Source organism: Rhizobium sp. WSM1328 (assembly GCF_057653715.1).
This window is the reverse complement of sequence record NZ_JBYGKO010000004.1, coordinates 279,448-337,118: the sequence shown is the minus strand read 5'-3', so window position 1 is coordinate 337,118 and position 57,671 is coordinate 279,448. Positions and strand designations below refer to the sequence as shown.

Genomic DNA, 57,671 nt, shown 5'->3' with positions numbered 1-57,671 from the left:
CTCCTCCTCGCCATTGGTAAAGCCTGTCACCCGCTTTCCCTTGACGATCGGAGCGCCTCTATAGGTGACGCGGTGAAGCACGGCCGGCGCGTGGCAGACTGCCGCCACCGGCTTGCTGGAGTTGTAAAAGGACTCGATTAGCTTGATGGACTCCTGGTTGTCCACGAGATCCCACATGGGACCGTGCCCACCGGGATAAAAGACGGCGTCGAAATCTTCGGAACGGGCTTCGCTCAGCTTCTTGGTGCTCGCAAAAACCTTCTGCGCGGCCTCGTCGGCCTTGAACCGCGTCATGGCGGGCGTCTGATTTTCCGGCAGATCGCTCTTCGGATCGATCGGAGGTTGACCGCCTTTGGGGGACACGAGTGTCAAGTCGACGCCTGCATCGCGGAAGACGTAATACGGTGCGGCGCCCTCCTCCAGCCAAAAACCAGTCTTGCGCCCTGTACTTCCGAGGGTGTCGTGCGAGGTGAATACCATGAGGATCTTCATGCTTAGGCTCCTTCCACTTTTCTGAATTTGCAGCCGATCGGCTGCACGACTGGAAGCATGTCTTGGATCAGCCGGATTTGCATGTGCACGTTAGTATCGCCGATACCTTGGTATTGGTGGGCCTACCAGACCGAGACGTGTGTGCCTATCACAGCTCGCCCGTCAGGAACTGCGCGCTGCCCATGCCGAACGACCAGTCCTCGTCCGAGTTGATATGCAGAGAGACCATCACGTCAGATGGCGCCACGTCGCAGCGAGCCTGGAGCGCACGCGTGAGGCTTGAATAGAAGGCCACCTTGGCACCTCGAGACCTCGGGCGGCTGGTTATTTCGAGCAGTAGGAACTTCTCGGTCCGGGTGATGTCGAGCCCAGTGTCAAGCGCGCGAATATTCGACGCCTCGTGCTCTTGAAGGATCTGGTATCTGTCTCTCCGCGGAACGCCGAAAGTCTCCACGACGACGTCGTGAATGGTATCAAGCAGCATGTCGACCTCCTGTGGCGAACGACCTTTCAGGATATGGATTTTGACGAGAGGCATTGGTGTCTCCAAAATTGCCGAAAACAGTGTCGCTGAGAACTGTCCTCCTGCTAGGGGGCCAAGGCTATTGCACGATGGTATTTCCGACGCCTCGACGGCACGGAGAAGCGATGGCGGATCCTTGCCGCAGCACCAGGCACGCCGGCTGGCTGGGATGAACCCACTTCGCTCACGGCATGCTCCGCATCCTGTTTGCCGAACTGAGAGCTTCGGCTCCTTGCGTTCAGTTAGATCCGGCCGGCAGCGAAAAACGCACACGCCGCCGGTGATCACCGGCGGCGTGCATATTCTTCCTCTGGAATACCGTGAGGTCAGGCTTTGCCTTCAGCCTTCTTCTTCCGGTATTGGACGGTTGGAAGGCCGCCCCAGCCCCCAGTTGTCCAAGTCGACTTCCTCGATCACCACGTAAGTCGACTCCAGCGGCTTGTTGAGGACGTCGAGCATGACCTGGCTGACGCCAGCGATGATTGCGGCTTTCTCCTCGGGAGTTACCGACGCGCGATCTGGGGTCGTGCCCTCACGGGTTACTTGCACGGTGACTATGGGCATTTGCTATTCTCCTTGTTCGATGGCTTCGTCGATCTGCTAGGCGGCCATTGCAGCGAGGTGCTTCTCAAGTTCGTCGACATGCGCATACCCAGCGCCGACCTTGCTGAGAGTTCCAGCCTTGTTCAAGAACAAGGTCGGGAAGCTTGAAACACCCATTCCTCGCACCGTCGCGAAGTCCGTTGCGGCTTCTTCGATCGTGCTACGCTTATTCCATTCTGCCAGGAATTCCTCCGAGCTGACGGGATGACCGAGTTCAGCGAGCGCGCGAGAACCGGTCTCAGCCAATGTGGCTCCGTCCGTCGTGTCGAGCGCGTCGACGTAGAAGGCATGCTGGAATGCCCGGAAGACGCTCAGAAGATCGGCTTCCGGTCTAAGAATGCGGGCGGCCACCACCGCACGGCACACGGGTTCGGTGTCGTAGACGAAGCCCTGTCTGGCAAGAAAGCCTTCTCGGTTGAACGGTACGCCGCTGGCATCCTCGACCTTGCCCCAGTGGTGCAGTCTGAACTGTTTGCCCGCGTCATCGAGAACGTCGGTCGCGCCCGCGCGCAATCCACCGAGGAGGATCTTCAGGGATAGGTCCGGACGCCGCTCAAGCAGCAGCCCCATCTGTTTGCCGAATCCATAGCACCACGAGCACATCGGATCGGCGGCTAGTACAATTTCCATTGTCTTTCCTTCACTCGCATGCAGAACGCGCGGCGTATCCACGCCACGCGCCCGCGTGATATTCGAGACCTACCAGCGGCCGGCGTTCTGGCCACCGTCGACATGGAGGATCTCTCCAGTGACGAAGCTTGCGTCTTCGAGGTAGATCACAGCGTCGACAATGTCGCTGATCTCGCCCATGTGGCCGACGGGATGCAGCGCGGAGAGGAATTCGTGGGTCTCTGGAGCATGCATCGGGGTCTTGATGATGCCAGGAGACACGGCATTCACCCGGACGCCCGTCTTGGCGAACTCGATCGCCAGTTCCTTCGTGACGGCGTTAAGACCGCCCTTCGTGAGCGAAGCAAGGGCCGTGGGGACGCTCGACACCGGCTGGTTTACGAGGCTGGTCGTGATGCTGACAATGTGGCCGGAGCCCTGCTTGAGCATCTCCCTCGCAGCCCGTTGCGTAATGTGGAAGAAGCCCGAAACGTTCACGCCGAAGTTCAGATCATAATCTTCCTGAGTGAAGTCGACGAACGGCTTGGCAGTGAAGACGCCGGCATTGTTCACCAACGTGTCGATCCGACCGAAACGGTCAATCGCCTCGCGGATGACGCGCTCTGCGGTCTCGGAGTTGGAAATGTCGCCCGCCACGGCATGCACGCCATCGTCGGACCCTTGTTTGATTGAACGCGAGGTAGCGACGACGTGGTAGTTCCGCGCGCGGTAGGCGCGGACCAGACCTTCACCAATGCCCTGCGATGCACCGGTGATGACGGCGACCTTCTGCTGATTGCTCATGATATACATCCTTTCAATTGCATCGGTCCTTGTCGGGCCGCCCGTCGCCCTCGGCGTCGGTGCTATTGATTTAGATGCTATCGACCATCGGGAGAATTGCCAGGCAGCGGCAGTCACTGAACCGTTTTTCGGCATAATTGTTAGCGCGCTCGTCGGCGGCCGTGGACCAGCTCGCTATCCCCACACCGCCTTAGTTAGCTCCTTCGTAAATGCGGTATCTCCCTTGCGTCCCGGCAGGCGGGTCGTGATCTCCTGAACAGTCCACTCGTTTCCATCCGGGTCATGAAAAATGAAATACGATGCGTAGCTTTTCCGCTCCGGATTTAGTCCAGCCGTGATGCCCACGCCGTTGGAATGATGAAAAATTCCGCCGACGTCATGAAATGGCTCGCTCGTTTCGACGCCTCGAGATAGGAGATCGCTACGTGCTGCCGGCAGATCCGAAACGACCAGGTGCAATCCCCGCGATGAACCAGAGGGGGCCGTAATTATATTCTGCCCGAACATCACGGAGCATCCAGATCCAGGCGGAGTGAACTGCACGATGCGGTAGTCGTCGCCTTGAAAATCAATATCGAAACGCCATCCGAGAGCTGCATAAAAAAGTTTGCTTCGGTCGACGTCGGAGACGGCGATCACCGCAAGCTCGAGTGTCATCGCAACTCCCGAGAGGGACTGCGGGGCTTCCTTGCTGGATGGTCTCAGTTCGCTATCCATATCAGTGCTCCTTTGAGATGGTCGCCGACGGATCCTAAAGGTGGCGACACGCGTCCCAAGCTTATGAACTCGCACCACGCCTGCCATTGCACTTAGGTATCGACGGCTTGGAAGCGGCCAGGACGCCGTAGGTTGGATGTACGACACCATCGTACCGTAGCCGCGTCGAGCCGAGGGATTTATCATAAGCCTCCCTGCGTAGCGCCAAAGGGCTGCGACGAAACCCAACGCGGCACCGCAAGAACAGGCGAGACAAATGTCAAACACGAAAATAATAGCCGAACCGTCCGAGCCTCCACTCAGCACCGCAGGAGAACTGCACGAACGAGGCAGACACCTCGGCCTCGCGATCGAGGCTCTTCGCACCAAGGTCAGAAACAGGGAAGCCACAGGCTGGTTTGCTTACCAGCACGAAATGGCACGTGACCCAGAGCAACGTCCCTCGTAAAGCTGTCCGAGCATTCACGACCGTCGCTTGAGGCAGCGAACGTCCAATACCAAAGTGCACTTATGCGGGCTGCGTGAACGAGTTAGCTTTACTCATCGCCCCACCCCTCCAGGGCGAGAAGCTCTCAGGAGCACAGCGCTCCAGCACTCCTCCCCTCTGTTGGAGCGCGCGGATCCTCCAAGGCTCCGCCAAGGCCGTCTCCACCCGCCCGGAGACGGCCTTTGTTTGAAGTCGAACTTCCCAAGCAGGCGTCGCGTGCGCTCACGCGGATCTGGCGACCAATATCTATCAGACAAATGCCACCAGCGATGAAGGAACTGTCATGAAGAACAAACGTCCGGATGGAATCGAACGTTACGACCACCCGGCTGGCGGCTGGGACGCGCTTAAGGCCGTCGTGAAGACGCTGGCCCACCAGCAGATCGTCGCGCAAGGCAGCAAAACTCTACTCAAGGCCAACCAGCCGGAGGGATTCGACTGCCCAGGCTGCGCATGGCCCGACCCCAAGCACACGTCGTCATTCGAATTCTGCGAAAACGGCGCCAAGGCGATTACGTGGGAATCCACCGCGAAGCGAACCGACGCCGAGTTCTTCAGGCAGCATAGCCGGTCCGAGCTTTGGACGTGGACGGATCATGAGCTCGAAGACGCCGGCCGCCTGACTCTGCCGTTGTGGTACGACCAAGGCACCGATCACTTCGAACAGATCGCGTGGGATGCGGCATTTGCGCTGATCGCAGCCGAGTTGAACAAGCTCGACGATCCGGACCAGGCCGAGTTCTACACCTCCGGCCGTGCCTCGAACGAAGCAGCGTTCCTCTATCAGCTATTCGTCCGCGCCTATGGCACCAACAATTTTCCCGACTGTTCAAACATGTGTCACGAAGCCACCAGCGTGGGGCTTCCGAAATCCATCGGCGTCGGCAAGGGAACCGTCACGCTCGAAGACTTCGATCATGCGGACGCGATCTTCAGCTTTGGGCACAATCCGGGCACGAACCATCCGCGCATGATGACGACATTGCATGAGGCGGCGCGCCGAGGCGTTCCAATCATCGTCTTCAACCCCTTGAAGGAGCGCGCGCTTGAGCGGTTCGCCGCGCCTCAAGATCCGGTAGAGATGGTCACCATGTCCTCAACGCCGATCGCTTCGGCCTACCACCAAGTGTCAATCAGCACCGAACATTGACCCCTTTTGCTTATCCAATTTTGACCCCCCTATGCTGTAGATTAGCGCTTGGCCTGCCCGGCGCTGGCCGGGGTTGCAGAGGGTAGGCCAAGTGCGGGTGATGGGGCTCTTCGGCTTTAGCTTTGAGAGCGGTTCTTGAAGCGCCAGGATTTGTTTCCGGTCTCGACGATCTCACAATGGTGCGTCAGGCGGTCGAGAAGTGCCATCGTCATCTTGGCATCGCCGAATACCGTTGGCCATTCACCGAAGGCCAGGTTTGTGGTGACGATGATCGAGGTGCGCTCGTAGAGCCTGCTGATCAGGTGGAACAGGAGCTGACCTCCGGCCTGAGCGAAGGGTAGATAGCCGAGTTCATCGAGGATGATGAAGTCGAGACGGTTGAGGTAGTCCGCCGTCCGGCCCTGCTTTCCGCTGCGCGTCTCCGTTTCCAAACGATTGACGAGATCGACGACGTTGAAGAAGCGGCCACGCGTTCCGTTACGGATCAGGGCGCGGGCAATCGCAATGGCCAGGTGGCTCTTGCCTGTTCCCGTGCCGCCGACGAGAACGACGTTACGTTGGTCGGCGACGAAGGTGCCGGTAGCCAGCTCCCGCACCAGGGGTTCATTCACAGGCGTATCGGCGAAGTCGAAGTCATCGATGTCCTTGGCAAGCGGCAGCTTGGCGATGCTGAGCTGGTAGCGAATGGACCGGGCCTGCTTCTCGGCGATCTCCGACTGCAGGAGGTCACCGACGATACGCGGCGGCTCGTGCTGCCGTTTGATACCGTTGCCCATGACCTCGTCATAAGCGCTGCGCATTCCGTAGAGCTTCAGCGTGCTCATCAGTTCGAGAACCTGTGTGCGTTCCATCAGCTTGCCCTCCTGAGCCTGTCATAGCGTGCGCAGTCGGCGACCGGCTCATGGGTCAATCGAAGCGCGTCCGGGGTTTGAAGAGTGACGGTCGGAGCCGGGTCACGACTACGAGCCAGAATGTTGATGATCACCGAGGCAGAGCAGACGCCGTGGTCCAGCGCCTCCTGGCAGGCCGCATCGACGGCCGTCAGACCGTCGGTGGGAACGCATGCAAGAATGGTGACCATTTGCCGATCACCGTCATGGACGCTCTTCAGGCGCTTGCGAACCTTCTCCATCGCCGCTGGCAACACCCAGTCCCTGAACGGTGCGCCGTTGCGCAAAGCGCCGGGTTTGCGACCCAGAACAGGTACATAGTGCCACGGATTGTAGGCTGTCTCGCCCCGGCCAAAGCAACGCTGATGTTCTCCGACATTCACCCCGTCCTGTCGGATGACAATCCGGTCGGCATAGGCATGAACCTCGACAGGGCGGCCGACGGCAGTCGAGAGAACAGAGTATTTATTGTTGTCGAAACGGACCGTGCAGGTCTTCGACACCGAGGCCGGGACGCTGTGGAAACCATCGAACGGCCCGACGTAATGCACGAGGCTGCCACGTTCCTCCTCGAACACCTGCCAGATCATTCGCTCGGTCTGTTCGGGATGACGGTGTGCCTTGGCGTAGGCGATGCACTTATCGAGCAGCCAGACATTCAGCTCATCCAGGCTTTTGACCCGAAGACGCGGTGTGAAGAAGCGCTCTCGAACCAGCCCGACCTGGTTCTCGACCTGTCCTTTCTCCCATCCGGATGCAGGCGTGCAGGCAACAGGTTGAACGAGATAGTGGCTGCACATCTGCAGGAAACGGCGGTTATATTGCCGTTCCTTGCCGATGAAGACGGCCTCTACCGCCGTCTTCATGTTGTCGTAGATTCCGCGTGTGCAAGTACCCCGGAAAAAGTCGAAGGCCTTGTCGTGGGCATCGAACACCATCTCCTGGCTCTCGCGCATATAGGCTCTCGCGAACATCATCCGACTGTGGCAGAGCCGGACATGCGCGACCTTCACGGTCGTCGTCACCCCGTTGATCAGAATGATCTCGTGGCTCCAGTCGAACTGATATGCTTCACCGGGTGCGTAATAGAGCGGAACATAGGCCTCGGCCGTTACCGTCCCTCGCTTCTTTGCCCAGGCCTTGGCATAGCGGCGAACGGTATCGTAACTGCCATCGTAGCCGAGTGCCCGGACCTCCTCGTAAATCCGGATCAGCGTCAGCCGTTCGCGTGAAGGCTTACCTTCGTTGGCAATGAGGAACCGTTCAACATCACCCTTCCAGGCTCCGATCCTGGGCAACGGTTGATGTTTTCGTTTGTAGGCAAACTCAGTCGCATCAGAACGCAGGATTTTGCGAACCGTATTACGCGAAACATTCAGCTCTCTGGTGATCTTCTTCACCGACCAGCCCTGAACATGGAAGGCTCGTCGGACACGGGCAATCGTATCCACTCTCTTCAACTCCCCACCCCATCCGCTGGCAAAAGCCGGATGGTCGGATGAAATCCAAGGGGGGTCAAAATTGGATAAGTATTACCCCGCCAGAGGGGTCAACATTCCATGCTTAAACACAACCACCAAGTCCGTGTCGGCGGGGATTTGGCCGTTTTGAAAGGTATGATGAAGGCGGTGCTCGAACGCGACGCGGCAAGTCTCGCTGCAGGCGGCATTGGCATACTTGATCGGCCCTTCATCAAAGAACATACCTCTGGCTTCGACATCCTACGTGCCGATATCGATGCGACTAGTTGGCAAGAGATAGTCGCGATCAGTGGCCTAACCCGGCAGGCCATCGAGAGCGCTGCCGACGTCTACGCGAACGCGAGGAACGTAATTGTCTGTTATGGCATGGGCATCACACAGCACGCCAAGGGCACGTACAACGTCCAGCACATCGCGAACCTCCTGATGCTGCGAGGAAACATTGGTCGAGAGGGTGCGGGAATCGCGCCCATCCGAGGCCACTCCAATGTTCAAGGAGATCGGACGGTAGGAATAACCGAAATTCCCAACAAGGCGCTACTCGATGGCATGGAACGCGCCTTTGGTTTTCGCCCTCCGAGCGACAAAGGTCACAACGCGATCGAGGCCGTTGAGGCCGCCATCGATGGCCGAGCGAAGGCCATGATCTGTCTTGGCGGCAACCTCGCGGTCGCGATGTCCGATTCCGGGGCCACATTTTCGGGAATGCGGAACCTCGATCTGGCCGTCCATATCGCAACGAAGCTCAACCGTTCCCATCTGCTGACCGCGAAGACCACTCTCGTTCTGCCGTGTCTAGGACGGACGGACCTCGATATCCAGGCATCCGGCCGCCAGGCGGTCACTGTCGAGGATTCGATGTCCATGGTTCACGCTTCGCGAGGGTTTCTTCACCCACCTGGCGAACTTGTCCGATCCGAGCCGGCAATCATCGGAGGGATTGCAAGAGCTACGCTTGGTGACCGATATGGCATAGACTGGGAGGGCATGGTAGCGGACTACGACCACATCCGCGACAAGATCGAGGAGGTGTTTCCCGACTTCTACGAATTCAATACTCGCGTGCGCAAACCGGGCGGCTTTAGACTTGACGTCGCTGCTTCATTTCGCCGGTGGAACACGCCTGAGCGAAAGGCGAAGTTCCTCCCGTCTCCCGGTCTCTCCGAGGATACGCCCGCCGAGAGCGAAGGCGCCTTGATGCTGACGACTATTCGAAGTCACGATCAATATAACACCACCATCTACGGATTGGACGATCGTTATCGCGGCGTATTCGGTCGGCGCGACGTGGTTTTTATGAATGCGGAAGATCTCGCGGGTCGAGGCCTTAAGGACGGCGATCGCATCGAGGTCCGAGGGCTCATTGGCGAGGTTGATGAAAACCATCTCGTTAGCGGTTTCACGGCGGTAGCCTACGACATTCCGAAGGGTTCCATCGCGGGCTACTATCCAGAGATGAACGTCGTCATCTCGCTCCGACACTTCGATCGCCAGTCCGGTACGCCGTCCTACAAGGGAGTGCCAGTCAGGGTGAAACTCGCAGATTGACAAACACCGAGACGGCTAGAGGCGTCAGTTTGTCATGTAGGTCTGCCTCAAGACCCGCGAACCACGCTGATCGCGAGTAGGTGCCTGAGCCTCTCTTGCTCGGTCACTCCGTTCTGGTACCACCAAAGAAGGCCCCTCGCCGCATCCTCGGCTTCGGCGCTTTGTCTATCGTACTGTCGGTTCTCGCAATGCTCCTTGAGCAGACCACGCATCATGGACACGTGCTCCGAGCTTAGCACTGCCCCGCACATGCTGTAATGCAGCTTCATCATATCGGCGCCCTTGATACTATAGGTTATACAGGATTCGACGGATTGCAGCCGGCCCACACTGGTGAGCACGTAGAGAGCGATTTTGCCCCGCCTAAACGGGATTCACCGGACTGGGCAGGTACCCAGACGCGGATCGGAGCCGCTGGCCGCTGTATCGACACCAGGGCGCCAACCAGAGCTGCCATTGCGAATAAGATTGCGACGCCTGGGAAGATACTGCCCGACGGCTTGCGGTACCTGTGAGACATAGTGTTCTCCTGACACCCGCCGACAAACGGCCTGGCTAGGAGCCCACTATGGCAACCAGCAGAGAGGGAAGCTGTTGCACATAGGTATTGCCAATACTTTCGTATTCCTAGGCTTCGTCAGCGAGCGGGCAACAACGTGGCCGTGCAGTTTCGAAGCCGCGTCGAAGCATCAGTCAAAGATCTACGAAGCTCATTGCTTCGCGCCGAGCAACCTCTTCGCCTGCAAAAGTCGAGGGGTAGACAGTCCTTCGCGGAACCGCTCGTAGACGGGACGAAGGATTTCTTGTGCCGCTCGAAGATCACCGCGGCTGGCCAGATATTCCGCGTAGCTCATGCCCGCTGTAAGTTCCCAATACAAACCGCCTTGAGCGGATGCTCTTAGGCCAGCCTCCCGAAAGAGGTCTACGGCTAAGCTCTCGTTCGCACCTTGTGCTGCGATGATCTCGCCTTTCTTTCGTAGAAGTTCGGGCATTATCCAGCGGTAGCTTTTTTCCACTGAAAATTTCTGTGCTCTGTCGATCTCCAAGAGCGCCTCGTCCAGACGTCCGGCCGCCTGCAACGCGGCTGCGAGTTCACACATGAAAAACGGATAGAACAGTAGATACGAGGATTCTTGCATGTCTCGAATGCCGGCTTGAAGAGCGTCGATCCCCTCCGCGGGCGAGCCTGAACGCGACGCCAGGCTGCCTCGGACGCATATGCCAACTGCGTAGAACGGTTTTAGACCATGCTGTAGTGCATGTGCAGTGAGTTCTTCGCCCCAGTGTCGTGCTCGCGCTTCGTTGTCCAGACTGAGTGACACGAAGGCGGACGCCCAGGCCAACGCGACGCAAAATACGAATGGTTGCTTGGTTGCACGGGCTTCATCGACTGAGTCTTCGGATGCTTGAGAAGCCACCTCCAATCGGCCCAACGAGATCAAGTTGACGGTGTCATGAGCCATTGAGGACGTCCGAATGTCCGCCCCGAGCCTGAGCATATCCGTACGACGATTGTTGGGCGGCGAATTCCTCGCCGCCCAATCAAGTCGGTCATGAGCTTCCACGTGGTGAGCCTGATAGGTCTGCGGGATGCCCGACAGCCAAGCTGCCGTGGCGCGTGACCTCGCATCGCCTCCGCCAGCGCCTTTCCCGTATTCTTGCGCGTAAACAAGCGCATCATCCAACTCCACCGATCGAGCGCTAAAAAGCCAGAGGGCGCAAGTAACGCGTTGCCGGTAGTCCTGGTCATCCAACGTTTCAGCGAGTGTTAGGGCGCGTGCGAGCACCGCTCTACCTTGCTCGCTCATACCCTGCGTATAAATCATCGCGAAGCCCAGGGCGCACTGTAGGACCAGTTCCGTACGTCCCCCCTCCTCTCCTTCGAGGCAGGAGAGCGCCTTTTTAGCCCATTCGCCTGACTCGGACACGAGCGAGGTCGCGGTCCAGAAATCGGAGGCAATTGCGGCGAGGCCTGCTCCGAGCTTTCCATCGCCCTCTGGAGAAAGCGCCCAAGTCAAAGCGGCTCGGAGATTATCGATCTCTCGGCGATACGGCCCCAGACCATCGATTGCCGACTGCAGCGAGTCTTCACTCGAAAATGGCTGAAATAACGAATGGAAGAAGGCCGTGGTCCGCCTCATCGTCATTCGATAGTCGGTGCCCCCTCCAAGCTTTTCCAGCGAATAGACCCGCACCGTCTCCAGAAGACGCCACCGCGGGGCTGCCTCCGTTCCGTCGAAGGTCACCAACGATTTCGTGACGAGGTTCGAGAGCCCGAGTGCGGTCTCTTCCTCGTCCTCCCCGCTGGCGGCCATCGCGGCCTCCAAGGTAAACCCTGCGGGATATACGGAGAGACTGTGCAGAAGGCGACGCTCTCCTTCGGGCAATAGTTCATAGCTCCAATCGAGCGCGGCCCGAAGCGTGCGGTGTCGAGGCAAGGCAGTACGGCGTCCGCCGGTCAGAAGAACGAAACGGTCATCCAATCGGCCGGCGATCTGTTGAAGCCCCAACGTGGCAGCACGGGCGGCGGCGAACTCTATGGCCAGGGGAATTCCATCCAGATGCCGGCAAATACCCGCGATAATCGAGACCCTGTCCCTGCTCGTCGTAAAGTCGGACTGCAACGCCCTCGTTCGGGCGACAAACAACTGAACCGCACTGTGCGTTAACGGATCACCAACCTTTTCGTTCGCGGGCACATCAAGCGGGGGAACACGATATGTAAACTCCCCCTCGATCCTGAGAAGTTCCCGACTCGTTGCGAGAACCGAAACGTTCGGGCAGGCGCGCAGCATCGCCTCGACCATCTCGGCAGCTGCATCGACAACATGTTCGCAATTGTCGATTAGAAGCAACATTTTCCGGTTACCAATTGCCCGCGCAACGAGCTCGGCAGAGACGTCGTCGCCTTGAAGGCGCAGATCGAGAGCCTGTGCAAGTGTAGTGGGAACAAGATTTGGATCCGAGAGGGAAACCAGCTCCACAAAAAATGCATCCCCATCGATCGTCGGCTGCAGGCGGCGGGCGACTTCGGACGCGAGCACGGTTTTCCCTATCCCACCGGGTCCCGTCAGGGTTACAATTCGATAGGCCGACATGAGCGTCACGATATGAGAAATTGCAGCCTGACGGCCGATCAGCTCGGACGCTGCCGAGGGGATGTTAGTAACAAAATCCTCTCGTTCGCTCGACCGCACGAGCGTGGCGGACGTCGGATCGGCAAACCGCTTTTCGGGTTCCGTCCACTCGCCGAGTAGTCGATATCCGCGACCGGACACGGTACGCAGCAAGTCTCGGTCCTTTCCAAGCGCGCGCCTTATTGCAGAGATATGAACCTGGAGGGTGTTGTCCTCGACGACCATTCCAGGCCAGACGCGCTTCATCAGCTCGTCTTTCGTAACGATCCTACCCGAAGAAACTGCAAGTGTTTCGAGGATTTCGAACGCGCGACTGCCGAGCGGTACCGGAGCGCCCATCGCACGCAGCTCTCGCTTTTCGAGATCAAGCTCCCATCCGGAGTGCTCGAAGAGGCCTATCTCAATCTGTCCCAAAGCGACCCGAATCTATCTGGTTCAACCGCATCGATAAAATCACAGAGGGGCAGATTGCGCCAAGGGCACTTCAACAACTGGTAAGGGAATACTTCAGCTTTTTTCAGGATCTCTCACACCACTTAAGTCGCGAACGCATGCGTGCCGGTTTAAAAATCGCGGAGCACCTTCATTACGAGCAGCGTGAAGCATTCATAACAATCTCCCAGCCGCAGCACGTCGCGTGCACGATCGATGAGGACGAATGGCATGTTCCCCACAAAAAAACCGACTGATCTCTCGACAATGGCGACAACACTCTACAGCGATGCTTTGGTCGCCGTATTGGATAACGGGACCGAATTCGATCCCAATTTGCATCTACATATTTCGGGCATGGGCCGGCGACTACAACGGTTCACCTCAGCGCACGACTTGCTCAGCGGTGCCCAATCTGGACGCTTCAACTGCATCCTTGTTGACGCAAGCATGGCCGATCTGCCGGTTTCAGATCTAGCGCGATTGATTTGTTCTTACGCCGTGCACTGCCCAATCATCGTCGTCACCCCTAGCGGCAGTCCGGCCACGTCTGTTGCCACAACCAGATTCCGGGTGACCTTCCTCCCCAAGCAGGATGATCCCGCCGTAATTGCGGAGGAGGTAAACGCATCTATTCGTGCGTTCAACGAGGCGAACCGTTTGGAAGCCTATTTTCTCACGCTGACACCGCGAGAACGGCAAGTCATGAAGTTCGTGGTGGAAGGCTTGCTGAACAAGCAGGTGGCCTTCAAGTTGAACATTAGCGAGATCACCGTCAAAGCTCATCGTGGCCGGCTAATGAGAAAGATGAACGCGAGAACACTTCCTGACCTTTTGTATATGGCCGCAAGGCTCGGCCCCGCGTCAGGCTCCGTCGCGAACGAACTTTCGGCGTTCTGAGGCGCCGCAGCGCCTCCATGTTTAAGCACGAGCCGTAGCTGACCCGACACCATTGGACAGTAGCGCGTTTCTGCCACCTGTCTGAAATGGACTCGCAAGGGCCTGTCGTGCGGCAGGCATTCAACAAGCGATCTTTGGAGACACAGCCATGAGCAACTCAAACAACGCGACCTGGACACGCCGCTCCTTTGGCGGAGTGGCACTCGGGCTGACGGCCGCAGGAATCCTCGCAGGGCGCGTCGAAGGTGCCGAGCAGATCAAAGGGCCGGTACGGCACAAGGGTATGGGCCTGGTTGCCGACAAGCGTATCGACGCCGGAGACCTGAATGTCGGATACGCCGAGCTCGGTCCTGAAGACGGCTCGCCCGTTATGCTGTTCCACGGCTGGCCCTACGACATCAACGCCTTCGCCGAGGTGGCGCCTTTGCTCGCGGAGCGTGGTCATCGTGTGATCGTGCCGCATCTGCGCGGATACGGCAGCACTAGATTCCTGTCCGATGACACTATGCGGAACGGCCAACAGTCGGCGCTTGCTGTCGACGCCCTCAAGCTGATGGACGCCTTGAAGATTGAAAAGGCGACGGTCGCCGGGTTCGACTGGGGTGCGCGGACCGCCGACATCGTCGCAGCGCTCTGGCCAGAACGATGCAGGGGTTTAGTATCCGTCAGCGGCTATCTCATAGGGAACCAAGCTGCTGGAAAGGCGCCCCTGCCCCCAGCCGCGGAGGTTCAGTGGTGGTATCAGTTCTACTTCGCCACGAACCGCGGTCGCGACGGCTATGAAAAATATACGAACGACTTCGCCAAGCTGATCTGGCGTCTCGCCTCGCCGCAGTGGAAGTTCGACGACACGACCTTCGATCGGAGTGCAGAAGCATTTACCAATCCCGATCACGTCTCGATCGTCGTTCATAACTACCGCTGGCGGCTGGGCCTGACGGAAGGTGAAAAACGGTTCGACGAATTCGAGACCAGGCTTGCGGCCGGTCCCGAGATCCATGTGCCGACGATCACGATGGAGGGCGACGCCAACGGAGCGCCTCATCCGGATCCCAACGCCTACGCCGCAAAGTTCAAGGCGAAATACGAACACCGTCTCGCGGCGGGCGGGATCGGCCACAATTTGCCGCAGGAGGCGCCCGAGGCGTTCGCCAAGGCGGTAAGAGATGTCGATTCCTGGGCGTGAGCAACCGGGGTCCCGACGCGCTCAATTATCGAAAAAATCGATGATCTCCATCCGAAAAACCACACTGGCGAGGCATCGCCTAGTCGTGAGATGGGAAGCGCTTCCGCCGGGAAGGCGTCAGAACGCCGTGGCTCCGGGTGCGAGCTCCTTGAAAGGATTCAACTTTGGAAATCGGTATCGATAGTTTTGCGATGCTCCTGCCCGACTCTGACACGGGTCGCCTGCAGTCGGCCGTCGATCGAATGGAGAGCGTACTTTCCGAGGTGGAGCTGGCGGACCAGGTCGGTCTGGACGTCTTCGGAATGGGCGAACACCACAGGGAAAACGCGCTTGATTCCGCGCCCGCCGTGATACTTGCCGCAGCGGCGGCGCGCACCAAGTCGATAAGGCTGACGAGCGCCGTCGCCGTCCTTAGCGCCTCCGATCCCGTCCGGCTTTTCCAGGAGTTCGCAACGCTGGACCTGATATCCCGCGGACGAGCGGAGATCGTGGTCGGTCGTGGCTCTTCCGTGGAGGCCTATCCCCTGTTTGGCTTCGACCTGAGGGACTACGATGCGCTGTTTGCGGAAAAGCTGGACCTACTGCTCAAGATCAGGGAGCAGCCCAACATCAAGTGGCAGGGCCGGTTTCGTCCTGCGATGAATGGCGAGGGTGTCTTCCCTCGTCCGCATCAGCCCAAATTGCCAATCTGGCTTGGCGCTGGCGGCACGCCCGAATCCTTCGTCCGCGCAGGGACTCTCGGCCTCCCGCTGATGGTGGCCATCATCGGAGGGAGCTTCGAGCGCTTTCTGCCCCTGGTCGAGCTCTATCGTCGAGCATGGCTCGTCGCCGGGCATCCCGCTGAAAACCAGCGGATAGGCGTCCACGCTCTTGGCTTTGTCGGAGAGACCGACGTGGCCGCAAAGAAAGCGTTTTTCCCCGGCTGGTTCCAAATGTTCACGGACGCCGGAAGAGAGCGCGGCTGGCCGCCGCCGACGCAGGCTCAGTTCGAGCATATGTGCGGGCCGGGTGGCGCGTTCCTCGTCGGCAGCCCCCAGACGGTGGCTGCCAAGATATCCCATGTTAACAGAACGTTGGGAGGAATTGCTCGCATCACCTTTCAGATGAGCACCGCCGCGCTCGACGCGGAAGCGATGCGTCGTTCGATCGAGCTGCTGGGAACCGACGTCGCGCCTTTGGTGCGTGGACAGCTTCGCGACTAGCGGGTGCGCGTCGCGCGGAGCGCCGACGTTTGCCGGCGCACCATCTCTTCAACCGAAGATCAGTTTCCGATAGGCAGCCAGCATCTGCGGATCTTCGACGGACCCATGATGGTGAAGCTGTCGCCAACCGCCGTCCTTGCGTACAAACCACCGGGTCGTCCGGAAGGCGACATCAAGCGTCTCTGTCGCCGTCTGACATACTCCGCGTTCGCGGCCGACGAACAGGTGCCACTCGTCGCCGCCCTGGCTCGTAAAGTCGTGGAAGGTCACCTGAACCTTCGTTTTTCCCTTGAAGAGCTTTGAATACCCGTCGGCGATCTGGTCCCAACCGCGGCGGATGCCGCCGATCGGATTGTCCATGCTGGGATCCGAGCCGCCGAGCCAGACCTGTTCCAGCCCTTTGAGATCGCCAGCGTTAAAGGCTCGATAGAATTGTATCAAAGCATCCAAGGCGGTTCCATCGTCCTGCGCCGTCTCGCCGCCGTTAACTTCTGTGAGATGCCGGTCCATTGATTTTCTCCGTACTTCCTCAAAGGTGGCTGACGCACTCTTGGAAAGCATGTAGCTCTCCTCGTACTGGCCAACTTGGTTTACCCGTCTCTACGTCAGGGCAGCATGCGCAATCGATACCAACCCTTCTATTGTACGATGGTGTCGAGCATAAATTTGGAGATACGCGACGATCGCATCGGAGAAGATAGAAGCGCGTGATTTTCAAGTGGGACGGACCGAGCGCCCTGCGGTCCTCGCATTCCGCTCGCTTGGAAACAGCAGGATCATCGCAACATAGATCGCGGCGCCGACTACGAGCGCGATGCTGGCGACGGCAAGCGCGAGATCGAACCAGGCGTCTACGTTCACCACATGCCTCATGATCACTCCTACGGCAGGCGGCCCCATGATCTGTCCGATCGCGAACACCGCCGTCAGCAGTCCCATGTAACGCGCGTGGTGGCTCGATCTGATCCGCCTAACTTCGTTCATGGCGAAGAAGCTGATCGCAGTGAACGGCAGGCCTACGAGAACGCTGCTGAGTGCAAGGCCGAAAGCGTCCTGCCAGATAACCGACAGCCCCACCCCGACCGCCTGCACGAGGTATGCGGCAATCAGATGGAGCCGCACGTCGGCGCTATGCGGAACGCGCGCCGCCAGCAGCGATCCGACGACTGCCGCGACCCCGAAAAGCGGCCAGAAGACGGTGAGCAAGGGTGAACCAGGAATGCTGTTCTTCGCGATCACCGGAAGATAGGTCGCCGTGACGATGTAGCCGAAGCCGGCCAGCCCGTATGCGATCGCAAATAGAGGCATTTCCGATTTCGGCACCTTGCCGGAGGCGCGCGTCGGCGCCCCCACCGAATAGGCGTCGGATGGCTTCGCGCTCTCGCCGAAGGTCTTCCAGATGATCCCGCTGATCGTGGCGGAGATCGCGGCGAATATCAGCCAGGCGGTGTGGCCGGACAGCCCGAGAATGGTCATCCCGCTGGCGGCCAGCCCGGACACGGCGATGCCTGCGCCGGGTCCCGTGAATATGGCGCTTCCTATCGAGCTGCCGGTTCCCGAAAGCTGGGCGAGACACCAACCGGAGGTGAAGACGAATCCGATCGCCGAAGCGACGCCCGCCAAGAACCGAAGAGCGACCCAGGCCTCGGCATAGGGCACTGACATCAGAGCCGTAAGCAGAACCGTGGCCACCAGTGTCAGGCGTATGACGAAGGTATGGTCCCACCTCTTGGGTACTGCCATCGCTGCCAATGCACCGACCAGGTAGCCGACGTAGTTGGCAGTCGCGAGTCCTCCGGCTCGCGAAAGATCAACGACGCCGTCGTGTAGCATCATCGGCAGAATTGGAGTGAATGCGAACCGACCGACGCCCATGGCGATGGCGAGGGACGCCGATCCCGCGAGCACGACCACATATGGGCTGGGGCTGTGTTTAGACATGACGCTGTCCTTTGTTCGATTGGAGATATGTCGCCACGAATTCGCGCGACGGCTGCTCCCCTTCAGGTAGATTGGTCGAGGTCTGCGTGAACCGTCAGTCTGCGGCAGGCTGTCTGCCGGGATCCGGAAGGATCTGCGGGATGCCGTCAGGTAGGACTGCGGCGTGCGATAACGTCCAACGCGGATTGGTAGAGCTCTCGCGTCAATTCCTCGGCACCAACTTTCAAAGCAAGACGGGAGGCCTGCCCCGACCAGAGGTTCGTAAAATCGTTCCTCGACTCCGCCTCGGCTTTTGCTCTGATGGGAACGAGAGCTCCTCCGGCAGTTGGAAATGCGGGCACGGCATCTGAGATTGGACCTAAATCGCGCATCAGACGGTTTACGATGCCTCTCGCTGGACGGCCGGTAAAAACGTTCGTTATCGCGGTGCTGTCGTCTCGGGCCGAAGCCAGCGCCTCTGCCTGAACTGCGGGAATCCTCGCCTCAGGGCAGAACAGGTAGGCTGTCCCGACCTGGACGGCGGAAGCTCCGAGCATCAGGGCGGCGGCGACACCTCTCCCGTCGGCGATCCCGCCGGCGGCGATGACCGGCACCCGCACCGCGTCGACCACCTGGGGCAGGAGCGCCATGATTCCAACCTGTGTCGTCATGTCCTGGCTCAAAAAATTCCCGCGATGTCCGCCGGCCTCGAAACCCATGGCGATGACCGCGTCGACGCCGTTTTTTTCGAGCCAGACGGCCTCGGCCACGGTCGTGGCGGATGATATGATCTTCGCGCCTGTCGCCTTCACACGCTGCACCAGTGACTTTTCGGGCAGCCCGAAATGAAAGCTCACGACCTCCGGTTTCAACTCCTCGACCACCTCGCAAAACGAAGAGTCGAATGGTGCACGGCCCGCCGCGGCGATCGGCGCGGCGGGGTCAAGTCCTGCGTCTACGAAGTAGCGCGCGAGCAGGGCTCTCCATCGCATCTGCGCTGCCACATCTTCGGCGGGGGAAACATGTGAGAAGAAGTTCACGTTCACAGGCGCGTGGGTAGCGCCGCGGATCTCATGGAGGGCCTGACGCAGCCCCTCGACGTTTAACTGAGCGCTTGGGAGAGATCCCAGACCGCCGGCCTTGGCCGCGGCGACGACCATTTCGACCGTCGTGGCTCCGGCCATCGGCGCCTGGATGATGGGAAGCTCGATTCCAAACAGGTCGAGAATTCGGCGATCCGGCCAGCGGGTCATGTGGACTCCTTGTCATGCGTGACGTTGCAACGCTGATACCTCCGGCCACTGACCCGCGTCTATTGGACCTTGGTGTCCTGAAGAGCGACCCAATCCGAAGGTATCGGGAACACCTTGGTACAATATCGGGGCCCGATTTTCGGCGCGATTGTCGTGGCAGAGCGGACGACGGCGCGACCGCCGGGAAGCTCCCGGCCGATGGCTGGATCAACGCATCACACGAGGAACAAAGCGACCGACCGCCACCTGGCGGACGAAGGGTACCCGCGTCGCCACAACGGAGGCAGGCATGAGCGTGCATAAGACTGTTATCATCACGGGCGCGTCGCAAGGGATCGGAGCCGGACTCGTCAAGACGTTCCTGGACAAGGGCTGGAACGTCGTCGGAACCTCTCGGAACATCAGCGAGAGCACGCTTTTCGACCGTGCGGGGCGATTGGAACTGATCAGCGGCGACGTCGCGGATCCGAAAACCGCCGAGCGGGCGGCGGCGGCAGCGATTGAGCAGTTCGGCTCGATCGACGCACTCGTGAACAATGCCGGAGTGTTCTTCACCAAACCGTTCCTCGAATACACCATCGACGATTTCCGGCGCCTGTGCGCGACGAACGTCGAGGGATTCCTCCATTTCACGCAGCGCGCGATCGGACAAATGCTGCGCCAGAAGTCCGGCGGGAGCGTCGTGACGATCACGTCGTCGCTGACGGACCATCCGATTGCCGGCGTGACCGCGTCGCTTCCAATGGTCACCAAGGGCGGCCTCAACGCCGTCACCAAGAGCCTGGCGCTGGAGTTCGCCAAGGACAACATCCGCGTCAACGCCCTGTCTCCGGGGGTGGTCGACACTCCTCTCCATGCGAAAAACCCGCGGTCCTTCCTCGAATCCTTGTCGCCGATGGGGACTATCACGGCGGTTCAGGAGATCGTCGACGGCGTCGTCTATCTGACGGAATCCTCCAACATCACCGGGGAGGTGCTGCACGTCGACAACGGCGCACATCTGGGCAAATGGTAGTCGCGAGCGCTGAGGCGCGCATCAAGGAACTGGCGATATGCCTCCCGAAGGCGCCCACGCCATTCGGCGCGTATGTCGAAGCGTTCCAAAGCGGCTCGCTGCTTTTCCTAAGCGGCATGCTACCGGTCGCCGGACATTTGCCACTCTATACGGGCCTCGTCGGCCGCGAGCTGTCCGTCGCCGAAGGCTACGACGCGGCGCGGGCGGCCTGCCTTAGTGGTCTAGCCGCCGCGCAGTCGCAGCTAGGAACGCTGGACAGGATCCGATCGGTCGCCAAGCTGGGAGTCTACATCGCCTGCCCCGCCGATTTCCATGAACACCCCAAAGTCGCCGATGGAGCGTCAGAGCTGTTGCTCGATGTGTTCGGTCCCGCCCGGCTCCCTCCCCGTGTCGTCCTCGGCGTTTCCAGCATACCGCTTGGAATGCCCGTCGAGGTCGAACTGGTCTTCGAGATCGGGCCAGCATTCGTCTCACAAACTCAAGAACGGAGCCAACCATGAAGGTCAGACAACCAACCAGGACAAGCGCCATCGCGATGTCGTCGAAAGCCCTTACCGCCGCGGCGCTACTGCTGCTTCCAGCGCTCGCCCTTTCCGGTCAGACGAAGGTCGCCGAGAAAGTGGATCGTGCTGCAGAGGTCAAGGCCGACCCAAGTCGGGAACATGCACAGATCAAGGTGGATAAGCGGACGCCCGCCTACTGGCGCGTCACCTTCGACAACCCGCCCTTCAACATCTTCGGACCGGAGACGATCCCTCAGATGGAGAAAGTGGTGGCCGAAATCGAGAGCGATCCTAATCTTCGAGTCGTCGTCTTCGACAGCGCTGTGCCGGGGTTCTTCCTCACCCACTACAACTTTACGCCGCCTCTCGCCGAATCCACCAGCCTCCCTTCTGGCCCGACCGGTTTGCACCCCCTGCCCGACATGCTGGTCCGTATCAGCAAGTCGCCAGTCGTCTCGATCGCGCTGATCCGCGGCCGCGCGACGGGGGTCGGAAGCGAGCTTGCTCTCGCCAGCGACATGCGCTTCGCGAGCCGTCAGAAAGCAATTCTCTCTCAGTGGGAGGTCGGCGCGGCACTCGTCCCCGGCGGCGGCCCGATGGCGCGGCTACCGCGGCTGATGGGGCGCGGTCGAGCGCTGGAGGTCCTGCTTGGCTCCGACGACATCAATGGCGATCTCGCTGAGAAGTACGGATACGTTAATCGCGCCTTCGACGACGACAAGCTCGATCCGTTCGTCGACGCTCTCGCTACCCGGATCTCTGGCTTTGATCGCCAGGCGATCGCCGACACCAAACGCCTGGTCGACTTCGCGAGCCTTCCGAGCGACCCCGAGATCGCCGCAGGCTGGGACGCCTTCATTACGTCGGTCCAGCGTCCGGCGGCGCAGAAGAACATCGGACGCCTGATGGACATGGGCCTGCAGAAGGACCCGGACATCGAGGCCAGGCTCGGACACTACACGCAAACTCTGGCCGACGAGTAGGCCGAGGCGGTGCCCGCGCAAGGACTCGGCAGGTCGCGCGGGCATCAACGTCCTTCAACGCACTCAACCACAAAGGAGAAGTCTCATGCACAGCCTTGAAAACCAGATCGTCGATTCCAGCTTTTCGGCCATCATCAACGCCCCGATCGAGACGATCGATATTCCGACATGGTGTTTTAACCTGCCGGAAGAGGAATACCAGGGATGCTCGCCTGCCCACATCGCAGCGGGCTTCACGACAGCGGACGACGGCACGCGGATGTCGATAAATGTCGAGACAATCGGCGGCAGTCTGATGGTCCAGCATTACCACGAAACACTCGGCGAAAAGGATCATCTCATCCTCGACTCCGATTCCGACGTCTTTACGCCGAACGGCCGGGTCACCATCCACGTCACCTGGGAACTGAGTGTGAAGAAGCTCGATGCGAACCGCTGCGAATTCACCAACCGCGTCCAATCCTACGCGACCGACGAGATGATGGCCTTCCTTGATCGCCAGGGCATCCCGTTCGAACTCTTCCGCACGCAGCGACAGCCGATGTCGATTGCTCACAACAAGGGCGAGACGCCGCTGTTCGCGGCGAGCATTGAGCGCGCGGCCCTGAAGAATTCGGCCACGAAAGCGGCTTGAGCCGAAGGAAAACATCATGACAGAACTTTCCTTTGATCGGAATAACACTGGCCTGCTGGTGGTTGACCCCTACAACGACTTCATCTCGGAGGGCGGCAAGATCTGGCCCCGGATCAAGGAGGTCGCCGAGGCGAACAACTGCGTGCCGCACATGCTCGAAGTGCTAACCGCCGCCCGCGAAGCCAAGCTCCGGGTCTTTTTCGCGATGCATCATCGCTATCGGGCCGGAGACTACGAGAATTGGAAGTATGTGGCGCCGATCCAGCGTGCGGCCTGGCACCGCAAGAGCTTCGAGTTCGGCACGTGGGGCGGTGAGTTTAGAGCCGAGTTCGTGCCCGTGGCCGGCGAGGTCGTCGCATCCGAGCATTGGTGCTCGAGCGGCTTTGCCAACACCGATCTCGATCTCGAGCTGAAGCGGCATGGCATCCAGCGTGTCATCGTGATCGGATTGGTGGCCCACACCTGCATCGAAGCAACCGTCCGGTACGCCGCCGAACTTGGCTACGACGTGACCGTCGTTAAGGATGCGGTCGCCGACTATTCGCCGGAAATGATGCATGCGGCACTGGAGGTCAATCTGCCCAGCTATGCCAGCGCCATCATCGACACCAAGGAAACCGTGGCGGCGATCGCCCTCACCCAGGAGGCGTAGGCAGCCATTTTACGGGCTACTTGCATTCGGGGGGCATCAAGCTTGCCGGATGCAGCTCCATTTGAAAAGTAATACTATTTGCATGCCGAGGGTTGGCAGGCCTCGCGTCGACGCCTATTTGAGGTCAAAGCCAACTGCCAACGGTTAGCGTCGAGCCTCCCACATGAGTGGAGGACAGTATCGGCTCTTCGTTTCGAAAGGATCCACGATGACACTCTCCGGCGACCTCCTCATCGGCGGCGCGAGCATGCGCGGCGCGGCCGCGACATTCTCCGCGATCAACCCAGCCAGCGGCAGCTCCATGGAGCCGAGCTTTGCGGGCGCGACCAGGGAGCAGGTCGAGCAAGCCGCGTCTTTGGCTTGGGACGCCTTCCCGGTCTACAAGGAAACATCGCTCGAGGATCGGGCCCGCTTCCTGGAAGCGATCGCGGAAGGAATTCTGGCCATCGGGGACGAACTCGTCCTGCGAGCAATCGACGAGACGGGACTGCCGCGCGGCCGCATCGAAGGAGAGCGCGCCCGAACGGTCGGACAGCTTCGGCTCTTCGCCAAGGAAGTCCGCGACGGCGTTTTCCAGGAACTGCGTTTCGATCCCGCCGACGCCGACCGCAAGCCGGTGGCGAAGCCTGATCTTCGGCTCCGCAACATCGCTCTCGGACCGGTCGTAGTGTTCGGGGCGTCGAACTTCCCCCTAGCCTTTTCCGTCGCTGGCGGCGACACTGCCTCCGCCCTCGCGGCCGGCTGTCCGGTGATCGTCAAGGCGCACTCCGCCCATCCCGGAACCTCTGCACTGGTTGGCAAGGCCGTCGTCGACGCCGTCGCTGCATGCGGGCTCCCGTCGGGGACTTTCGCGCTGTTGTTCGACGCAGGCTTCGAGGTCGGCCAGACCCTGGTCGCCGACCACCGGGTACGCGCAGTTGGCTTCACCGGCTCGCGCCGCGGCGGCACCGCGTTGATGAAGATCGCGTCGGAGCGGAAGCAGCCGATACCCGTCTACGCCGAAATGAGCAGCATCAACCCCGTAATCCTCTATCCAAACGCACTGCTGGGCCGGGGCGCGGAAATCGGGAGATCGTTCGCGGCTTCGCTGACCCTCGGCGCCGGTCAATTCTGCACGAATCCTGGTTTGATCATCGCCATCGAGGGAGCGGGCCTCGACGCTTTCATCGAGAGCGCAGCGGCGGCGTTGGCCGAAGCGCCGGCTCAGACCATGCTGACAGGCGGCATCTGCGAGGCGTATCGAAAGGGCGTGGCAAGGCTGTCGTCTTCACCGCCCGTCTCGCAGGTCTCTGCGGGGAAAAACGGAACGGCTCATCAAGCGTCTGCCGCGCTTTTCGAGACGACGGCGGCTGACTTTCTCGCCAATCCAGAGCTCCAGGAAGAGGTGTTCGGCGCGGCGGGGCTGATCGTTCGTTGCCACGACGACGACGACCTCCGTAAAGTGGTCGAATCCTTGGAAGGACAGTTGACGATCGCGCTACACGTGGATGCCAAGGACGTCGATGCGGCCTCGCAGATGATCCCGCAGTTGGAACTTCTCGCCGGCCGGCTCCTCGTCAACGGCTTCGGGACGGGCGTCGAAGTCTCCCCGGCGATGGTCCATGGCGGACCTTATCCGGCGACGTCGGACGGAAGATCGACGTCGGTCGGCACATTGGCGATCTATCGTTTCCTGCGCCCAGTCTCCTACCAGGACTTTCCGGTCGGCCTGCTTCCAGCCCCACTCAAGGATGTTAAGGCCGCCCCTCGCGCGTAGAAGATAAAAACTGGAGGGGGGCGGCTCACGCCCCCGCTCCTTGTCTTGCAGAGGTTAGACCTCTGAAGCCTTCGCAGCCATCGTGGCCTTCGCCCACCAGACCAGCTCGTCCAGCGCAGTCTTCGCCGATGGCAGGAGGTTTGCTTCGATCTCTTCGATCGGCTTGTTGCCGCCCATCGAGAAAACGGTGAAGAAGTCGCTGCCGCCGATATGAACGGCCGCATGCGTGGAAACCATCTGCAGCTCGACGCCGATTCCGCGAAGATGCTCAAGTGCGCGCGACCCGCCCGCGGTGCCGTAGGCGATCGCAGTGAACGGCTTGCGCGCCCATTCCACATAGGACTGGTCGAGGGCGTTCTTCAGCACGCCGGTGATCGAGCGATTGTATTCCGCGACAACGAAGATGTACCCGTCGTAGCGGGCGACGGTGTGCTGCCAACGAACGGCTTCGGCACTCTGGCTGGGTGCGTAGGCGTTCGACGCCACCTCGTCGAAGAACGGCAGGGGATGGTCACGCAGATCGACGATTTCGACGTCGATGTCGTCGCGGGCCTGAGCCTGCTTCAGTATCCACTGTGCGGGCTTGTCGGCGAAACGGGTCGGTCGGGTGGAGCCGATGATGATGGCGATCTTAGGTTTCGTAGGCATGGCATTCCTAATTTTATGTCGGGTTGATGATAATGACCCTCTGGGAGAGGATCAGTCGCTACTCAGGGCGTCTGCATAGGCATAAAGCCCAGGAGAACCTCCCGTCATGACGAACAGGACGTTCGATCCTGGCGCGATGACTTCGTTTTCGATATCGGACAGCAGGCCGGCAAAGGCTTTCCCTCCGTAGACGGGATCCAGAAGCAGGCCTTCAGAGCGGCCGACGAGCCTGATCGCTTCAATCATTTCGCACGTCGGCACGCCGTAGCCGCCACCGAGCTTCGCGCCGTCTATCGCCAGCTCCTCAGCTCGAATTCGGTCCTTCTTCCCGAGGAGGTCGAAGACCGCATTGACCTTCTCCACCGTCGCGGCGACGCATGTCTCCGCTGGCGAGAGCACGGTGTATGCTCTGATCCTGGAAGGATTTTTTCCGACCAGGGCATCTCCCACGGCCAGACCGGCGTGCATGCCGCCACTACCGTTCGGGATGACGACGTGGTCGAACGCGATGCCGATCTCAGTCGATTGCGCTGCGATTTCGAATGCGCAGTCGACGTAGCCCAGAGCTCCGACCGGCGTCGAACCGCCAAGCGTGCCCACGAAAGCCTTCCCTCCGGCCGCGGCGATCTCCGACGCGCGGGCCGTGGCGAACGCGCTCGCATCGTCGCCGGTGCCGAGGAGGTGGACGCGGGCGCCAAAGACCCGGTCCAACAAGACGTTGCCGTTGGCCTGGTAGATCTCGGTCCCGCGGGGCACCATTTGAGTCAGAACGACCTCGCATGCCAGTCCGGTTCTGGCGCAGGCGGCCGCGGCCAGACGGGCGAAATTTGACTGCACGCCGCCGGTTACGACGAGGGTATCGCAGCCTTTCGACCGGGCGTGGCCGATGAGGAATTCAAGCTTGCGGAGCTTGTTGCCCCCGCCCCCGAGTTCCATCAGATCGTCTCTCTTCGCCCAGATCGAGACGCCTCGTCGGCTCTCGCCGAGCACTTGCTCCAGACGATCCAGCCGCTGGATCGGCGTCGGTCCGTTCACCAGGCGTACGCGCGGAAACCGGTTCAAAAGATCCCAGTCGGACATCTCTGCCTCGCTTCTTGAGTGTTGTCGTACCGGTGTCAGGACGCTAGCGCCGGCGTCCGGTAGCGCGGGGCAGGAACGTTGCGAGAAAGGTTCGGCATCAGCTTCTGACGAGCCGCCTCGTATGCGTTCCAGTCGTCGATGTTGGGTACCGAAGGAAGGGTCATCAGTTCGCCCATGTCGAGACCGGCGAGTGCAGCATCGACCGCATCTTCGGCCTTCATGACGATCTGGTCGGGCAGGCGGTCGAGCGAGCCGCCCGATGCCTCCCAGAAAGGCGTCTCCACCGCGCCGGGAAGTACGGCCTGAATCCGGATGTTCTTTTCCGCCAGCTCCTTCTGCAGAGAGAACGTCAAAGCGATGACGAACGCCTTCGTTGCGCCGTAGACCCCGTTGAGGATTTCGGGGGCCACGCCCAACGCGGAGGCCATGTTGACGATCGTGCCGTGCTCACGTGCGACGAAGGACGGCGCGACGGCATAGACGAGACGAGTCAGAGCCGTCACGTTGATCGCAATCATTTTTTCCATCGCCTCGACGTCGGACATGAGCAACGGTTCGACCGCGCCGACCCCGGCATTGTTGACGAGCATGGTGATCGACGGGTCGCTCCGAAGGATTCCTTCAACCTTCAGCAGGTCGTCCCGTTGGCCAAGGTCGGCCCGGACGGTCTTTACGTTCCGACCGGTCGAACTTGCGATATCCTTGCTGATCCGGGCGAGCGCATCCTGGCTGCGCGCCACCAGTATCAGGTCGTAGCCGCGGCGGGCTAGCCTGTCGGCGTAGAGCGCGCCGATACCCGACGATCCACCGGTGATCAGCGCAGTGCCTCTTGGAAAGTTTGTCATTGTGGTTCTCCTTGATTGAGGTGAATTCGGAATGCTTGTCAGCGAAGCGTTCTGAACGCCGCACGCAGCTCCGATGCGAAAAGCTCCGGTTGCTCCCAGGCGGCGAAGTGCCCGCCCTTGTCGACTTTGCTGTAGTAGATGAGGTTGTGGTACGCCTTCTCGGCCCAGCTTTTCGGCGCCTGGTAGATCTCGCCGGGAAAGACGGTGATCGCGGCCGGAATCTTGATGTCGACGGCGTTGAAGTTGTTGGCGTTGTTCTCCCAGTAGAGCCGCGCGCCAGACGTGGCCGTCCCGGTGAACCAGTAGAGAGAGATGTCGTCGAGCATCTCGTCCTTGCTCAGCGACTTCTCCGGATCGCCGCCGCTATAGGTCCAGTCGGCGAACTTGTCGTAGTACCAGGCGGCGAGACCGACCGGTGAATCGGTCAACGCATAGCCCAGCGTCTGCGGCCGCGTGACCATCATCAAAGCGTAGCCCGCGCCCTTCGTGTACAGCGCGTTCATCTGCTCGTAGGCGGCCTTCTCGTCTTCGGAAAGCCCGGCCGGCGCGGGTTCGCCATCGGCGAGCGCCTTTGCAATGTCGGGCGGAACGGTCGCCGGCATGTTCGTGTGAATGCCGAGCAGTCCGTCCGGTGCCTGCGCCGCCATCTTGTCGGATACGACAGCGCCCCAGTCCCCGCCCTGCGACACATAACGGTCGTAGCCGAGCCGCTTCATCAGCACGTGCCACGCCCGCCCGATGCGGTCCGGGCCCCATCCGGTTTCGCTTGGGACTTCCGAGAAGCCGTAGCCGGGCATCGACGGTATGACGACGTGGAAGGCGTCCTCCGCGGCGCCGCCGTGCGCGGTCGGATCGGTGAGCGGCCCGATCGTCTTGACGAGTTCGAGCACCGATCCAGGCCAGCCGTGCGTCATGATCAGCGGCAGGGCGTCCGCGTGCTTGGACTTGACGTGAATGAAGTGAATGTCGAGGCCGTCGATCCTGGTCATGAACTGCGTATGCGCGTTTAGCTTCTTCTCGCCGCGCCGCCAGTCGTATTCCTTGCCCCAGTACTCCACGAGCGGCTTTAGCTTTTGAAGCTGCGCGCCTTGCGAACGGTCGGAAACCGTCTCCTTGCCAGGCCAACGTGTCGCACGGACACGGCGGCGCAGCTCATCGACCTCCTCCTGCGGGATTGCGCACTTGAAGGGGCGGATAGCATCGCCCTCCGTCGCCGCCCTGACGGGCTTGGGGAGAATGCTGAGTGCGGCGGTCGCGGCTGTGACTGCAAGCAGTTGGCGCCGCGTCGTCGATAGTGCGGTTCTCGTTTCTACTCTTGCTGACATGACGTCCTCCGTTGAAACTGAATGGTTGGAATGCGTCTTAGGGATCGTCCGGCAGGGCTGGCGAGGATATTGTTCGAAGGTATCGGCGATACCAATGGATCGGTTACCGACGTTGCTCGACGCATCGACACCTTGGGACAATGGACATCGGGGACAGCGACGGCGCATCGTGCCGATCGCGGTGAAAGTGACCGCGATTAACAGGGAGATCGAGATGGCTATCCAAGAACCCACCCCAACCAAATCCGCGCGCGCGGATCACATCGACATGAAGCTCGAAGTCGTCGTCATTCCCGTGTCCGACGTCGATCGCGCCAAGTCCTTCTACACCGGCCTTGGCTGGAGGCTCGACGCCGACGTCTCTGGCAAGGACGGTTTTCGCGTCGTGCAGGTGACCCCTCCAGGATCGCCTTGCTCCATGATTTTCGGATCGAATGTGGCGGCCGCCTCACCCGGTTCCGCTCAAGGCCTCCACTTGGTCGTTACCGACATCGAGATGGCGCACGCGGCTCTTGCCTCCCGCGGCGCCGAGATGAGCGGCGTCTTTCACGACGCCGGCGGCGTCTTCCATCACAAGGGTGCCGACCAGCGGCTGCCAGGACCACATCCCTCCCGGTCGAGCTACGGTTCTTTCGCCTCCTTCTCCGACCCGGACGGAAACGGCTGGCTCCTACAGGAAGTCACGGCGAGACTTCCTGGTCGCATCGACACCAAAGGTGCAGCGTTCACATCCGCGGGCGACCTCGCAGAGGCGCTGCGCAGGGCCGCGGCCGCCCATGGCGAGCATGAGAAGCGCGACGGCGGCAAGCACGACGAGGCGTGGCCAGAATGGTACGCCGACTATCTGGTCAAAGAGCAGTCTGGCCAAACCCTGCCGACGTGACCTCCTGAACGAAAGCCTGCGCCCCAGGCAACCATCTCCGCCCCGACCATTGCGCAAGAACGCCGGTCCTCTCGTGCCGGCGTTCCCGCTGGCTACCGGCGACACTCGTCCGTCGGCCTCGGTTGACGAGCACCGAGCCGGTACCGAGCTCATCACCGTGACTGGGAGGTTAGCTGGGAAGCGCGTCGCGGAGAACCGTCGCTTGCCTGCAGACAGCCAACCGCGTTTCGGCACAATTATTCGAGGCTTCCGGATTCGGCGGCGATGCGTCCAAGTTCCGAACGTAGACGCGGCACTGCAAAGTCGATGAAGGTTCGAACTTTCGGAACGGCTGCGCGTCCTTGAGGGGCCAGGATGTGAACTGGCAGCGCAGGTGGCTCCGCCTGATGAAGAACGACCCTGAGGCGACCGTCGCGGACATATTCTGCGACGTGATACGAATAGAGCCGGGTCACGCCCATTCCTTCGGCGGCCGATGCCGCAGCCGCTCGGACGCTGTTGACCAGATAGCGTGGGGTGAAGTGAACGGTTCTTGGGACGGAAGTGCCTTTGGCCGGCGCGAAGCTCCAGGATTCGAGGCCGAAGTTCGAGAAGGCGATCAAGTCGTGGCGGGAGAGATCGGACGGCTCAGTGATTGCGGCTCGACTGTCGAGATATTGCGGCGCGGCGACCACGACGCGGCGAACATCTCCGCCAATGCGCGTGGACATGTGGGTCGAGTCGGCGAGATTTCCGATCCTCAGGGCGACGTCCACTCCCTCGTCGACCAGGTTCACGAAGCGATCGAGCATCAAAAGCCGAACGGAGACGTTGGCGTTCTCAAGAAGGAAGCTGTCGAGGATCGGCCGGAGCACCTCTTCGCCCAGGATGGGCGGCGCCGAAATTGTCAGCGTTCCTCGCGGAGAGGATCGCTCTGAGCCGGCGATCATGTCCGCCTCCTCGAGATCGACAAGCACCCTGCGACATGCTTCGACATATCTCTGGCCCGCTTCGCTGAGCTTTAGACTCCTTGTCGTTCGGTGAAGGAGTTCCACGCCAACATGTTGCTCAAGCAGACCCAATGCCCGACTGATCGCAGTCGGGGACCGCTTCAGCCTACGAGCGGCGCCCGCCAGGCTTCCTTCTTCAACCGCAGTGACGAAGACCTTCATTGCATCGATACGATCCATTATCTGCTCCTGACCGCTTTAGGCGCCGGCGAGCCGCGCGAAGTTGCCGGTGACGGGCCATCTACCCAACAAGCAGGTGACGCGCGACCCTTCAGGCCCGATACCATCGTACAATGGACTTCCCCGCTGGACCGATCATTCTGTCCAGGCTTGCTAAGCGAGTTGATGATTTTATCGCCAAGCGCACATTTTGTGATACCATTTTTCGGGAAGTTGGCGACGACCTGGACAGCTCTTTGGGAGAGCACATGTACCGGATGACCTCCACGGTGACGACTTCGAACCTAGGCGATCAGGATCGACCGACAGTCTTCGTCGTTGATGACGACATCTCAGTGCGAGAATCGCTGGAGCTGCTGATTGGCTCCGCCGGGTGGCGACCCCTGCTTTTTGACTCCGCGCATAGTTTTCTCGAAGCACCGGTTCTGGCCTCTCCCTGCTGCCTGGTTCTTGACGTGAATATGCCAGGACTGAACGGCCTCGATCTCCAGAGCATGATTACGATAAGCCGGAGCAGGATGCCGATCATATTCGTGTCCGGTTTCGGCGACGTCCCGACGACCGTGAAAGCTCTCAAAGGAGGCGCGTTGGATTTCCTTACCAAACCGATCGAGACGGTTGCGTTCCTGGAGGCCGTGAGCTCGGCGTTGGAACAGAGCGCGGCCATGTTGCGTGACGAGAGCAACCTGCTTGCGCTGCAAGGGTGTTACGAGGCGCTTACCAAGCGCGAACGAGAGGTCATGGTGCGCGTGGTCAAAGGACTTCTCAACAAGCAAGTGGCATACGAGTTGGATATCAGCGAGATCACCGTCAAGGCGCATCGCGGCCAAGTCATGCGGAAGATGTGCGCCCGAACTCTTCCCGACCTCGTGAACATGGCCGCGCGCCTTCGGCTGGAGGAGCCACCCGAAATTCACTGAAGCGTAAAGCCTCGATCGGCGCGCGGCACAACTTGCTAGAACCCGGCGACAACGGCACAACCGATACCATAGGATAATATACGGCAGGTTGATTAAAACGCACGATATCCTGAGGGTGCAATCCCGCGAAAAGGATAGATATGAGCGTGGAACTCGTTCGGGTTCTGGAAGCGTTGCCAGGAATGGCTTTTACCGCCCTACCGGACGGCAGCATCGATTTCATGAACGCCAATTTGGTTGATTTCCTCGGGCTTGGCGAAGCGGTGACGGTTTGGCCATTAGCCGGCTCTCCCGCAGACCTGCGGAACACGAGACAGCAGTGGGACGCGCTGCTGTCCGGACGCGAGCCTTTCGAAATCACATTGCCTATAGGTCACCCCACCGCCGCGTTGCAGGAATTGCATGTTCGCTGCAAGCCATTGATCGAAAACGACCGGGTGGAGAGGTGGTACGGCTTGGCGACCGAGGGGGCGCACATTGCATCGCGACCAGAGATACGAGAGGGCGCCGCCGCGAAGGCATTGGATAATCAGACTATCTTGGAAAGTATTCCGGCCGGCATAGGAGTTCTCGATTCGAACGGAAACGTCGAGGCGATCAACGGCCACCTCCTGCAATACTATGGTCGGTCGCTTGATGAACTACGCTCCTGGGGTCGAAGTGATGTCGTCCATCCCGATGACATGCAGGGGTTAACCAAAGCCATTCAACAGGCGGTCGACAAAGGCACGGCCTACGAGGCCGAGGTACGGCTCCGGCGCGCCGACGGCGAATATCGATGGTTCCAAATCGTCGGTTATCCCCTCGCGGATGAAAACGGCGGCATCGCCCGCTGGTACGCGCTCCATATAGATGTCGATGATCGGCGGAAGGCCGAGGACGCGCTACGATCCAACGAACTGGAGCTTCGGAACATCGTCAACGCGATGCCACTCACCGTGTGGACGAGCCGCCCCGATGGCTACTGCGACTTCGTCAACGATAGATGGCTGGAGTATGCAGGATTGAATGCCGAACAAGCAGAAGGTTCCGGTTGGGAATCCGTCGTTCACCCGGAGGATGCGAGCCATCTCGCAAAGTCCTGGAACGCTTCTCTTGCTTCGGGTCGTCCTGCTGATTTCGAAGCAAGAATGCGTGGAGCCGATGGCGGATACAGGTGGTTTCTCTTTCGCGCGACGCCGCTCCTGGGTGAAGACGGCAAGATCATCAAGTGGTACGGCACCCACATCGACATCGAAGACCGGAAGCGCGCGGAACGAGCGCTGGCCGAACGAGAGCGTGAGTCTCGTTTGATCGTCGACGGCATCGCAGGAATGATAGCAATCTTCTCGCCAGACGCCCAGTTGATCGACGGCAATCAGCAGATCCTCGACTATTTCGAGCGTCCGCTGTCGGAATTGAATGACTGGTCGAGCAACGGTATCACGCACCCCGACGATCTGCAGACCTGCATCGATAGCTTCATGGGCTCCATCGCCACGGGAGAACCATACGATTACGAAACCCGCTTTCTCCGGCACGACGGCACGTGGAGATGGTTCCAGCTTCGGGGGCTCCCCCTTCGCGACGCCGAAGGCGAGATCGTCCGGTGGTATGGACTATTGACGGATATTGACCACCGAAAGCGAGCCGAGGAGAAGCTGCGCAGAAGCGAGGCGTTTCTAGCGGACGCCCAACGCCTCAGCAAGACAGGGAGCTTCTTGCTTAATCTTGGCACAAGCGAAGTCACCTGGTCAGCGGAAACCTATCGTATCTTCGAAGTCGATCCGACGACGCCGGTGACGCTCGACATCGTCCTGTCCCGTCTGGATCCCGATAGTCTAGCTACCGTGGAGCAGGTTATCGATCAAGCCAACAGAGGGGCCGGCGACTTCGACTACGACATAACCCTGATAACGCCGAGCCACTCGCCAAAATACGTACGGGTGCTTGCGCATAGTGAGCGGAACAGGGATGGGGATCAGGAATTGATCGGCGCCGTGCAGGACGTTACCGAGAGCCGGAAGGCGGAAGATGCGCTCAATCGGGCGCGATCAGAACTGTCCTACGTAACTCGCGTTACGAGCCTCGGCGTGTTGACCGCGTCAATTGCTCACGAGGTGAATCAACCGCTAGCTGGCCTGGTGACCAATGCGGAGACTTGTCTGCGAGTTCTGGCTTCGAATCCTCCAAATCTCGATATCGCGAAGGACACGGCACGGCGAACGATCCGCGACGCCAACCGCGCTGCCGACGTGATCGCCCGTCTTTGGGAATTGTTTAGCCGCAAACCGCCGAACCTCGAGGCAGTCGACGTTAATGAGATTGCCGAGGAAGTCATCGCACTGATATCGAGCGATCTGCAGCATGCGAAAACGTCATTGACGGCCGACTTCGCAAACGATTTGCCGCGCGTGACCGGCGCTCGGGTGCAGCTTCAGCAAGTTATCATGAACCTCCTTCGAAATTCGATCGAGGCGATGCCGGCCGCGGGAGATCGGCCGCGACGAATTCGTTTGAAGACAGAGGGAGGCCTTCGAGAAATCCGGCTCTACATCGAGGATACCGGCGTAGGCTTTGACCCCCAGGGGGTGGACCGAATTTACGACGCTTTTTACACGACGAAGCCAGACGGCATGGGAATCGGCCTCTCTGTCAGTCGTTCGATTATTGAGAATCATCATGGCCGGCTGTGGGCCGAACCAAACGCTGACCATGGTGCTACCGTAGGATTTTCGGTCCCGACGTCTGCGAGCGGCGATGGGGAAAGTATCGGTCCGTCAGCGGTCCAGACGGCAAGTGACATGCAGAGGAATTTATGACTAGCCGCAAAAGACATGTCTCGGTCGTCGACGACGACGAATCCGTCCGAGAAGCCCTCCCAGATCTTCTCCGCTCGTTCGGTTTGTCCGTGGAAGCTTTTTCGTCCGCTGAGGCGTTTTTGAATTCTAAGTCGTTACAAACCAGCGACGGCATGATTCTTGACGTGGCAATGCCTGGCATGACCGGGCCGGAGCTTCAGCAGGAACTCGACCGGAGAGGCCGACGGATTTCAATCATTTTCATAACGGCGATCAAGGATGAGGACGTGCGGTCGAGGTTGATACGTGAGGGGGCTTGCGACTGTCTGTTCAAGCCCTTCAGCGCCGACGACCTTCAGGATGCGTTGCGGCTCGCATCATTGATAGACTGATATAGAGGGGCTGGCGCGGACGTAGGATGCCCCGCAATCCGGCATACGCGTAGGTACTAAAGTGTCTAGTGCCGCGCAGTAGCCGTCAAAGGATCGATATTGTAGGCTCTCGCCCGGAAAGTGGGCTTTGAGTGGGCGATGGGGATAAACGTCTTTCAATTCTTCGATGCGCTGCCCGGCATGGCATGGACCATGCTGGAGGATGGCCAAGTCGATTTCGTCAACCGAAGCTGGGTAGAGTTCACGGGGCTGCGACCGGCGTCCGGAGAGTCTTGGCGCTGGGAGGATGCGGTGCACCCGGCCGACGTTGGCGCGGTCACCGCCCATCTGCAGAGCGTTAGGCACGCAGAGACACAGGGAACGATCGAAGCGCGGCTTCGGAACGCTGCAGGCGAATTTCACCATTTCCTTATCCAGTGGGCACCTTTGGAAGACGCTCCTGGCGGCGTCGTGAAGTGGTGCGGGGTCGCGACCGATATTGAACCCGTCGTTCAAAAACGGGAAAGGTCACAGGCCGCACTCGATTTCCAGCTCGTCGTCGATAGCATCCCGATACCCGTGGCCGTGACAACACCGACTGGGGAAGTCGAAGGCCTCAACCAACTGACCCTCTCCTATTTTGGGCTAAGCCTCTCGGATCTAAAGGACTGGAAGGCTTCGGAGGTCGTGCACCCGGATGACCTGAAGGAAACCATCGAAGCCCAGATCGCCGCTCACATGGCGGGCACGTCTTATAACGTTGAGAGCCGCCATCTTCGCGCCGACGGAATTTATCGGTGGCACAATGTACTTGGTCTACCGCTGCGGGACCAGTCGGGTGCGATTCAGCGGTGGCTGCATCTTTTGATAGACATCGATGACCGAAAACGTGCCGAGGTAGCTCTTGCAAACAGTGAACGAGAGTCTCGCTTGATTGTCGGCACTATCGCAGGAATGGTCGCGCTCTTTACGCCCGAAGGTCAGTTGAACGGCGCAAATCAACAGCTTCTCGACTACTTCCAACTGCCCCTGGAGGAGGTTGTGAACTGGGCGACCAACGGTATTACGCACCCCGACGACCTGCAGCACTGTGTCGAGACATTTACGGCGTCGCTCAAAACGGGAGAGCCGTATGACTTCGAGACGCGCTTCCGTCGCCATGATGGCGAATTTCGCTGGTTCCAGGTCCGCGGCCACCCGGTCAAAGACGATAATGGCGGGATCGTCCGCTGGTATGGTCTGCTGACTGATATCGATGATGGGCGCAGGGCGGTGGAGGCGTTGCGCGAGCGCGAGATCGAGCTGCAATTGATCGTAAACTCGATCCCAGGCCTCATCATTGTGCTCCGGCCCGACGGGGCTGTGGAGAGCGTAAACGATCAGTCCTTGCGATATTTCGGCTATGATTTCAACGAGCATCAAAAGTGGAAGACCAACGATATCATTCATCCTGACGATCGTGACCGGGGCGTGGCTAGATTCGCCGAGGCAGTCGCCGCTGGTCAATCGTACGAGGTAGTGGAAAGGCTCCGTCGGCACGACGGCGTCTATCGTTGGTTCCAGGTGCGGGGAACTCCCGTGCGCGACTACGAGGGCCTCGTTGTGCGATGGTACTTCCTGCTGAATGATATCGACGACCGGAAGCACGCCGAAGTGGCGCTTGCTAACAGCGAGAGGGAATTCCGCCATATCGTCAACATGGTTCCGGGCATGATCATACTTTCGCAGCCTGATGGAACGCTCGACGGGAGCAACCAACAGCTACTGGACTACTTCGGAATCTCTCTCGACGAGGTGCAAGACTGGTCAACGAACGGCATAACTCACCCCGATGACGTGCAAGTCAATATCGATACCTTCCTGGGCGCACTCAAGAGCGGCAATCCTTACGACTACCAAAGCCGTTATCGAAGACACGACGGCGTGTTCCGATGGTTCCAGGTGCGAGGACAGCCACTTCGTGACGCAGAGGGCAAGATCGTCCGATGGTATGGACTACTGACTGACATCGACGATCGCAAGCAGGCCGAGGATGAACTGCGTAGAAGTCAGGCCCTTCTCGTTGCAGGCCAGCGCTTGATCAGGACGGGTACGTTCTCCTGGCATGTCGAAACCGACGAGCTGATCTTGTCCGACGAATGGCTTCGAATCCTCGAATTCGAAAAAGACGAAGTCGTGACGTTTGACCGGATAACGGAGCGGATACACCCGGACGACGTTGCGCTCTTTGCCGGGAAGATCGGCGCCGTACGCGAAGGCGACGAGGACTCGGAATACGAGGTCCGCGTTCTCGCCCGCAACGGCGACATAAAGTACGTTCGCGTCATCGGCGAGGTTATAATTCACCGGAATGGAAATCGGGAATGCCTTGGAGCGATCCAGGACGTGACACAAAGGCGCTTGACGGAGGAAGCGCGCGATCGGTTGCGCACAGAGCTTGCGCGAGTGACCAGCATCCTCAGCCTCGGCCAGATGTCGGCGGCGATCGCGCACGAGGTGAACCAGCCACTGTCAGGCATCATCACGAACGCGAACACCTGTCTGCGGATGCTTGCAGCCACACCGCCCGACATAGAAACGGCCCTTCAGACGGCGCGGCGCACGATCAGGGACGGCAATCGTGCCACCGAGGTAATCGCCAGACTGCGGGCGTTATTCAGTAAGCGCAACATCGAATTCGAAGACGTCGATATAAACGAGGCGGTGAGTGAGGTAGTCGCCTTGTCTGCAGGTGATCAGAGACGCAACGGCGTCGCTATTCGAACGCACTTCGCCACCTCCCTTCCCCCCGTCAACGGCGACCGAGTCCAACTTCAACAAGTGATCAACAACTTGCTTCGCAACGCCATTGACGCGGTATCTGGCGTGAAGGATCGGCTGAGATTAGTCGAGATCCGAACCCAGCTCGGCGGTGATGGGCAGATAAGCGTCGCGGTTAGCGACAATGGAATTGGTCTCGACCCAGACGGAGGGACGCGGATCTTCGAAGCCTTCTACACGACGAAGAACAATGGGATGGGGATCGGTCTTTCAGTCTGTCGTTCCATCATCGAGAGTCATGGTGGTCGCCTTTGGGCTGAGCCTAACCAGGGGCCGGGCGTCACCATGCACTTCTCCGTACCGTCGGCCGAAGAGGCAAGCATCACGGCAGCCTCGCACTGAAAACCTGGCCCGTTGCTCAGCTCAGGCACTAGCTGTGATCCTGTCCATCGCCGCACGGCAGTCGAGCGGTCGGAGGAACCACCCGATACCAAGGTGTCGGCCATACCTTGGTCCAATTGTTGCAGAACTCCTTCACTGCGAATTTCCTCCTCGTCAAATAACAGCTCACGAGCAAGGAGGACGCCATGTCCCGAGTAGAGCCAAAAGTCACCCGTCGAACACTGCTTACGATCGCCGCGTCCGCCAGCGCCATCGGAGTCTTTCCCAAAGCGTTCGCAGCGACCGGTACCGAATCCGGGCTGCGACCCTTCAAGTTCACCGCGTCCAAGGATCAGCTCGCCGATCTCAATCGACGCGTTGCCGCCACCCGCTGGCCGGACGAGGAAAACGTCACAGACGACGGCCAGGGCGTCAGGCTCGACACGATTAAGAAGCTCGCCAACCATTGGAAGACCCACGACTGGCGAAAGGTCGAGGATCGGATCAATTCCCTCCCGCAGTTCCTCACGGAGATCGACGGCCTCGACATCCACTTCATCCATGTCAGATCGAAGCACGACAATGCGCTGCCGATCATCATCACCCATGGCTGGCCCGGATCAGTTATCGAACAGATGAAAATCATAAAACCCCTCACCGATCCGACCGCCTTCGGTGGCACCGAAGCTGACGCCTTTCATGTGGTCATTCCTTCCCTGCCGGGCTATGGATTCTCCGCCAAACCTAGGGATGCCAAGTGGACGCCGCCCCGAATTGCCAAAGCATGGGCTGTACTGATGCAGCGCCTCGGTTATGCCAAGTATGTGGCCCAAGGTGGCGATTGGGGGAATGCCGTCACAGAACTGATGGCGGTGCAGGAGCCCGCGGGGCTCCTCGGTATCCATACCAACATGGCGGCTACCGTCCCTGCCGAAATAACCAAGGCGCTTGCCGCCGGCACTCCACCTTCCACTCTCACAGCAGACGAGAAGCGGGCCTACGACCAGCTCGACGATTTCAACAAGAATGGGCTTGGCTACGCGATTGAGATGAACAACCGCCCACAGACCCTCTACGGAATCGTAGACTCGCCGATTGGGCTCGCGGCTTGGATGCTGGATCATGATATCCGGAGCTACCGAATGATCGCAAGGTCTTTCGATGGCGAACATGAAGGCCTTACGCCGGACGACGTCCTCGACAATATCACCCTTTATTGGCTTACCAACACTGCGATTTCGTCAGCGCGCCTCTATTGGGCCAACGCGCATTTCCCGTCTGGCGGTTTCTTTGATCCGCGTGGCATCAAAATTCCGGTCGCCGTGAGTGCTTTTCCGGACGAGATCTACCAGGCGCCGCAAAGCTGGGCCGAAAAAGCATATCCAAAGCTGATCCACTACAATCGACTGCCTAAGGGTGGGCACTTCGCAGCCTGGGAACAGCCGGAGCTGTTTACCTCGGAGCTGCGGGCAGCTTTCAAGCCTTTGCGCGACCAAATCTAGGTCGAGCGGTCAAATAGTCGAACCCACACCTCGCGCCATCTTAATCTGCGGCGCCCAATCATCGGGCGCCGTGCGGAAAATATCCGCCGGTGTGTTCTGGAAAGTCATTATGTTTCAGCTTCCTGCACTTCTGCTCCGGGGCATGACCATCGTCGTCAGTCCATTGAAGACACTAATGAGCGACCAGGTTTTCGGTCTTCTCCGAAAGAAAATGCCAGCGACCTTCGTCAAACAGCGCCCTCGCCCCGCAGGAAAAGGATATCCAATGCCGCGGGCTAGCACGTGCATTGCTCGATGCCGTATTCAGTTCGAAGCCACCGGTCCGGCGGTTCCGCTACTGCTGTGACGAGTTTACAAGTGTGAACCATCGGTTCAAAAGCTTGTCGGAGCACGTCAACACGGTGTTCGCGAAGCGTCGTTGACGTCCCCTTCCTCCCCCGATCCACCGTGACGTTTTTCGCCGAACTGGAGAATATCCGCAGCGGCAGCGCGGAAATGCGGTGGCTCGGACCTCTCCATCGTGGTTCCTCTAAGCTTCTCACACAGAAGCTGCTCCAGCCGAAGGGCGACGTGGCGTCGGTCGACGCCGCTCGGGTGATATCGGTCAATCTCATGCTCGGTCATCGTCATTCCCCAGATCCATCCCATGTTGGGGCGGGACAGCTTTCAACCGCAAGCGGCCGAGTGTACCGCCGACAGGGTGATATTCGTGGAATCGGCCAACGACCTCGGCGTCCAGGAATCTTTCGAGGAAGCGCTTCGCTATGCATCACTTTTCGCAAAGCCGTCGGCCTCCGGAATATGGCTGGTAGGTACAATCGGACGGCCGAAAGGAGCGGTAGGCGCGCGAGCAGGCGGTGATGTTGCAGGACGGCGGCGCGCCTTGACCATTGTTTGCGTCTTCCGTCGATTGCACTCCACTCAGCGCGGATTCGGCCGTCGCCTCGCGCATGAAGTCCCGCCAAACATGCGCTGGCAGGGTGCCGCCCGTCACGCCCTTCATCGGCGTGTCATCATCATTGCCAACCCAGACCCCAACGACCAGCGCTTGCGTGAAGCCGACGAACCAGGCATCACGGTTGTTCTGGCTCGTGCCGGTCTTGCCGGCCGCGAACGTGCCAGGATCCGCTCCACGTCCAGTACCGCGCTCGACCACCAACTGCAGGAGGCCGATGAGATCCGACTGGTAGGGCGAAAGATCGACATTCGGCTTTGCTTGTGAGCCAACTCGAAACGCCTTGGGCTGCCCTGCCGCTTGAAAGTCGATGATGCCCCAGGGCCTGACAGGTGCCCTGCCGAGTTGGACGGACGCATAGGCGCTGGTGAGGTTGAGCAGATTGACCTCGGACGTGCCAAGCGCCAGGGACGGTGTGTTGGGCAGCGGCGCATCGATGCCGAGTTCGCGCGCCGCGGCAATCACATTGTCCAGACCGACCTCTTCGGCAAGCGCCACCGACGCGGCATTGAGCGATCGCGCGAACGCCTCGGCAAGCGTTACCCAGCCGCGATAGTTGCCACCGGAATTTTCCGGTGCCCAGCCGTCGATGTCGATTGGCGCGTCAAGAACCCGGTCGGACAAGGTGAGCCCGGCCTTCAATGCCGCGTAATAGACGAATAGCTTGAAGGTGGAACCCGGCTGGCGCATCGCGGTGACGGCGCGGTTGAACTGACTCGCCTTGTAGTCGTGGCCGCCAACCATCGCGACGACCGCGCCGTCGGGCGTCATCGCGACCAAAGCGGCCTGCGATGCTCCGACCGTCTTTCCTTCACTGTCGAGGGCTCGTTTCACGACCTTTTCGGCGATTTGCTGCAACCGGGGCACCAGCGTTGTGCGCACCGCAGTCGAACCGGGCGAGGAGCCGGCGATTTCGCTTGCTTGGGGTGAGATCCAATCGGCAAACCAGCTTCCGGAGCGTGGCGTGGGCGTCGTGGGTTGCAGCCTGGCGAAGCTCGTCTTGGCCTCCTCCAATTGTGGCGTGGTGATCTTGCCATTGGCCGCCATCGCGTCGAGAACGACCATGCTGCGTTGCCGGGCGCCTTCGAAATTGTCGATGGGATTCCATTGGCTCGGCGCCCGCAGCAAGCCAGCCAGCATGGCCGACTCCGACAGGGTGAGGCCCCCAATATCCTTGTTGAAATAGATGCGCGCGGCGGCGGGCATTCCGGTGGCGCCGGCGCCAAGATAGACGCTGTTGAGATAGCGCGTCAGGATTTCCCGCTTGCCGAGCTTCCACTCCAGCCAGACCGCGATCACAACCTCCTGTACCTTGCGCTTTATTGTTCGATCACTGTCGAGGTATTGCAGCTTGATGAGTTGCTGGGTGATCGTGCTGCCCCCCTCCACCACCGAGCCAGCCTCCAGGTTGCGCAGAAGCGCCCTCCCGATGCCCATGGGATCGATGCCAAAATGATCCATGAATCGGCGATCCTCGATGGAAAGGACCGCATCGATCAGATTGGGCGGAAACTGGTCGTATCGAGCATAGGGCCCTTGGTAAGGCCCCTGCCTCACCAACGGCGCGCCGTCGGCGGTTTCCAGCACCACGATCGGCTTCAACGTTCCATCCCGGATTTCGCTCCAGGGCACGTCCTTGAGGGCCCACAACAGCACGCTGCATACGAGGAGGCAGACAAGCAAGGCCGACCCCATAGCGAATTTCCACCAGTTCGCCGGAAGCCATCGGCGTCGGCGACTTTCGCGCGGCTTGGAACCCCGATCGCGAATGCCGCGCCCGGCTTTGGCCAGAGCAGTCGTCATCCATTTGGCGGGAGCTGATATGGTTTCCAGCCGCATCGACCGCCTTAGCTTCGTTGTCAAAAACGAAGCCATCGTCTTGGTCTTCGCCAAAGCAGAACTTGCCGCCAAATCGTGGCGTAGCGCGCGTAATAGATTGCTCGCAGCCTGTCGAGTTTGCACGAAGGTTCCGTGGGGGAATTGCGGGTTGTCGCCTTGGGTGGTTCCTGGCGGATCCGGGGCGGCCGCTTGCGTCGCTGAATCTGCTGGCTGAATGCGACCCGTGCTGGAGTTGCCAAGGCTTTCGCCGGAAGATTCGGGAGGATTTGGCATCGGTTACCGCTAAAAGGCCAACGTGGCTTGAACCTTATAGCCGGGCGATGCCGAGTGTTCTACCGTAAAAGGTCCCAATGGCTCGGAGCGGGATTGCAGGAATGGTGCTGCGCCCATTGCCTGCAGCGGTAGAAGCGCACGCAACAGCACGAGTGGCTAAAAGGAACTGGCCCGCAGCAAGGTGCGATCAGCAACATAGCCCAACGACGCGGGGCTGTTTTTCGGAGCGTATGCCCTAAAGACCGTCGAAGGAGGTCCGTCACACCATTGCCGAGGCCGATCTGCGCCCTAATTTCCAAAGTCTTGGCGAGAGCGACCGACACATCGATGTCTTCGAGCGACGCCAAGATCACGGAGGCGGAATTGGAAAATGACCTCGGTCCCCGCCGCGTCTATTCGACCTCGCCATCCGCCCCTTCACGCATGCCTGCCTTCGCGAGTGTACTCGCTGTTATTGCCATTCTGTATTTCGGCAAGGAAGTACTTCTTCCTCTAGCAATCGCAGTCCTGTTGACGTTTGCGTTGGCTCCCATCTCCTCTCGTCTTCGAAAACTTGGGATGCCGCGTATTCCGGCGGTAATCGTCACCGTCGTGATCGCTTTTCTTGTTCTCGTCCTGTTCGGGCTTGTCGTAGCGGGACACGTAGCCGAAGTCGCCCAGAACCTTCCTGCCTACCAAGGCAACATCATAGCAAAAATTCGGTCTCTCCAGGAAAGTGGAACGGATAGCGGTATTGTGCGGCGCCTGACATCAGTCGTTGAGAGCGTCGGTCGTGAGCTCAGCAACGCTGAGCAGCGCCCAGGTGCTCCAGGTACCGGATCAAGACCAAGGGAGCCCGTGCTCGTTGAGATATTCGCGCCTAGTAGACCAATTGAAACGCTTACTAGCCTGATTGGTCCTCTGCTTGGCCCCATCGCTTCATTGGGCTTGATCATCGTCGTCGTAATATTCATGCTTTTAGAGCGGGAAGAGCTTCGCGATCGCTTTATCCGGCTCGTTGGCTATGGCGATCTGCATCGCACAACAGAAGCCATCCAGGAGGCAGGTAGCCGCGTCGCGCGGTATCTTCTTATGCAGCTGGTGGTCAACTGCGCCTACGGTGTCCCATTGGCGCTCGGACTATGGGCGGTTGGCATTCCAAATCCAGCGCTCTGGGGGATGCTAGCCATCGTCCTTCGATTTGTCCCTTATATCGGGCCTGTAATCGCGACGGTTCTGCCGCTGTTCCTGGCCTTTGCAGTTGACCCTGGCTGGAGCCTTGTTCTCTGGGTTGGGGCCATCTTCCTTGTGCTGGAATTGACCAGCAACAACGTCATCGAGCCCTGGCTCTATGGTTCTCGTACCGGCCTCTCTCCGCTGGCAATCATCGTCGCGGCGATTTTTTGGGCATGGCTGTGGGGACCAGTCGGTCTTGTGCTGTCCACGCCGCTGACCGTGTGTCTCGCAGTGTTGGGCCGGTATGTCCCGCAGTTCGAGTTCCTCGAGGTCGTTTTTGGTAGTGACCCTGTGCTCGATCCCAAGGAGCGGCTATACCAGCGGCTTCTTGCCGGCGATCCCGATGAGGCGACCGATTACGCTGAGGAATTCCTCGAGGAGGACTATCTGGAGGATTACTATGGCAAGGTTGCCATTCCCGCCCTTCTGCTCGCGGAGAAGGATAGGCGTCGAGGCGTCTTGACCGCGGAGCAGATGGAACAGGTGTTCGGGACCGCCATCACGCTGGTCTCGAATCTCGCGGAAATCGCGCAGGAAGAAGAGCAGGAAGAGGAAGAGGAACAGAAGGAAGCGGCAGGTCGTCCCAGCCACCCCAAGGAAGGGAATGGCGATGAAAGCGAACTACCTGACGGACGGGGCAAGACCGTCTTTTGCGTCGGAGGCAGGGGCCCGCTCGACGACGCGTCGGCTGCGATGCTTGCCCAGATACTTCAGGTACAGGGAGCCGAGGTGGTCGCAGCGAGGCATTCCGACATCCCCAATCGCCGCGCCATGAGCCTCGTTCCGAAACAATCGAACGCCATCGTAGTTTGTTTCCTCAATGAGGACTCGACAAGGCACGCCACCATACTTGTTCGTCGGTTCAAGCGCATATACCCAGCCATTCGCGTCGGCGCGGTCCTTTGGGTGGAAAACCAAAAGGAAAGGCAACCGCCCGCGCTTGGGGAGGCGGATTTCGTTGCCACAACCTTGACCTCGGCTGCCCGCGAGGCACTCGCCGATGCACCACCATCATTGGTGACGACCGCGCGCAAGATTCGTACCCGGCGGTCCTCGAACAAGACAGGCATAGCCGCCGCGCGCTCCGGGATTTAGAGGCAATGGGTGTTCAGGGGCCGGTCAGAGCCCATGGAGCATCACATGAATTGCTCATTCACGGGTTGGAGCCTCCAACCGTCACCGAGGATGTTCTTGTCGTCCGCCGTAAAGATCAGAGGAGCTCCACCCGGACGGTGACGTCCCGATGCTGTCGATCGCGGCATCTTGTTCCTGTGGCGTCGTTATCAGCTCAAGATAGCGATGCGATCACTCGACTTGCAAGCTGGGACACCTGACGCGGGATCGCTATGGCAAATCCGCTGAATTTCTCTCTATGCTTCGCCACATACGCCGGATGCGACCACAGCCTCGCGTTCCCAGGCAAGGGGATCCAATCCATCTGTTTCGAAAAGTGTCTTGAGCTCCGACGGCACCTTGTGCAAAACAAGGATCCGATAGTCGTCGGTCAGCGAAATCAGATGCATATCGAAGAGCCGGTGCACGGCGCCGGAAAGCGCGATGTTCGTTCTGGACGACATCCGGGCCGCCTTTGTTAACCGGCACATGTGTGCAGCCTGCGCTTCGGACTTGCCGCCGCCATTGACGATCCGCAGTCCGGTGATCGCGCATCGGCTGTCGTGGGCGTCGCAGGCCTTCCGCCGGAAGCTGGCCGGATTTTGCGGTTCATAAGGATCTGTTCGATACGCGACCTGCTCCTCCCCTTCGATCCGCGGGCCGCGGCCCTGGGTCTCCGGCCCACCGCTGATGTCGATCTTGCAGGGAGACGCTTGAAGAGGCAGCGACGCTACTTACCGCCAGTCGACCAGCGCGCTTGCCATTGTCGATGATTTAAATGAGAGTCCTCGGCGTGGCCCTCGAGGCCTGGGCAGCCTGCCATGATCGGAGAACGCCGTGCCTCTGAAAAACATTTTGGCCGCAGCAGCAATCGTCTTCATGACACTCTCGGGATGCGCGACGAGCGGATCGGACAACACGACCTATGCACAGCCGCAGGGGATTGGCCCAGTTCGCGGCGATATTGGCGGTTACTAGCCCATCGACGCCACTGAGCTCCGCACTTTTCCCGGCAAAATCAGTTCATCGTTCATTCTGATTTTGATTGTCGCCCCTTTGACGTGGAGCTTCTCTCCGCGAGCTGGGTGCCGTGATCGCTCTCCTGTGGCATGTCCAGGATCGCTCAAACCATCAGGTATCGGCTCGTCCCGCTGTCGCCACGGATCAACAGGAACCATATCGAGACAACATCACTCCCACACAGGTGTCGCTCCAAATCGTGGATTGGACTGACAACAAAATTGCCTCATGCATCAGACTCTATCCTTCCGCATTTGATCCTGCTGCCCCAGCCTTCTGATGCCGCTGGTATGCGGATGGTATTTGCGGCAGCGGTCGAGCTGGGCCGCGCCGAGATCTTCCCCCGCCACCTCTATCCGCCGAACTCGAGCCCCGCGCGCCAAGAGAAGCCACCATCACGATCTGCGAAGAGACAAATGTTCGCAGGCGGTGTTTCCTCGGCCACGGCGTTCGGCTTTCAAAGTCGTGTACGCCTACTGTTCAAGGATGCGCTCCGGCGGCCCGCTGGGAGCGCTGGCGGCCCATGAGAGCGTCACACCGATGCTTGGCCACGCTCTGCCTTTTCGTCCGCGGCGTCCTCGACGCATTCGGCTTTTTCGGCGAGTGTCCTGCTCATCTCGCGCAAAGATTCCTCATCAAGCTTTTCAATCCCAACGAACTTGTTCTGAGCCTGCGATGTCAGAATGAGCTCGTCGAGCTTGGCCTGCAGAGCCTTGCCATCTCTATTCTGTGAGTTCTGCAGGACGAAGACCATCAGGAACGTGATGATAGTCGTCGACGTGTTGATCACGAGCTGCCATGTTTGGGAATAGCCGAAGAAAGGCCCGGAGATCGCCCAGACGAGAACAAGGGTCACGGCGATCACGAAGGCGCCGGGCCTGCCCGACAGGTCCGCGATGGACGTCGCGAATTTTGAGAAGATCTTGGACATGATGAACTCCTGTAGGCCGCATCAAGATAACGCGGCGGCGGTTGAAGCAGTTCCTCATGAGAGGCGGGCCACGAACGCCCGTTAGAAACGCAGCCGTCTCCATGATCTCCAACTGAACCGGAAAGCGGTCTCCGAGCAGCGTCAGCGATGCGTCCTGTGTCTCGTCGGCACCGCTGCAGACGGCGTCCTTGAGAAGGATAACGCGATAGCCGAGATCGATGGCGCCGAAGATCGCGGCTGTGACGCAGACATCGGTCTCGCCGCCGGTCACGACGAGCGTTTCGACAACATCAATCCGCAGGTGAGCGTCTAGTCTTCCGTCCACCCACGGCGAATAGGTTGGTTTGTCGAAGACCCGAGCGGGCGGAACGAGCCGGCGCAGCTCTGGCAGAATGTCGACGAGCTCGGCGTGAAGATGCTCCGCTGTCATCATCCACCATTTCTCGTAATAGGCACGCCACATGCCACGTCCGCCGTCCGATGCGGCGGCGGCATTAACCGCGTGAAATCGTCCTCTCCGGGTAACACGTGGCGAGTTCGACAATCGCAGGAAAAACCCTCTCCATCCAGCCAACATGCCACGGCGTATCCTAGGCGAACATTCGCTGCATGTCGACGCACAAGTGGATCCAGCCGCTTTCCATGAAAGCCTCCTTTCGCGGAAACCCCAGGGCCCTTCTGGGTTCCAGCCACGGACGAAGTGGGATCTATCGCGACCGGCGATAAACGTGTTTAAAGCGAATTGCACTCGCCGCGCATCTACGACCCGAGGTGGCGTTCGGCCGATACTGGAACCGCACCGGTGAGTCGGGCGATCCTCGCGGTCATCGCTCTCGCCCCTCGGTGCGATCGCCGCCTGGATCGGTGGTGCCGTCGGCACGACGCACATCGTCCGCGACGAGGACGCCCACGTGAGGGCGGCCCTCGGTTGTTCGGTGGCGCTTCGTCAACGGGCGTGCGTGGCCCGCGTGAAGCCCCGAGAGCTCGAGGTCCCCACCGAATATCTAGGCTGGAACAAATGGGTCTGGAGGGCATTGTTTCGTGACTCCGCAACCGAGGGCGGCACTACCGCCGTGCCGGAGAATTCACGCGACCGCCATCAGCACCCAGGTCGCGCTCATTCTAAGATGCCAAGGATGAAGGTTAGTCTTGAAAGCTGCAAAATCAGCACGTGCGCCGGCAAAACCCGCCTTACCCGAGGGCGTACAGGATCACGGTCCTTTTCAGCGCCGCTTTTGGGCGGCGCAAAGGATCGCCTGGTTGGTCTTCGCGTTGATATTGCTCGCCTGCCTCCTCGGTCTGCTTGGCCGAGGTGGCCCCTTCTCAAGGCATCGGATCGCGCTTCCAGCCGGCACGCTGGAACTCCCGGCGATCTCCAGGTGGAACGCTCCTGACGAAATGCGGGTGACGCTCGCTCCTTCGCCGGGAGACCAGACGCTCTTCGTCGATGCACGCTTTCTCGAGGTCTTTTCGATTGAGGGTGTTGACCCGCCGCAAAAGGCCACAGTGCAGCGGAATGGCCGTATCGGTTACGTTTTCGCGGCCGATCCGTCGGCGCCCGCGAAAATCGTCTTCCGCCTACACACCGAGCAGGTCGGACCGCGGTCCTACTTCGCTGGTATCGGCAACGATGTGTCCGAGCGGACAACTGTAATTCTGCCTTAGGGAGGCTTCATGGACGCCGTCTTTCGCGGGCTCGCGATTTACTTCACGCTGCTGATCATTACCCGGCTGTCAGGACGCCGCACGCTCGCGCAGATGACGCCGTTCGACCTGGTGATCGTCCTTGTCATATCCGAGACCACGCAGCAGGCGATGCTCGGCGACGACTTTTCCATCACTAACGCCGTCCTGCTGATCCTTACTCTGTTCACCACCGACATCGGCCTGTCCTACGTCAAACGTTGGTGGAAACAAGCGGGCCATGTGATCGACGGCGTGCCTACCATCCTCGTGACGGATGGCGTTTACGATCGCGAAGCGCTTGGGGGATGCCGTCTTGACAGCGAGGACGTGATGGAGGCGGCCCGCAGCCAGGGCATCGAGTCCGTGAAGGATATCAAGTTCGCAATCCTCGAAGTCAGCGGCAACATCAGCATCGTGAAGAAGAACTGACGACTACGACGCCATCTGTCGCAGGGTCTGTGATCCACCGCGCGTTGTAAGGCTTCGGATAGGAGACGCCCTTTCGGGTAGTCACCGAGGTCAGGCACCTTCTCCCCGAAACAACCATTCGATCGGAGGCCAGCGATCGCGCACCGCGGCTGCAAGCATCAGTCCGTCCATCGAGCCTGGCGTGTGATGTCCGTCGACATGATCCTGATATCAGGGACTTCCCGAGGAAGACGAATTGCCTCGTCCGCGCTTCAAGCCTCAACCGTCGGACCAGCGTCTTCGACCATATCGATCACCATCATCAGCGGAAGCGGCTCGTCCTCCACGATTGGTGCTCTTCTCTTCATGCCGACGCTCTCGCGACTCCACTGATCGCGAATGATGACTTCCTTGCCTTCCCAAGTCCAATATTGAAAAGGACAACTCGAAGCTAACCCCGTCATGGCGATAATCTGGCCTGCGTCGAGCCCCCTCTTGTTCCTGCTGCGGGCGGACAATGGCGGCGAAGGCGGCACTTTATCGCTATTGCTCCTAATGAAGTAGACGGAAGTTACATGCTGGCTCTGTTTGGCGCTGGCCTTACTCCGGCTTGCGTTAGCGCGCTTCGACGCGGAAGTAGGCACCTTCCCGCGCTGATGCCATGGTTCGACGCGCCCCGGAACGCGCGGCGGCTTAAATAATCAAACCAGGTGCGCAAGGCAACGACCACGACGAGATATGGATATTGCTTGGGCTTGCTGTCGTGTCGGTTGCCTTTTGTCGGTCGCAACTCAACATCGATCAGCCTATTTCCCTGAAGGTGATCGAATAGCGAAGTGTGTCGACCGGCGGAATGGAGTGCTCCCACTCGTTTCGGGCCGGCCCCGACAGGAGATATGCCGACCCGGGCTCTACCCTGAGCGAGAAGCGCTCCCACTTGGCGCCAGCCCGCCGTCTCAATCTGAAGGTGCATGGGGCCAACAGCGACACACCGACAACCCTGCCAAATACCTTTTTGTCCCTGTGCCATCCAATCGGCGCGCCTTGGGCATATTCGGTGATCAAGGCTTGCTGCAGTTGGTTGGCCTCGATCCCGGCGAAACCGGCGGCGAGCGCACGGACAGGAAGAAGGAAATCTGGGATATCCTCGGCCGGCCTCATCCGTTCCGTCTCGAAGTCGTACTTCCAGCCGAAGGAGACGACCCTTCTTTTGCCCTCGAAGCCGTGGAAATCGAAAGGCTTAAGCGGCAGCGAAGAAACATATTCGAGAAGGCGAGACTGTTCGAAGTCCGGAACAACGGCAGCTTCGTAGCGGAAGCCTTCAGGAAGCTCCACTTCCGATGCGGCAAACAGGTCTCCTTGCTGCAATGGTTTCATGAAAAACTTCGGTAATTCGTATAGAAAGGGAATTGAACTCGTGGAGCGCGGAGGAAATCTCCTCGCGCCCTCATCTCAGTATAGAGCCCACGGTAGTTCATGGCGTTGCTCGTCGTGGCACCGGTTTTCATCGCGCTGAAGCTTTGCCGGGTCACAACGCCTTCGCGGTCATGTCCATCCAAGCACGGTGCCGTTCCTCGTCCTGGTGCGCCTTCATGAAAAACGCTTTCGAGGCGGGGATGGCGTCTTCGTGACGTGATGCTCGCTCGTAGGCGGTCACGGTATCATCTTCATTCGTTTTCATCGCCTTGAGAATGGCGGCATCCCCCATCAGATCGGCGAGGGCGATCTTGCCGGTCGTCAGCATCTCCTTCATGTCGCCCCGCGTCGGTGCCTGGATCCCAAGTTCGCGCGCCATCTCGTTTAGTACTTCGAGATGCTGCAGGTGGTCCTGCTTGAAGCTGGTGATCTTTGTCGCGAACTGCTTGTCGTCGAGACGCTCTATGCAGGAATCATACGCGGCGATCGCATCATACTCGAGATAGATTAGATCCTTGACCAAACCCTTGATGTCGGATTCGTTGCCTACCATCGTTACCATGTCGTCCTCCATTTGCTGGTTGAGAAGGCCAAACCCTCCGCGCGGATTGTTGTTCCCTTGACGCGATTGTAAGGGTGAGCCGCGTTCTTGCCATTTCGCCGTGGTAAGTCGAGGGCCGAAGCGCATTCGGCCCCAATCGGCGAACGGGGGGCGCCTCTTGATTCCGAGCCGCCTGAGCAAGAATTCCCCCGAATGCGGTCGGCGAGCTGACGCCCGAGGAAAAATCCCCGGTGCCGAGAATTCGACGGACCAAGTCTCGTTAGGAGCTGTCATGCGAGGACCAGAACCGCGACCATTGCAACCGCGGACGTCATGCCCGCCGCGGTAAGCGCGCTGGTCGCGAGTTGGAAGATCCAGCCCGGTTCCGAATGCCTGATCCCTACCTATGCCAACGGCCGCGCTCGGGCTGGCGCCAATCCAGCATAAGTGGGTGATAGTTCCAAATAGCACGGGCATGTTCGTCAGGTTGGCAAAAGTACTCATATAAGGCTCCGCCGCGTGCGCTGCCTCCAGAGGGTCATACCGAGCGCGGCAGCACATAGGGCGTATTTCTCGATCGAGCCGTAATTGCTAGCGGCAGGCCGTCGGTGCGAAATGCGACAAGCACGCTCTGAATCGAAACTCCAAACCCGCGGATTTTGCTGGCGTTACACCAGATGTCACACCAAATGCGGCGACCGCGGCCCGGCTCGCGCGAACACGGATCAGGGTGATCGACGCGGATAGAACATGTAAACTCTCCTTTGTTGGGAAGCCCCAAACACTTGTATCCGTGCCGGTTCCCTTCGGACTTTTCGGTTTTCGAGAAGAAGCATGGTTGCCCAGCGCCAGGGAACTTCTCCCTCGTCGCGGAGTTCGTTGCGCTCACGAAGGAGATCTTGATGGTTGTTCAGCTTTCACTTGAGACCGACGATATTGCGCCGACTGCGGAAAGCGCGTCTGGAGCACGGGTCTTTGCACCTGATCTGGCATACCGCCTGATGTCGATCGTCAATGTGATTTTCCACGGCGACCCTGCAAAGGGTAATGACTGGGTGTTGATCGACACCGGTCTGCCGACGTCGAAGAATACAATCGTCGAGACGGCGGAAGCCCGGTTCGGACGAAATACACGCCCGTCTGCGATCGTCATGACGCATGCCCATTTCGACCACGCCGGCTCCCTGGAGGGGCTCGCGGAGCATTGGGACGTTCCAGTCTACGCGCATCCTCTCGAGTTTCCATATTTAAACGGACAAGCCTCTTATCCGCCGGCCGATGCCTTTGTCGGCGGTGGCGCGATGGCGCTGTTGTCGCCTCTCTTTCCACGCTCCCCCGTCGATGTGGGTCGGTGGCTGAAGATGCTGCCGCCGGATCGGAGTGTACCAGCCATGCCGGGATGGGAGTGGCTGCATACGCCAGGGCACACGCCGGGTCACATCTCGTTGTGGCGTGAAAGTGACCGCACCTTGATAGCCGGCGACGCGATCGTCACGACAGGCCAGGAATCCGTCTATGAGGTTATGACGCAAAAACCGGAGATGCACGGGCCACCGCGCTACCTGACACCCGATTGGGACGAGGCCGAACGCTCGGTCGTCATGCTGGCTAGTCTGGAACCGGAACTGGTCATCACGGGGCACGGCCAGCCGGTTCGGGGCGAACACATGCGTGCGCGTCTCCACGAGCTTGCCGCGAATTTTTCAGCAATTGCCGTGCCTGAGGGACGACCGTATGCGCTCGACCCGGCAAAGCCTGGCAAGAGCGGAAACGACGCCTACCGGTAGACCGATAGTCTCACGTTGATGATCGACCAGGGGAGAAAGAAGGAATGGCAAGTCAAGATGATGTCATCGGCCGACGCGCTAATCGGATCCGGGGAGCAGCGGGCCGACCGGCCGGAAAGCAGTCTGAGCACTGTCGGGCGGCGGAGGAACGGCCCAGCGCGGGACCCTCTGAAACCTTAGCTGCACCCCCAGTCATTTCTGACCATGGTGATAGCCAGCGTGAGCTAGAGTTTGATGAGCATGCCATTGCTCATCCTGAAGACCGGCCCGACCTTCAGGTCGTTAAAACAGGGGCCGCGACCTTCGTGAGCAAGGCAGGTGAGCGAATACGGCGAAGGCCTTCGGTCAAGTAAGTTCGCTTTGCTTGAAAGGTGAATTGGTTCAACAGCGAGCCGACGCGAGAGGACGCTTGCGAATTGGGAGGACCACGATGACGACACCGCTCGGACGCGTTCGGGGTTTGGGATCCGCGAAGGGAGGCACCCGGCCTTACGTTCTCAAACAAGCATCGGGTTTGGCATTGGGCATCTTGACCCCTTATTTGATCGGGATCGGGATCTATCTGCTTGGAAGAGATCGCGACTTTGTCGTTGCTTCGATCGGCAGCTTCTGGATTGGCCCCGCCCTCCTCGCCTTCATTCTTCTCAGCGCCGTCCACATGGATATCCCGGACGATCATCGAAGACTACGTCCATGGACACATGAGAAAGCTCGTCCTTCTGTTTCTGAACTCGGCCTTCACCTGGCTGGTCTGTCTACTCTGTCTCTTCGCCATCCTCAGGATGATGTTTGAAGCTGCACAGCAATAGGCACTGTCAACACCATCGTGCCGAGATCGGCGCGGATCTTGAGAGACACAGAAAACTTGGGAACAAGACGCGGATGCTGACTTTCCAGCCTCTGCTCTTGAAACGGGCGGGATCCGCGGATCGGTCATGTGGAGAGCGTCTGGTCGTCTGAGGCTTTAGAAGTGACAGAATGGCAGACACAGGCATCCTCATTAGCCGCTCTTGGTGAATGCACGCATTCCCGCCCGCGAACGGCCTGTACGTTACCGCACTGTTCCCGGGAGCGTCGGAACGCGTAGCTGCCATGCACATTCTTCCTGAGCCCCAAGGAGAGAGAACATGAGCGGACTGACTGGAACAGGTGCCACCCTCGAACAGGATATCGTCGCGTTGATGCCGGCCGTGCGCCGGTTCGCGATGAGGTTGGAGCGGCCCGCGACAGACGCGGACGATCTGACGCAGGATACGATGGTCAAGGCGCTGGCCCAGGTCGATCAATTTCAGCCCGGGACCAACGTAAAATCCTGGTTGTTCACGATTGCCCGCAACACCTACTGCACGAAATACAGGATGCGCCGGAGATATACGCTCCATGCCGACATGGAAGTAGCTGGTTCCGGACAGGCAGTACAGTCCACTCAGGAATGGTCTTTACGGAGGGGCGAGGTCGACAAAGCCATTTCATCTCTCGACGTTGACAAGCGCCGGGTGTCGCTGATGGCGATAAGTGGCGAAAGCTATAAGGACATCGCCGGGGCATGCGGATGTGGACTCGGAACGATCAAGAGCCGCATTGCGCGTGCGCGGGCCGCGGTGATCGCGACTTTGGGGGAAACTACAGCCGCGGGAGCCGTCGCGGCGAGGTGATCTGCCATCGCGATTTAAGGGACCAAAAGCCGCCGGGCCCAAAGGCCCGCTTCTTCAGAAACGGGAACCAACGCCTCGTGTTAAAGCTTTGCAAAGGCCAGAGAGGGATACGTGAGGGAAGTCATGCGCTTCATACCGACGATGCTCAAGGCAACCGCCGACCACGACATCGGCCTAAAGGTCGTATTGGCCGCATTAGATCATGGACGCTGATGCCGCAGCTCTCAAGGACGCATGCCACGATTTCGAAGCCAAATATGGCATCGAAGCCTTCCTCTATACTAGGCCGCGATCATGCACGATCGTCTCGGCGCCCTTGGCCTGAACGTCACGTTCGATGATGAAGAAGGTGGAGATCCAAATGAAGACCCAAAAGAAAGTGGTGGTGATCACCGGAGCCTCCAGCGGCATCGGGCAAGCGACTGCTGAGGCTTTCGCGCGAGAGGGCGCCAATCTCGTGATTGCCGCCCGAAACGCAGTAGCACTTCAGGCCGTGGCCAACACCTGTCGTGGACTGGGCGCCGATGTTATCGTCGTTCCCACAGATGTCACCGATGCCCAACAGGTAAAGGCGCTCGCCGAAGCAGCGCTTGGCGTTGGCCCAATCGACGTGTGGGTGAGCAACGTCGGCGTCGGCGCCGTCGGCAAGTTCCAGGACACCCCGATCGAGGCGCACGAGCAGGTGATCCGTGCCAATCTGATCGGTCACATGAACGACGCCCACGCCGTGCTGCCGATTTTTCTCGAACAGGACCACGGCGTGTTCATCAACATGATCTCGCTGGGCGGTTTCGCAGCAGCCCCTTACGCCACCGCCTACAGTGCCAGTAAATTCGGTTTGAAAGGATTTTCTGAGGCGCTCAGGGGCGAACTGGCGAACCATCCCAATATACATATTTGCGATATCTATCCGGCTTTCATGGATACACCTGGGATCAGCCATGGCGCCAACTACACGGGTCGGAAGTTATCGGCGCCGCCGCCGGTCTACGACGCACGCAAGGTCGCCGACGCGGTCGTCAGGGTTTCCCGGCATCCAAAAGTGACAACGACGGTCGGTGCAACCGCTGACCTGATACGCGTCGGACATTTTTTCGCTCCACGCTTGAGCGCACGACTCATGAACTGGTTCATGACGACCTACTTCAGACAGGCTGACTCCAGGCCTATGACGGATGGCAACCTCTTCGCTCCATCAACGCGGCCAGGCGGTATCGATGGCGGTTTGCGATCACGCACGCAACGGGTGGCGCTGGGTGCGGTGGCGGCGACGGTAGCGGTCGGGCTCGGTCTTTTCGCGGTTGCGAATACCTACAACCGAAACAGCCGTCGTATACAAGGGCGATATCGACGCGGAATTTAATCGCGTTCGTTTATGACCGTGCGAGGATCGCATGACGATTTACCCGCCTCTCGATATCCTGAAGCCTATCGGCCAGGGCATCTGGATCGTTGACAGCGGCCCCCTTCACGCTGGTGGCGTCATCCCCTTGCCGGTCCGAATGACGATCATGCAGCTGGCCGACGGCAGCACGCTCCTCCACTCGCCCACCCGCTTCGACCAAGTCCTCCGACTGGAGATCGAACGAGTTGGCCCCATCCGGCATATCGTCGCGCCAAACAGCGCGCACTGGAGGTTCGTCAAGGACTGGAAGGGACGCGTCCCCGAAGCCCTTGTCTGGGCAGCGCCCGGCTTGAGGCAGCGTCGCCAGGTCAAGAAGGCGCGCATTCCATGGCACGGCGATCTTGGCGACGCATCCCAAGCTCACTGGACCGCGGATATCGATCAAATCGAGGTGCCGGGCATCGGTGGGTTCAGCGAGGTCTGCCTCTTTCACCGGAACAGCCAGGCCCTGGTGGTTACCGACCTGATCCAAAACCTCGATGATCACCAGCAATCCCCATGGATGCGGCTCTTCTCATCGCTTGTCGGCGCGCGGGAGAGAGCGCTAATCTACCTTCGAGCCGTGGTCCAGTTGAGAGGCGAGCCCGCGAAGGCGGCGGCCCGGCGGCTGGTGGCGCTGGAGCCGAAGCTGGTGATCTTCAGCCATGGACGATATATCGATCAAGACGCTCCTGCGCGACTGCGAAAGTCCCTTGATTGGCTGGTCTAGCCAGCCTTGGCGCCGGCCAATGACACACCTGCGCGCGACCAGCTACTGGCGAATTCCTCGAGCTTCCGGAATGGCAGTGTCTGTGGTAGCCTCTGATGGGTACGATCAAATTGGCACGCTTGGCCGGCAAGGAAAGATCCTCGCCAAGCCCGGCATTCGATCGGTTTCGATCCGCCAGCTGTCTGACAAACCAGCCGCTCGGCCAGCTGTTAGTCGAACAGGAAATTCGGAGCTGCGCGGAGGCTTCGTCGCTTCCACGGCAATTGGCGAGAACAGAGCGGCGTTCCTTCCACATGTGCAGCGATGTCGGCCAGCGCGAAGAACTTGCGGCGCGGGTGTGCCCAGCAAAGTGCCTTCGCAAGAGGACCGGGACTACGATCAACTCACGTGGATGCCCTCGCGGGGCATAGCGTTCGCTCTGGCGGTTGAGCGGCTGGTGTTCGGCGAACCTGCCCGGGAAACGGCGCGGCATTACGCTGACACGGGATAACCTCCAGGGTCTGGATGCGCGCATCCCGCCGGCGTGTTAAGCGTTGGCCTGCCGACCAGTGCCATTCCCATATCGATCATCGTAGGGATGGAATTGAATCGCCGAGGCTCGCGAGAGTCACGGCAACCAAACAGGACATGACTTTTGACCTCCACCCAGATGCGATCCGAGGATCCGGAACTCGGAGAGGAAACCAGAGGCGGCCTACCTTCGCTCGTCCTCGCCGCGCTGGGCGTCGTCTATGGCGACATCGGGACGAGCCCACTCTACGCGTTCAGGGAGGCTCTCCACGCCACGGGCGGGTCGGGAGCCCACCAAGAGAACGTCCTCGGCATCCTTTCATTGATCATCTGGGCTCTCACCATCGTCGTCACCCTGAAATACGTGACCTTCGTGCTGAAGGCGGATAACCGGGGCGAAGGCGGAACGCTGTCTTTGATGAGCCTCGCGCGGGAGAGCCTAAGAGGACGACCCAAATGGGTGCTTATCCTCGGCGTGACGGGCGCGTCGCTGTTTCTCGGCGACGCCATCATCACGCCGGCGATTTCCGTTCTCTCGGCGGTCGAGGGCATTCAGGTGGTGGCGCCCGCTCTTACGAACTGGGTGGTGCCGATCACGCTGACGATCATCGCCGCGCTGTTCTTCGTCCAGCGTTTCGGCACGGGCGGCGTGGCGGCCGTCTTCGGT

Annotated in this window: 44 protein-coding genes and 5 pseudogenes (2 of these 49 only partly in view); 26 read left to right on the top strand and 23 right to left on the bottom strand. The window is 59.8% G+C overall.

Annotated features, from left to right (window positions below; genetic code table 11):
- From AC2444_RS32805 to AC2444_RS32780, 6 genes and pseudogenes are all read right to left on the bottom strand, one after another.
- On the bottom strand, window positions 1-492 hold the 5' portion of the coding sequence (locus AC2444_RS32805; RefSeq protein WP_128438608.1) for a type 1 glutamine amidotransferase domain-containing protein. Its footprint begins 210 nt before the window's first position; the window shows 492 of its 702 coding nt (coding positions 1-492); its start codon is at window positions 490-492; its stop codon lies off the left edge, out of view.
- Between the two features lie 148 nt (window positions 493-640).
- Window positions 641-1,030, bottom strand: coding sequence for a tautomerase family protein (locus AC2444_RS32800; protein WP_128438607.1), 390 nt, complete (start codon window positions 1,028-1,030; stop codon window positions 641-643).
- 311 nt (window positions 1,031-1,341) lie between these two features.
- Window positions 1,342-1,579 (bottom strand): annotated as a pseudogene (locus AC2444_RS32795) (tautomerase family protein).
- Between the two features lie 36 nt (window positions 1,580-1,615).
- Window positions 1,616-2,248, bottom strand: a complete 633-nt coding sequence (locus AC2444_RS32790) for a DsbA family protein (RefSeq protein ID WP_128449778.1) — start codon at window positions 2,246-2,248, stop codon at window positions 1,616-1,618.
- Between the two features lie 69 nt (window positions 2,249-2,317).
- Window positions 2,318-3,031 carry an SDR family NAD(P)-dependent oxidoreductase gene (locus AC2444_RS32785; RefSeq protein WP_012763344.1) on the bottom strand — a complete coding sequence of 238 codons (714 nt, stop codon included), beginning with the start codon at window positions 3,029-3,031 and terminating at the stop codon, window positions 2,318-2,320.
- A 174-nt stretch (window positions 3,032-3,205) separates the two neighbouring features.
- Window positions 3,206-3,748 carry a VOC family protein gene (locus AC2444_RS32780; protein WP_017996534.1) on the bottom strand — a complete coding sequence of 181 codons (543 nt, stop codon included), beginning with the start codon at window positions 3,746-3,748 and terminating at the stop codon, window positions 3,206-3,208.
- Between the two features lie 770 nt (window positions 3,749-4,518).
- On the opposite strand from AC2444_RS32780, the pseudogene AC2444_RS32775 reads away from it, so the two are divergent.
- Window positions 4,519-5,364 (top strand): annotated as a pseudogene (locus tag AC2444_RS32775) (molybdopterin-dependent oxidoreductase); the annotation flags it as partial.
- Between the two features lie 137 nt (window positions 5,365-5,501).
- Here AC2444_RS32775 and istB read toward each other — a convergent pair.
- Complete coding sequence (gene istB, locus AC2444_RS32770; protein WP_487762925.1) at window positions 5,502-6,236, bottom strand: IS21-like element helper ATPase IstB; 735 nt, start codon at window positions 6,234-6,236, stop codon at window positions 5,502-5,504.
- Window positions 6,169-7,735: pseudogene (gene istA / locus AC2444_RS32765) on the bottom strand (IS21 family transposase). Before istA ends, istB begins: the two are co-directional and overlap by 68 nt.
- A 114-nt stretch (window positions 7,736-7,849) precedes the next feature.
- Between istA and AC2444_RS32760 the strand changes: the two are divergent.
- Window positions 7,850-9,304 (top strand): annotated as a pseudogene (locus AC2444_RS32760) (molybdopterin dinucleotide binding domain-containing protein); the annotation flags it as partial.
- A 710-nt stretch (window positions 9,305-10,014) separates the two neighbouring features.
- Here the strand turns inward: AC2444_RS32760 and AC2444_RS32755 are convergent.
- Window positions 10,015-12,855 (bottom strand): ATP-binding protein, encoded by a 2,841-nt coding sequence (locus AC2444_RS32755; RefSeq protein ID WP_017996537.1) that lies wholly within the window; start codon window positions 12,853-12,855, stop codon window positions 10,015-10,017.
- Between the two features lie 249 nt (window positions 12,856-13,104).
- On the opposite strand from AC2444_RS32755, the gene AC2444_RS32750 reads away from it, so the two are divergent.
- The 3 genes from AC2444_RS32750 to AC2444_RS32740 all read left to right on the top strand — a co-directional run bounded on the left by AC2444_RS32750 (window position 13,105) and on the right by AC2444_RS32740 (window position 16,161).
- Complete coding sequence (locus tag AC2444_RS32750; RefSeq protein ID WP_017996539.1) at window positions 13,105-13,773, top strand: response regulator transcription factor; 669 nt, start codon at window positions 13,105-13,107, stop codon at window positions 13,771-13,773.
- Window positions 13,774-13,921: 148 nt separating this feature from the next.
- Window positions 13,922-14,959 carry an alpha/beta fold hydrolase gene (locus AC2444_RS32745; RefSeq protein WP_128449766.1) on the top strand — a complete coding sequence of 346 codons (1,038 nt, stop codon included), beginning with the start codon at window positions 13,922-13,924 and terminating at the stop codon, window positions 14,957-14,959.
- A gap of 164 nt (window positions 14,960-15,123) precedes the next feature.
- Window positions 15,124-16,161 (top strand): LLM class flavin-dependent oxidoreductase, encoded by a 1,038-nt coding sequence (locus AC2444_RS32740; RefSeq protein ID WP_128438603.1) that lies wholly within the window; start codon window positions 15,124-15,126, stop codon window positions 16,159-16,161.
- Between the two features lie 48 nt (window positions 16,162-16,209).
- On the opposite strand, the gene AC2444_RS32735 is transcribed toward AC2444_RS32740, so the two are convergent.
- The 3 genes from AC2444_RS32735 to AC2444_RS32725 all read right to left on the bottom strand — a co-directional run bounded on the left by AC2444_RS32735 (window position 16,210) and on the right by AC2444_RS32725 (window position 19,334).
- A complete protein-coding gene (locus tag AC2444_RS32735; RefSeq protein ID WP_012763353.1) occupies window positions 16,210-16,671 on the bottom strand; it encodes a YybH family protein in 462 nt (153 codons plus the stop codon).
- A gap of 204 nt (window positions 16,672-16,875) precedes the next feature.
- Window positions 16,876-18,102, bottom strand: a complete 1,227-nt coding sequence (locus AC2444_RS32730; RefSeq protein WP_128449767.1) for a YbfB/YjiJ family MFS transporter — start codon at window positions 18,100-18,102, stop codon at window positions 16,876-16,878.
- Window positions 18,103-18,248: 146 nt separating this feature from the next.
- Window positions 18,249-19,334: an NAD(P)H-dependent flavin oxidoreductase gene (locus AC2444_RS32725; protein ID WP_128449768.1), complete on the bottom strand. Its 1,086-nt coding sequence runs from the start codon at window positions 19,332-19,334 to the stop codon at window positions 18,249-18,251.
- Window positions 19,335-19,623: 289 nt separating this feature from the next.
- Between AC2444_RS32725 and AC2444_RS32720 the strand changes: the two genes are divergently transcribed.
- The 6 genes from AC2444_RS32720 to AC2444_RS32695 all read left to right on the top strand — a co-directional run bounded on the left by AC2444_RS32720 (window position 19,624) and on the right by AC2444_RS32695 (window position 24,877).
- Complete coding sequence (locus tag AC2444_RS32720) at window positions 19,624-20,349, top strand: SDR family NAD(P)-dependent oxidoreductase (RefSeq protein ID WP_012763356.1); 726 nt, start codon at window positions 19,624-19,626, stop codon at window positions 20,347-20,349.
- Window positions 20,343-20,849 carry a RidA family protein gene (locus tag AC2444_RS32715; RefSeq protein ID WP_128438601.1) on the top strand — a complete coding sequence of 169 codons (507 nt, stop codon included), beginning with the start codon at window positions 20,343-20,345 and terminating at the stop codon, window positions 20,847-20,849. The genes AC2444_RS32720 and AC2444_RS32715 overlap by 7 nt, the downstream gene beginning before the upstream one ends.
- Complete coding sequence (locus AC2444_RS32710; protein WP_164902785.1) at window positions 20,846-21,835, top strand: enoyl-CoA hydratase/isomerase family protein; 990 nt, start codon at window positions 20,846-20,848, stop codon at window positions 21,833-21,835. The genes AC2444_RS32715 and AC2444_RS32710 overlap by 4 nt, the downstream gene beginning before the upstream one ends.
- An 85-nt stretch (window positions 21,836-21,920) precedes the next feature.
- Complete coding sequence (locus tag AC2444_RS32705) at window positions 21,921-22,469, top strand: hypothetical protein (protein WP_012763359.1); 549 nt, start codon at window positions 21,921-21,923, stop codon at window positions 22,467-22,469.
- Between the two features lie 16 nt (window positions 22,470-22,485).
- The gene (locus AC2444_RS32700) at window positions 22,486-23,121 is read left to right on the top strand and encodes a cysteine hydrolase family protein (protein ID WP_012763360.1); all 636 of its coding nucleotides are present in this window, start codon (window positions 22,486-22,488) and stop codon (window positions 23,119-23,121) included.
- Between the two features lie 208 nt (window positions 23,122-23,329).
- Complete coding sequence (locus AC2444_RS32695; protein WP_012763361.1) at window positions 23,330-24,877, top strand: aldehyde dehydrogenase (NADP(+)); 1,548 nt, start codon at window positions 23,330-23,332, stop codon at window positions 24,875-24,877.
- A 54-nt stretch (window positions 24,878-24,931) separates the two neighbouring features.
- On the opposite strand, the gene AC2444_RS32690 is transcribed toward AC2444_RS32695, so the two are convergent.
- From AC2444_RS32690 to AC2444_RS32675, 4 genes are read right to left on the bottom strand one after another with little or no spacing between them, the layout of a single operon-like run.
- Entirely contained in the window at window positions 24,932-25,525 is a 594-nt protein-coding gene (locus AC2444_RS32690) for an NADPH-dependent FMN reductase (protein WP_017996547.1), read from the bottom strand.
- Window positions 25,526-25,576: 51 nt separating this feature from the next.
- Window positions 25,577-26,605 (bottom strand): D-cysteine desulfhydrase family protein, encoded by a 1,029-nt coding sequence (locus AC2444_RS32685; RefSeq protein WP_128407878.1) that lies wholly within the window; start codon window positions 26,603-26,605, stop codon window positions 25,577-25,579.
- Window positions 26,606-26,640: 35 nt separating this feature from the next.
- A complete protein-coding gene (locus AC2444_RS32680; protein WP_012763364.1) occupies window positions 26,641-27,450 on the bottom strand; it encodes an SDR family NAD(P)-dependent oxidoreductase in 810 nt (269 codons plus the stop codon).
- Window positions 27,451-27,488: 38 nt separating this feature from the next.
- Window positions 27,489-28,775: an epoxide hydrolase family protein gene (locus AC2444_RS32675; RefSeq protein WP_128438599.1), complete on the bottom strand. Its 1,287-nt coding sequence runs from the start codon at window positions 28,773-28,775 to the stop codon at window positions 27,489-27,491.
- Between the two features lie 214 nt (window positions 28,776-28,989).
- Between AC2444_RS32675 and AC2444_RS32670 the strand changes: the two genes are divergently transcribed.
- Window positions 28,990-29,658, top strand: a complete 669-nt coding sequence (locus AC2444_RS32670; RefSeq protein WP_017996549.1) for a VOC family protein — start codon at window positions 28,990-28,992, stop codon at window positions 29,656-29,658.
- A gap of 236 nt (window positions 29,659-29,894) precedes the next feature.
- Here AC2444_RS32670 and AC2444_RS32665 read toward each other — a convergent pair whose 3' ends face one another.
- Window positions 29,895-30,827, bottom strand: a complete 933-nt coding sequence (locus tag AC2444_RS32665) for a LysR family transcriptional regulator (RefSeq protein ID WP_017996550.1) — start codon at window positions 30,825-30,827, stop codon at window positions 29,895-29,897.
- A gap of 248 nt (window positions 30,828-31,075) precedes the next feature.
- Here AC2444_RS32665 and AC2444_RS32660 point away from each other — a divergent pair, with 248 nt between their 5' ends.
- From AC2444_RS32660 to AC2444_RS32640, 5 genes are all read left to right on the top strand, one after another.
- Entirely contained in the window at window positions 31,076-31,747 is a 672-nt protein-coding gene (locus AC2444_RS32660) for a response regulator transcription factor (RefSeq protein ID WP_012763368.1), read from the top strand.
- A 140-nt stretch (window positions 31,748-31,887) separates the two neighbouring features.
- Window positions 31,888-34,548: a PAS domain-containing sensor histidine kinase gene (locus AC2444_RS32655; protein WP_128408061.1), complete on the top strand. Its 2,661-nt coding sequence runs from the start codon at window positions 31,888-31,890 to the stop codon at window positions 34,546-34,548.
- Window positions 34,545-34,919: a response regulator gene (locus AC2444_RS32650; RefSeq protein ID WP_012763370.1), complete on the top strand. Its 375-nt coding sequence runs from the start codon at window positions 34,545-34,547 to the stop codon at window positions 34,917-34,919. The genes AC2444_RS32655 and AC2444_RS32650 overlap by 4 nt, the downstream gene beginning before the upstream one ends.
- A gap of 138 nt (window positions 34,920-35,057) precedes the next feature.
- Window positions 35,058-38,060, top strand: coding sequence for a PAS domain-containing protein (locus AC2444_RS32645; RefSeq protein ID WP_128438597.1), 3,003 nt, complete (start codon window positions 35,058-35,060; stop codon window positions 38,058-38,060).
- Window positions 38,061-38,245: 185 nt separating this feature from the next.
- Window positions 38,246-39,541, top strand: a complete 1,296-nt coding sequence (locus AC2444_RS32640; RefSeq protein WP_017996554.1) for an epoxide hydrolase family protein — start codon at window positions 38,246-38,248, stop codon at window positions 39,539-39,541.
- Between the two features lie 769 nt (window positions 39,542-40,310).
- Here AC2444_RS32640 and AC2444_RS32635 read toward each other — a convergent pair.
- Window positions 40,311-42,608 (bottom strand): PBP1A family penicillin-binding protein, encoded by a 2,298-nt coding sequence (locus tag AC2444_RS32635; RefSeq protein WP_128408059.1) that lies wholly within the window; start codon window positions 42,606-42,608, stop codon window positions 40,311-40,313.
- Between the two features lie 327 nt (window positions 42,609-42,935).
- On the opposite strand from AC2444_RS32635, the gene AC2444_RS32630 reads away from it, so the two are divergent.
- On the top strand, window positions 42,936-44,918 hold the full coding sequence (locus AC2444_RS32630) for an AI-2E family transporter (protein ID WP_206615935.1): 1,983 nt from the start codon (window positions 42,936-42,938) through the stop codon (window positions 44,916-44,918).
- Between the two features lie 275 nt (window positions 44,919-45,193).
- Here AC2444_RS32630 and AC2444_RS32625 read toward each other — a convergent pair whose 3' ends face one another.
- From AC2444_RS32625 to AC2444_RS32615, 3 genes and pseudogenes are all read right to left on the bottom strand, one after another.
- The gene (locus AC2444_RS32625; protein WP_245461267.1) at window positions 45,194-45,400 is read right to left on the bottom strand and encodes a hypothetical protein; all 207 of its coding nucleotides are present in this window, start codon (window positions 45,398-45,400) and stop codon (window positions 45,194-45,196) included.
- Window positions 45,401-46,488: 1,088 nt separating this feature from the next.
- Entirely contained in the window at window positions 46,489-46,887 is a 399-nt protein-coding gene (locus AC2444_RS32620; protein WP_128449770.1) for a low affinity iron permease family protein, read from the bottom strand.
- Between the two features lie 79 nt (window positions 46,888-46,966).
- A pseudogene (locus AC2444_RS32615) lies at window positions 46,967-47,453 on the bottom strand (cysteine hydrolase family protein); the annotation flags it as partial.
- Window positions 47,454-48,285: 832 nt separating this feature from the next.
- Between AC2444_RS32615 and AC2444_RS32610 the strand changes: the two are divergent.
- Together AC2444_RS32610 and AC2444_RS32605 are read left to right on the top strand one after the other, a co-directional pair.
- Window positions 48,286-48,552, top strand: a complete 267-nt coding sequence (locus AC2444_RS32610) for a hypothetical protein (RefSeq protein ID WP_128449771.1) — start codon at window positions 48,286-48,288, stop codon at window positions 48,550-48,552.
- Window positions 48,553-48,561: 9 nt separating this feature from the next.
- Window positions 48,562-49,002, top strand: a complete 441-nt coding sequence (locus AC2444_RS32605; RefSeq protein ID WP_128449772.1) for a DUF421 domain-containing protein — start codon at window positions 48,562-48,564, stop codon at window positions 49,000-49,002.
- Between the two features lie 780 nt (window positions 49,003-49,782).
- On the opposite strand, the gene AC2444_RS32600 is transcribed toward AC2444_RS32605, so the two are convergent.
- Both AC2444_RS32600 and AC2444_RS32595 read right to left on the bottom strand, forming a co-directional pair.
- Window positions 49,783-50,358: an alpha-ketoglutarate-dependent dioxygenase AlkB gene (locus AC2444_RS32600; protein ID WP_128449773.1), complete on the bottom strand. Its 576-nt coding sequence runs from the start codon at window positions 50,356-50,358 to the stop codon at window positions 49,783-49,785.
- A 151-nt stretch (window positions 50,359-50,509) separates the two neighbouring features.
- Entirely contained in the window at window positions 50,510-50,959 is a 450-nt protein-coding gene (locus AC2444_RS32595; RefSeq protein WP_128449780.1) for a DUF2383 domain-containing protein, read from the bottom strand.
- A gap of 881 nt (window positions 50,960-51,840) precedes the next feature.
- Here AC2444_RS32595 and AC2444_RS32590 point away from each other — a divergent pair.
- The 6 genes from AC2444_RS32590 to AC2444_RS32565 form a co-directional block, all read left to right on the top strand.
- Window positions 51,841-52,725, top strand: coding sequence for an MBL fold metallo-hydrolase (locus AC2444_RS32590; protein WP_487762929.1), 885 nt, complete (start codon window positions 51,841-51,843; stop codon window positions 52,723-52,725).
- A 430-nt stretch (window positions 52,726-53,155) separates the two neighbouring features.
- On the top strand, window positions 53,156-53,518 hold the full coding sequence (locus AC2444_RS32585; RefSeq protein ID WP_487762928.1) for a hypothetical protein: 363 nt from the start codon (window positions 53,156-53,158) through the stop codon (window positions 53,516-53,518).
- 334 nt (window positions 53,519-53,852) lie between these two features.
- Window positions 53,853-54,380 carry a sigma-70 family RNA polymerase sigma factor gene (locus tag AC2444_RS32580; RefSeq protein ID WP_128450089.1) on the top strand — a complete coding sequence of 176 codons (528 nt, stop codon included), beginning with the start codon at window positions 53,853-53,855 and terminating at the stop codon, window positions 54,378-54,380.
- A gap of 361 nt (window positions 54,381-54,741) precedes the next feature.
- Window positions 54,742-55,743: an SDR family oxidoreductase gene (locus tag AC2444_RS32575; RefSeq protein WP_128450098.1), complete on the top strand. Its 1,002-nt coding sequence runs from the start codon at window positions 54,742-54,744 to the stop codon at window positions 55,741-55,743.
- 31 nt (window positions 55,744-55,774) lie between these two features.
- Complete coding sequence (locus tag AC2444_RS32570) at window positions 55,775-56,494, top strand: DUF4336 domain-containing protein (protein WP_128450088.1); 720 nt, start codon at window positions 55,775-55,777, stop codon at window positions 56,492-56,494.
- 649 nt (window positions 56,495-57,143) lie between these two features.
- A protein-coding gene (locus AC2444_RS32565; protein WP_432431633.1) for a potassium transporter Kup crosses the window boundary here: on the top strand, window positions 57,144-57,671 show its 5' end (the start). It continues 1,359 nt past the right edge of the window; the window shows 528 of its 1,887 coding nt (coding positions 1-528); the start codon lies at window positions 57,144-57,146; its stop codon lies off the right edge, out of view.

What these genes read in the sequence shown, in the direction of transcription:
- AC2444_RS32800 (WP_128438607.1), bottom strand. Translation starts at nt 1,030, where the DNA reads ATGCCTCTCGTCAAAATCCATATCCTGAAAGGTCGTTCGCCACAGGAG.
- AC2444_RS32790 (WP_128449778.1), bottom strand. Translation starts at nt 2,248, where the DNA reads ATGGAAATTGTACTAGCCGCCGATCCGATGTGCTCGTGGTGCTATGGA.
- AC2444_RS32785 (WP_012763344.1), bottom strand. Translation starts at nt 3,031, where the DNA reads ATGAGCAATCAGCAGAAGGTCGCCGTCATCACCGGTGCATCGCAGGGC.
- AC2444_RS32780 (WP_017996534.1), bottom strand. Translation starts at nt 3,748, where the DNA reads ATGGATAGCGAACTGAGACCATCCAGCAAGGAAGCCCCGCAGTCCCTC.
- istB (WP_487762925.1), bottom strand. Translation starts at nt 6,236, where the DNA reads ATGGAACGCACACAGGTTCTCGAACTGATGAGCACGCTGAAGCTCTAC.
- AC2444_RS32750 (WP_017996539.1), top strand. Translation starts at nt 13,105, where the DNA reads ATGTTCCCCACAAAAAAACCGACTGATCTCTCGACAATGGCGACAACA.
- AC2444_RS32745 (WP_128449766.1), top strand. Translation starts at nt 13,922, where the DNA reads ATGAGCAACTCAAACAACGCGACCTGGACACGCCGCTCCTTTGGCGGA.
- AC2444_RS32735 (WP_012763353.1), bottom strand. Translation starts at nt 16,671, where the DNA reads ATGGACCGGCATCTCACAGAAGTTAACGGCGGCGAGACGGCGCAGGAC.
- AC2444_RS32730 (WP_128449767.1), bottom strand. Translation starts at nt 18,102, where the DNA reads ATGTCTAAACACAGCCCCAGCCCATATGTGGTCGTGCTCGCGGGATCG.
- AC2444_RS32725 (WP_128449768.1), bottom strand. Translation starts at nt 19,334, where the DNA reads ATGACCCGCTGGCCGGATCGCCGAATTCTCGACCTGTTTGGAATCGAG.
- AC2444_RS32720 (WP_012763356.1), top strand. Translation starts at nt 19,624, where the DNA reads ATGAGCGTGCATAAGACTGTTATCATCACGGGCGCGTCGCAAGGGATC.
- AC2444_RS32715 (WP_128438601.1), top strand. Translation starts at nt 20,343, where the DNA reads ATGGTAGTCGCGAGCGCTGAGGCGCGCATCAAGGAACTGGCGATATGC.
- AC2444_RS32710 (WP_164902785.1), top strand. Translation starts at nt 20,846, where the DNA reads ATGAAGGTCAGACAACCAACCAGGACAAGCGCCATCGCGATGTCGTCG.
- AC2444_RS32705 (WP_012763359.1), top strand. Translation starts at nt 21,921, where the DNA reads ATGCACAGCCTTGAAAACCAGATCGTCGATTCCAGCTTTTCGGCCATC.
- AC2444_RS32700 (WP_012763360.1), top strand. Translation starts at nt 22,486, where the DNA reads ATGACAGAACTTTCCTTTGATCGGAATAACACTGGCCTGCTGGTGGTT.
- AC2444_RS32695 (WP_012763361.1), top strand. Translation starts at nt 23,330, where the DNA reads ATGACACTCTCCGGCGACCTCCTCATCGGCGGCGCGAGCATGCGCGGC.
- AC2444_RS32690 (WP_017996547.1), bottom strand. Translation starts at nt 25,525, where the DNA reads ATGCCTACGAAACCTAAGATCGCCATCATCATCGGCTCCACCCGACCG.
- AC2444_RS32685 (WP_128407878.1), bottom strand. Translation starts at nt 26,605, where the DNA reads ATGTCCGACTGGGATCTTTTGAACCGGTTTCCGCGCGTACGCCTGGTG.
- AC2444_RS32680 (WP_012763364.1), bottom strand. Translation starts at nt 27,450, where the DNA reads ATGACAAACTTTCCAAGAGGCACTGCGCTGATCACCGGTGGATCGTCG.
- AC2444_RS32675 (WP_128438599.1), bottom strand. Translation starts at nt 28,775, where the DNA reads ATGTCAGCAAGAGTAGAAACGAGAACCGCACTATCGACGACGCGGCGC.
- AC2444_RS32670 (WP_017996549.1), top strand. Translation starts at nt 28,990, where the DNA reads ATGGCTATCCAAGAACCCACCCCAACCAAATCCGCGCGCGCGGATCAC.
- AC2444_RS32665 (WP_017996550.1), bottom strand. Translation starts at nt 30,827, where the DNA reads ATGGATCGTATCGATGCAATGAAGGTCTTCGTCACTGCGGTTGAAGAA.
- AC2444_RS32660 (WP_012763368.1), top strand. Translation starts at nt 31,076, where the DNA reads ATGTACCGGATGACCTCCACGGTGACGACTTCGAACCTAGGCGATCAG.
- AC2444_RS32655 (WP_128408061.1), top strand. Translation starts at nt 31,888, where the DNA reads ATGAGCGTGGAACTCGTTCGGGTTCTGGAAGCGTTGCCAGGAATGGCT.
- AC2444_RS32650 (WP_012763370.1), top strand. Translation starts at nt 34,545, where the DNA reads ATGACTAGCCGCAAAAGACATGTCTCGGTCGTCGACGACGACGAATCC.
- AC2444_RS32645 (WP_128438597.1), top strand. Translation starts at nt 35,058, where the DNA reads ATGGGGATAAACGTCTTTCAATTCTTCGATGCGCTGCCCGGCATGGCA.
- AC2444_RS32640 (WP_017996554.1), top strand. Translation starts at nt 38,246, where the DNA reads ATGTCCCGAGTAGAGCCAAAAGTCACCCGTCGAACACTGCTTACGATC.
- AC2444_RS32635 (WP_128408059.1), bottom strand. Translation starts at nt 42,608, where the DNA reads ATGCCAAATCCTCCCGAATCTTCCGGCGAAAGCCTTGGCAACTCCAGC.
- AC2444_RS32630 (WP_206615935.1), top strand. Translation starts at nt 42,936, where the DNA reads ATGTCTTCGAGCGACGCCAAGATCACGGAGGCGGAATTGGAAAATGAC.
- AC2444_RS32625 (WP_245461267.1), bottom strand. Translation starts at nt 45,400, where the DNA reads ATGTCGTCCAGAACGAACATCGCGCTTTCCGGCGCCGTGCACCGGCTC.
- AC2444_RS32620 (WP_128449770.1), bottom strand. Translation starts at nt 46,887, where the DNA reads ATGTCCAAGATCTTCTCAAAATTCGCGACGTCCATCGCGGACCTGTCG.
- AC2444_RS32610 (WP_128449771.1), top strand. Translation starts at nt 48,286, where the DNA reads ATGCGGGTGACGCTCGCTCCTTCGCCGGGAGACCAGACGCTCTTCGTC.
- AC2444_RS32605 (WP_128449772.1), top strand. Translation starts at nt 48,562, where the DNA reads ATGGACGCCGTCTTTCGCGGGCTCGCGATTTACTTCACGCTGCTGATC.
- AC2444_RS32600 (WP_128449773.1), bottom strand. Translation starts at nt 50,358, where the DNA reads ATGAAACCATTGCAGCAAGGAGACCTGTTTGCCGCATCGGAAGTGGAG.
- AC2444_RS32595 (WP_128449780.1), bottom strand. Translation starts at nt 50,959, where the DNA reads ATGGTAACGATGGTAGGCAACGAATCCGACATCAAGGGTTTGGTCAAG.
- AC2444_RS32590 (WP_487762929.1), top strand. Translation starts at nt 51,841, where the DNA reads ATGGTTGTTCAGCTTTCACTTGAGACCGACGATATTGCGCCGACTGCG.
- AC2444_RS32585 (WP_487762928.1), top strand. Translation starts at nt 53,156, where the DNA reads ATGACGACACCGCTCGGACGCGTTCGGGGTTTGGGATCCGCGAAGGGA.
- AC2444_RS32580 (WP_128450089.1), top strand. Translation starts at nt 53,853, where the DNA reads ATGAGCGGACTGACTGGAACAGGTGCCACCCTCGAACAGGATATCGTC.
- AC2444_RS32575 (WP_128450098.1), top strand. Translation starts at nt 54,742, where the DNA reads ATGAAGACCCAAAAGAAAGTGGTGGTGATCACCGGAGCCTCCAGCGGC.
- AC2444_RS32570 (WP_128450088.1), top strand. Translation starts at nt 55,775, where the DNA reads ATGACGATTTACCCGCCTCTCGATATCCTGAAGCCTATCGGCCAGGGC.